This is a genomic window from Candidatus Symbiopectobacterium sp. NZEC151 (assembly GCF_025962655.1).
Classification (GTDB): domain Bacteria; phylum Pseudomonadota; class Gammaproteobacteria; order Enterobacterales; family Enterobacteriaceae; genus Symbiopectobacterium.
Genome location: NZ_JAGFPE010000006.1, coordinates 1 through 57,671 on the forward strand (window position 1 = coordinate 1; position 57,671 = coordinate 57,671).

Consider the following 57,671-nt stretch of genomic DNA (forward strand, 5'->3'; position numbering starts at 1 on the left):
TAACGCTTGCACCCTCCGTATTACCGCGGCTGCTGGCACGGAGTTAGCCGGTGCTTCTTCTGCGAGTAACGTCAATCAGCAAGGTTATTAACCTTACTGCCTTCCTCCTCGCTGAAAGTGCTTTACAACCCGAAGGCCTTCTTCACACACGCGGCATGGCTGCATCAGGCTTGCGCCCATTGTGCAATATTCCCCACTGCTGCCTCCCGTAGGAGTCTGGACCGTGTCTCAGTTCCAGTGTGGCTGGTCATCCTCTCAGACCAGCTAGGGATCGTCGCCTAGGTGAGCCATTACCCCACCTACTAGCTAATCCCATCTGGGCACATCCGATGGCGTGAGGCCCGAAGGTCCCCCACTTTGGTCTTGCGACGTTATGCGGTATTAGCTACCGTTTCCAGTAGTTATCCCCCTCCATCAGGCAGTTTCCCAGACATTACTCACCCGTCCGCCGCTCGTCACCCAGAGAGCAAGCTCTCCTGTGCTACCGCTCGACTTGCATGTGTTAGGCCTGCCGCCAGCGTTCAATCTGAGCCATGATCAAACTCTTCAATTTAAAGTTTGATTTGCTTTTGCCTTGTTTTTACAAACAAGGGTAAGCGATGCTCAAAGAATTATTACTGTTAGTTCGTAATGAATTAACTGTTGTTCACTCTTCAAGACTTTTATTTTTTAAGCCCGTAGGCTTTACGATAAAGTCCTGTGAGTGTCCACACAGATTGTCTGATTAATTGTTAAAGAGCGTTGCCACATCTACCGTGGCGCGGGAGGCGTATATTACGCTGCACCGCTGAAAAGTCAACGTTAATTTTTCAATTTCGCGTCTGGCTTTTCGTTTTACTTCTTACCGTTACCACAACCGCGTGTCGCTGTTGCCGTGTCAGTGGAGGCGCAGTATAGACACTTCTCGTGCCCTGACAAGGGCTAATTTCAATTTTATTTCTGAGTGCCTACTATTCAGCCAAAAAGCCACTAAAGCGGTAGTTTTTCCAACGATTCAAAGCCGAAGCGCTGCAAAACGGGCCACAGGGTCGCCACTTTAGGCGTAATCGTCATGCAATAAGCCAGATTTTTTTCCGTGCTCAGAGCGGGTGGCTGTTCCAGGTTAGCGAGATGCCATGCCGTTCTTCTGGCGATTGCCGCCCCGGAATCCACCAGTCGCGTGCCGTTGGGCAACACCAACTGTAACTCTTCCGCTAATAAGGGAAAGTGCGTACAGCCAAGCACCACAGTATCCGGAGGCTCAGGCAATTTCAGCCAAGGGTGGAGAATTTGCTGCAATGCCAATAACGATACGTTATCTCCTTGCAACTTAGCCTCCGCCAGCTCCACTAACTCCGCCGACCCGAGCAGCAATATCTGGCAGTCCGTGGCAAAACGAGCAATCAGCTCGTGCGTGTAGGAGCGCTGCACCGTAGCACGCGTTGCCAGAACGCCGACGATGCCATTACGTGTCAATTTTGCGGCAGGCTTCACTGCAGGCACAACGCCGACTACCGGGAAGGTAAAACGCTCGCGCAATGCAGGAAGTGAAATGGTGCTTGCGGTGTTGCAGGCAATAACCACGGCGGCCAGTTGATGGCGCTGTTGTACCGCAGAAACGATTTGAACCACACGCTCAACAATAAAGTCTTGCGGTTTCTCACCGTAGGGGAACGCTTCATTATCGAAGGCGTAGATATAATGAAGATCCGGCAGCAACTGCCGAATCTCGTTATACACAGATAACCCCCCCACGCCGGAGTCAAACACCAAAACCGTGGGGCGGGCGGGCAGGTTAGAAGGTGTAGCTTCCGTTGAGATAGTACTCTCTTCCTGCCGTTTGATAGCCATATGCTGTCTCGTACTCTTTATCAAACAGGTTGGCGATTCTACCACGAACTGTAAGATGAGAGGTGACAGGATATGATACAGCGAGGTCCCAGAGACTTACGCCACCGACCTTGACTCGGCGCGAAGGTGATTGGCTAAAATCGGTATCATAGCGTTGGCCCAAATATTGATAGGTCATAGACCAGTCAAAATCGTTCCAATCCCAATCAAGCTGATATTTTACCTGTTGTTTTGCACGGCGCAGGAGAACCTGATTTTTTTGAGCGTCACGAGGATCAACGTAATCGTAAGAAACGGAGTGAGCCAGCGGGCCAGTATCAAACGAGGCCGTTGCTTCAACTCCTTTGATTCGTGCTTTTTCAATATTTACGAAACTGAACGGATACACTTTGTCATAATTGATCAAATTATCAATATCGTTACGGTATCCAGACACACGCCAATTCACTGGTCCAGTTAGCCCCTCAAAACCGCCTTCCCATTGCTTACTCTCTTCTGGGCGTAGGTTTCGATTACCGTAAAGCTCGCTATACACTTGGTTAAGGTCAGGGGCCTTAAATGCCGTACCATAAGATGCGAAAGCACGATATCCATCAACAAACTCCCAAGATGTGCCCGTCTGCCACGTAGTGTGTTGGCCGAAACTATTGTTATCGTCACTGCGAACAGAACCCTCGACGGTCACGCGCTCAAGTGTTTGCTGAGTTGTAATATAGATACCCGTATTGCGTTGTTCGTGGCCTTTGGCAACATAATTTGTTCCTGGCTCAGAAACCTGTTTTTGCCAATCTACGCCAGCGCTAACAGTTCCTTTTCCTATCTGAACGCTATTACCCCATTGTAAATTATATTGATCTACATCATCTAACGTAGACGCAGCGCCGTAGCGACCATTCTTAGGATCAAAATTCAGATCCTTCGTGCGACTATAGCTAGCAATCACCTGCGTTGATAAAATATCACGCTGGAAACGTAAGCCTGTATCCCAAGTTTGGCTATATAGCTGACGAGTGTCTGGTATCCCTAAGAATGAATACGGTGGATCATTTTCAGTGGTGTTATACCCATCATAATTAGCTCGGTTATCAAATCCATAACCACGAACAAACCCGCTAAATTCATCGTTAAACTGATGTTCAACATTGCCGTAAATCGATTTACTCATGAAACCATCACGATCAGGCTGGGCCTTATTGCCACTGGCATCAGGGAAACCAGCAACAACATCATATCCTTTGGTATAGGTATAATTACCCGCCAAAGTAATACGTGTCGCATTACCAATCATTTGTTGCGTGGAACCATCGTAAGACTGATATCCCTTAGAACCGACCCCAGCGCCGAGCGTTGTACCTTCCTTTTCTCTGGTGGTAATAATGTTGACTACTCCACCGATCGCGTCTGATCCATACACAGCCGAACGCGCACCACGGATATATTCAATTCTCTGCACAAGTGAAAGAGGGATCTGGCTAAGATCGGTAGAACTGCTAATACCTGACTGATTCAAACGTATGCCGTCGATTAAAACCAGAGCATGACTAGAATTGGTTCCGCGAATAAACAGAGAGCTTTTTTGCCCCAACCCGCCATTCTGCCCAATATCCACTCCCGGCAAACGGCGCATCACATCGGTCAGGCTCTTCGCCTGCCAGCGGTCAATATCTTCGCGAGTAACCACTGTTGTTGGTGCCAGCACCGTATTCACAGGCTGTTGAAAACGGTTAGCGGTAACCACCATGGTGTTGTTGTCAGTTTGCTGAGCCCAGCCGGAAAAAGCCGTAGCAGAGAGCGCCGCTAGCAGCGATAATTTTTTATAAGACATGTAGTTAGCATCCAAATCACATTGCGGATGCCGCATTACCACAATCGATAGCTCGCGACGATCGTGAACATTGCGACGTAAACCGGCAGGTCTTCGGGCTCGGGTGACATTGCTGTTGCAATCAGAAACGACGACTTCCCACCCGCAGGCAGTGTCTGCATTCAATGCTGTCGTTACTCTTCCCCTTACCGCTGCGCGTCAGCTCCAGATTTTCACTGGATTCCCTTTTAACTCACACTGCATTAGCACACAGTGCAATACCGGCACGCTATGCTACGATGGCCGCTTACGGATGTCTAGACTTCCACGATGTGAAATTACTCTCGCAGCAACAACGCTGGACATCCCTTCGAGATGCCCTACAATCCCGGCCAGTAACTTCTTTTCATCTTTTCATCGTTTTGTAGCCGAGAACACCATGACGCCAGAGAACCTGCCCATCGAACAGTATGACGACCAGCTTGCGGAAAAGACGGAACGTCTACGGCAGATGATGGTGCCCTTTGCTGCGCCAGAGCCAGAGGTGTTCCGTTCCCCGGTGAGTCATTACCGTATGCGGGCCGAGTTTCGCATTTGGCACGAAGGGGACGATCTCTACCACATCATGTTCGATCAGCAGACCAAACAGCGGATCAGAGTCGATCAATTCCCTGTGGCCAGCGCGTTGATTAATCAGCTCATGCCCATTCTGGTCGATGCACTACGCAACGATGTGATACTGCGCCACAAGCTGTTTCAGATTGACTATCTGTCGACGATGAGCGGTGAAATCGTGGTGACGTTTATCTACCACAAAGCGTTAGATGACGCGTGGCAACAACAGGCACGCGCGCTGCGCGATACACTGCGCGCTCAGGGATTCGCTCTGCAACTGATTGGCCGGGCAACAAAAACTAAAATATGTCTCGACAGAGATTATGTTGATGAACGCCTGCCAGTCGCCGGGCGTGAGATGACCTACCGCCAGGTTGAAAACAGCTTCACCCAGCCCAATGCCGCCATCAATATCCAAATGCTGGAGTGGGCGCTGAAGGCTACCGCGGGATCAACAGGCGATCTGCTTGAGCTTTATTGCGGCAACGGCAACTTCTCATTGGCACTGGCGCGTAATTTCAACCGTGTATTGGCTACCGAGATCGCCAAACCGTCTGTCGCCGCAGCACAATTCAATATCGCCGCGAACCAGATTGATAACGTGCAGATTATTCGTATGGCGGCGGAAGAATTCACTCAAGCGCTACAGGGTAAGCGTGAATTTACCCGTTTGCAGGGTATCGATTTGTCCGAGTATCAATGCAACACCATTTTTGTCGATCCGCCACGCAGTGGCCTGGACGACCAAACGCTGTGCATGGTGCAGGGTTACTCGCGTATTCTCTACATTTCCTGCAACCCGGAAACCTTGTGCAACAACCTGGCCCAACTCACGACGACCCACCGTATCACTCGTCTGGCCTTGTTCGATCAGTTTCCCTACACCCATCACATGGAATGCGGCGTGCTGTTAGAGAAGAAGGCGTAACCGCCCACCTCCGTCATTCCCGCGAAGGCGGGAATCTCTTACAGTAGAGACGCGTTTATTCTGGCAGAGATCCCCGGCTTTCGCCGAGGATGACGGAGAGGAGAGTCGAGGATGACGAGGAGTAAAGTGACTTTGTCCGTAGTCATCAGGATGCAGGCGCGTCGTCTACCGGGCGGCGCTTTTTAAGCCGCAAACCAATCCAGAACACCAACACAACGCACAGTAACGAAGGCAGGAAGTTGGAGCCAATCTGCGGATATTCAACGCGAACCAATGCGCTATACAGCAGCAACCCCAACAAAAAGCAGGCGGCGGCCAGCAGCGGTATGCCTTCAGGCATCTCAATATTGAGGTAACGCTGGTGCAGGCAGTAAACCGAGAGCACCAGGGCAATCAGCGGAAAGACGGAAAAGGGCACGATTGAACTGAACAAGGCGGCAAAGGAACCATTGACCGACAAACCGGCGATCAATGCCAAAACCAGGGTGCCTTTTTCTTGATGAGGGTATTTTGTCATGATGTCTCCCGTAGTTTTAAACACTCAAGCGTTTTAAACACTCAGGAACACGATGAGACGCCTATCGCGTACCGCCTAACAGAGGGAAATGTCACCTCCGGCTCGCTGCTACACGTCAGAAGTATTCACTTCCTTCTCATGTTCCTTTCTGTACCAGTAGTAAGCCCCTTTGGCGATCAGGCGTAATTGCAGCACCAGGCGCTCTTCCAATTGCCGCCGCTGTTCAAGCCCTACGTCCAACGCTTCTGCGCCAGCGCTAAACACAATCGTAACCATAGCCTCAGACTGGGCCTCCGCAAATTCACGCGGAATATGATTTTCCACTTCAAGGTAATCCGCCAGCTCCGCAATAAAATGCTGGATTTCACGGGCGACAGCAGCACGAAACGCGGCAGAGGTGCCCGAACGTTCACGCAGCAACAGGCGAAACGCATTGGGGTTATTGCCAATGAACTCCATAAAGGTGGCGACCGACGTGCGAATAACGCTACCGCTTTTGGCAATGCGCTGGCGTGCCTGTCGCATCAGTTGACGCAACATCAGGCCGCTTTCATCGACCATCGTCAAACCCAATTCATCGACATCGCGGAAGTGGCGATAAAAAGAGGTAGGAGCGATGCCCGCCTCACGCGCGACTTCGCGCAAGCTCAGGCTGGCGAAACTCCGTTCGGCGCTGAGTTGACTGAAAGCAGCTTCGATTAAGGAACGGCGAGTGCGTTCTTTTTGTTGTGCTCTGACACCCATATTTTGTGTTCCGACACCCATATTCAGCTGACACCATTCGCTTTCCTTTCCAGGAAAGCACTATAGCAAACTTTACTTACGACATACTGAGACAAAGTTTGCCATATTGAAAATGAGACAGAGGATTGTCATACCAGCAACAGGGATAAATTGGGTTATGAACGCGGCAGTGTTACAATAGCGTTATCGGCTTGTATAAAAACAGGATTACCCTACCATGACACAGCAAGCACAGACTCAGCAACCGTTTGATTATGACGCCATCATCATTGGTTCCGGCCCAGGCGGCGAAGGGGCCGCGATGGGGCTGGTAAAGCAGGGTGCCAGAGTGGCCGTCATCGAGCGATATAACAACGTCGGCGGCGGGTGTACGCACTGGGGAACCATTCCCTCCAAAGCGTTGCGCCATGCCGTCAGCCGTATTATCGAATTCAACCAGAACCCGCTGTACAGCGATAATGCACGCCCTATTCGCTCCTCGTTCTCCGATATCCTGCGCCACGCAGACAGCGTTATCGGCCAGCAAACCCGCATGCGGCAGGGTTTTTACGAACGTAACCATTGCGAAATATTTTCGGGTGAAGCGCATTTCATCGATGAACACACGGTTTCCGTACAGTATCCCGATAATATGCAAGATACGCTTACCGCCGCCCACATAATCATTGCCACAGGCTCACGCCCCTACCACCCGGCAAATGTAGACTTTGCGCATCCCCGTATTTACGACAGCGATTCCATTCTGGAGCTGGATCACGAGCCCCAACACGTGATTATTTATGGCGCAGGCGTGATTGGCTGTGAATATGCCTCGATCTTTCGCGGCCTGAGCGTAAAAGTGGATCTGATCAACACCCGCGATCGCCTGCTGGCGTTTCTCGATCAGGAAATGTCAGACGCCCTTTCCTACCATTTCTGGAACAACGGCGTTGTCATTCGCCATAACGAAGAGTTCGAATCGATCGAAGGCACCGCTGACGGCGTCATTGTTCACCTTAAATCCGGTAAAAAGATGAAGGCCGACTGCTTGCTGTACGCCAATGGCCGCACCGGCAATACCGAGACGTTAGGGCTGGAAAAAATCGGTTTGGTGCCCGACGGACGCGGCCAGTTGAAGGTCAACAGTATGTACCAAACCGCGCTGGCACACATCTACGCGGTGGGTGACGTCATCGGCTATCCCAGCCTGGCTTCGGCAGCCTACGATCAGGGACGGTTGGCGGCGCAGGCCATCGTCAAAGGCGATGCCAGTGCCCACCTTATCGAGGATATCCCGACCGGGATCTACACCATTCCGGAAATCAGTTCAGTGGGGAAAACCGAACAGGAGCTTACTGCGATGAAAGTGCCCTATGAGGTTGGGCGAGCGCAGTTCAAACATCTGGCGCGGGCGCAAATCGTCGGTATGAACGTGGGGAGCCTGAAGATACTTTTCCACCGAGAAACCAGGCAAATCCTCGGCATTCACTGCTTCGGTGAGCGCGCGGCGGAGATTATTCACATCGGCCAGGCCATCATGGAGCAAAAAGGCGAAGGTAATACTATCGAATATTTCGTTAATACAACCTTTAATTACCCAACGATGGCCGAAGCTTACCGGGTGGCGGCACTCAACGGGTTAAACCGCCTGTTTTAATGCACTGTCCAAATAGTGCTGCATGTGTTCCCGCACGGCGTCCGCCAACTGTTCATAGCGACCGCGCAGTGGCGATCCAGGGCGGTACACCAGCGCGACAGTTCGCTTCGGCTCCGGCTTGTAGCACGGTAAATAACAGACGCCATCGCGCTGGCGCTCATGAGGCACCGCCAGTGAAGGCAGCAAGGTAATACCACTGCCGGCGGCAACCATGTTGCGCAGCGTTTCCAGGCTGGTGGCGCGAAAATGCGTATCTTCATCGGCCCCTGCCTGGAAGCAGAACCCCAGCGCCTGATCGCGCAGGCAGTGCCCATCTTCCAGCATCAGCAGTTTTTCACCGGCCAGATCCGACATGGCAACGCGCTCACGGTTTGCCCACGGGTGATCCTGATAAATCGCCAGTTTCATGGGTTCATCAAACAGTGGCACTTCGATAAACGCTTCCGATTCCTTGACCATCGCGAGAATGGCGCAGTCCAGCTTGCCGCTATCCAGATGTGTCAGCAGTTGATGGGTCTGCGCTTCATGCAGGTACATTTCCAGCTTGGGGAACGTGCGGTGCAGCATGGGAATGATATGCGGCAACAGGTAAGGCCCAACGGTGGGGATCAGCCCAATATGCAGCGGGCCAGACATGGTCTCTCCCTGCTGGCTCGCCATCTCTTTAAGTACTTTGACTTCGCGCAGCACGGTTCTTGCCTGTTCGACCAGTAGCAAGCCAGCCTGAGTAAACAACACTTTTCTGCTGGTGCGCTCCAATAACATCACGCCCAGTTCATCTTCCAGTTTACGAATTTGACCGCTGAGCGTCGGTTGGCTGACATGACAGGAGTCCGCTGCACGCCTGAAATGACGGTGTTCAGCTAACGCCACCAGATACTCTAGATCCCGAATGTTCATTTATCATTATCCTTAACACGATAGCCAAAAACGATAGGTAGGATACCAATCAATGGTAAGCCCTATCAACAAAGAAAACGTTTGGTTCCCGACAACAACGGTATCTTATCGGTTAAAAAATATAACCAGCGACGGCGTTAAGAAAATGAAGTTTGTTTCACTATTGAAATTTTATAAAACCTTCACTGCTGGATAATCACAAGATGCCAAATATTAAAAACACACAAAGCCGACACACTTTACCGAGGTCGTGGTAATAACATAGCGCATCAATAATGACATAATTATTTTACCCTGCAACATATCAATGAAGCTTGAATAAAAAGTGGAATCAAGCCGAGCGTTTACCTGTCACATCGTGCGATGTAGTAGCGAAATTTAGTACTCCATCAGCGTCAATCGCGTTAAGGTCCAAGAAAGACTGTAAACTGAGAAAGAATATTAATGAAAATATACCAGCAAGGGAGATGTCATCACTCACGCTTACCGGCGGACAAGCATGTCAGAAACAGTGATATCAATGACTTAATTTTGAGGTTATGGCGAGTTAAATCAATGCCCGATAATCCCCCGCCATTGCGTACTAAGAGAAAACAAGAGCTCGAATCCATATTAAAAAATACGCGAAGATGTTTAGAGATTATTATCAATAATCCTGAAAAGCATAACTTTAGTAAAATTCCCCGGCTGGATAAGCTGGAGGTAAAAACCTATGGCTATATTCTCGATGAGCGTGCCAAAGACTACGACACGGAATCAGATTCTGAGATGTCACTCTGTGAATCAGAGTCAGAACCGGAGAGCAAGGATCGCCCGACAACCAGCAAAGCGACGAGGGAAAGAGGAAAAGAAAAACGCACGTTATGACAGTGCGTGACGATCACGCACTGTCATAGAGGTTTACGATCAGTTAGCAGCAGGTCTTACACCCAGAGTGTGGCAGATCGCATAACTCAACTCTGCACGGTTGAGCGTGTAGAAGTGGAAATCCTTTACCCCCTCACGACTCAGAATTTTCACCATGTCCATGGCAATGGCCGCGCCCACCATCTTACGGGTGTCCGCATCGTTATCCAGCCCATCGAACATTGCCGTCATCCAGTTCGGCACACGCACGTTCGTCATGGTGGCGAAGCGTTGCAGCTGTTTGAAGTTGGAGACCGGCAGAATACCCGGCACAATCTCCACATCAATGCCGGTTGATACACAGCGATCGCGAAAACGTAAATAGCTTTCTACGTCGAAAAAGAACTGCGTGATGGCGCGATTAGCACCTGCATCAATCTTTTTCTTCAGGTTGATCAGATCGGCCTGCGCGCTTTTGGCTTCCGGGTGAACTTCCGGATAAGCCGCGACCGAGATATCAAAATCACCGACGCTTTTAAGCAGGCTCACTAAATCGGCGGCGTACATGTCCGGTTTGCCCCCTTCCTGCGGCAAATCCCCACGCAGCGCCACAATGTGGCGAATACCGCTCTGCCAGTAATCCTGTGCGATTTCACGCAGTTGCTCGCGGGAGGCATCAATACACGTCAGGTGCGGCGCAGCTTCCAGCCCGGTACGCTCTTTGATCGTCTTGATAATGCTGTGAGTGCGGTCGCGTTCGCCAGAGTTTGCGCCGTAGGTAACAGAAACAAACTTGGGTTTCAGGTTGCTCAGGCGATCAATTGAGTTCCACAGCGTTTCTTCCATTTCACTGGTTTTCGGCGGGAAAAATTCAAAAGAAACATTGATTTGCCCCTGGAGCTCCGCCAGGCTTTGATTCAGCGCTTCCCGCTGGTTTGCGTGAAAAAAACTCATACCCTTGCCACCCTTGTCGTCACGTTACCGTCATGATTTATCGAACGTCTATACGTTTAGACGTCTATATAGAAAATGACGGAATCTCAACCAAGAGTCAACGAATTTCGTTTAAAAGCTGTTGATGATTGCTCAAGGTAAATGAATTTTTTTCATCATGTTGTCCAGCCTCGCGTCAAAGGGCGGGAAAGTCATTGAAATGCACCGTATGCCCTTGCGCCGTTACCCAGAAAACAGCGTACTGCGGCGTTTCCTGACTGACCTCAAAACCGGGTACAAAACGCAGTGCCGACTGATGGTTAGTACCGCGCACTGTACTAAAGGTGATACCGCGCCAGTTACCGCTGGCAGGGCGATGCACATGGCCTGCGGCTATATGCCGCACATTGCCATAACGCAAACAGCATTGATGCAACGCATCCGCAGCGTCCGGCGCTAACCGCACCTCATCCAGCGACGGCAAGCCGATGGGCATCGGCGGGTGATGTAAAAACAACAATACGGCTTTGTCCTGAGCTCGGCGCAGTTGGTCTTCCAGCCACTGTAAGCGCGTACTGCACAGGTTTCCCGCAACATCACCACTTTGCAATGAATCCAGCATAATCACGCAGTGATCGCCGAGGTTCGTGACATTTTGGATAAAACCGTATTCATCTGCCAACGCGGGAAACGCACGCAAAAAAGCCGCTCGATCATCATGGTTGCCCAGCGTCACGCGCCAGGGAACCTGCAACTCAGCCAGCGTGTCAGCGAGGGCAGCATAAGATGCCGCGCTGCCATCATCAGAAAGATCGCCGGAAATAACCACCAGCGCAGCGTCACGCTGGTGCGTATTAATATCCGCGACGGCAGTCTGAAAGTGTTGTAGCGGATCGCGCCCGTGCAACACACGGCCAGGCGTCGTTAAATGAAGGTCGGAGAGCTGAATGATTTTCATGGTTTCCCTCTGTGCATCATCAAGAGTGGCATGTTCAAGTGAGTCAGGCCGATTGACGGCGCACCAGCGGCGCGCTGACTTCGGCTTTGCTGGTCGGTGCCTGCGGCTGTGCTTGTCGACGTTCCAGCAACCGTAGCGCCTGCGCCGCCATCACCACCGGATCCTGACGGAAGGTGGTCAGCGAATAGGCATCCCAACCTGCGGCAGGAATATCATCGAAACCAATAACCGCCAGATCGTCTGGCACTGACAATCCTCGCTGACGCGCGCAATCAATAACACCAAACGCCATCAAATCGTTGATGCAGAACACGGCATCCGGCCAATCCACTGGCGGCTGCGCGAACAGAGACTGACAGGCACCAAGCCCCCCCGCGTAGTCTGATTCAGCGCCACGTACCGTACTCACGTCCAATCCCAGCGTGCGCGCTTCATCGCAAAACGCCTGTTCACGTTCAACAATGTTCGGTGTCGCCGAGGCACAGCCAATCAGCGCCACCTGTTTTTTACCATCAGCGGCGAACAAGCGCGCCGCCGTGCGTGCCGCCGTGTCATTGTCGATATGCACGCTGTCGCAGGCGTCTTCATTGCGCCCAATGACGATCAACGGCTGGCCGTTCAACTGCGCCAGTTCAACAAATTCCTGCGGCGGTGAGCCAGATAAAACGATAGTCGCTTCAGCACGATGGCCGAACAGAATCGAACGTGCCGCCGCCATCGCACCGCGCGTGTGTCCGGTGTTGATCAGCACCGGAATCGAACCACGCTGAATGAGCGCCTGAGAAAGTGCCGCCACCAGATTGGCGCGGAACCCCACTTCCGGCTGTGTGACCACCAAACCCACCAAACGGCTGCCGTTCGCCAGCAGACCACGCGCCAAATCGTTGACCTGATAGCCCAGTTCCTGCGCCGCCGTCATCACTTTAGCGTAGGTCTCTGCCGAGACGCTTGCGCCCGGTGTGAAGCTGCGCGACACCGCCGAGCGCGATACGCCTGCCCGGCGCGCCACATCCTGCGCGCTGACATAGCGCTGTTTGTTGATACTCATTTACCGATCCTCGCCAACACGTCCGCTTTTAGGAAACGTTCCACCACCAGCATGAAAACGATGGAAGGCACCAGCAATACCAGCGCGGTTATCGACGCAATCTGGTAATTGCCGCCCGCCCCGGCGCTGTAAAGCATCAGCGGCATCATCTGCACATCCGGCGCGCCGACAAAGTAGCTGCCGGTGAATTCATCCAGCGATTCCAGAAAGACAAAAATGGCCGCCGCCATCAGCCCCGGAAGTGCTTGCGGCAGGGAAATATCGATAAACGTGCGCCACGGTCCGGCCCCAATGGAGCGCGCGGCCTGTTCCATCTCGCGGCTGATGGCAGCAAACGCCGCTGAGGCAATCCACACCGCAAACACCAGCCCGTGCACCGTATGTACCAGCACCACGCCAAACAGCGTGCCGTTCAGCCCCCACTGATAAAACAGGCGGGCGATATTCACATACACCGTCAGATTGGGAAACGCTTGTGGAATCAGAAAAACCAGCAGAATAACGCCGCGCGCAGGCAACGCCAGCCGCGCCAGCGCATACCCGGCGGGAATAGCCAGCGCCAGCGAGGCCAGCACCGTGAATATTGCCACCAGCACGCTGTTGCCCAGCGCTTCCCAGGCAACGCTGCGCGCCGAGAACACGCGACGCCAGAAGGCAAAACCCCATTCATTGGGCAGCAGGTGCGGATAAAACCATTTTTCCGCCACCGCCCACAGCAGCAGGTTAGCCAACGGACCAAAGATAAGAAAAATCAGCACGCCCAGAATAAGCGCCGGGGCAATCCATCCGAATACGCGCTTCATGCTTTCTCCCTCATGCTGATACGCAGATAGATAACCGCAAATACCGCCGTCATCAGCAGTGAGATGGCACCCAGCGCATTCGCTACGCCGTAGTCTCCATAGGCATTGATACGAAAGGCAATATTAGCGCTCAGCAGCGTCGGGGATTGCGCATTGATCATCAGCGGCACCGACAGCACCGACATCATGGTCACGAAAGAGAGAATCAATCCGGTCAGCAACGTGTGCCACACCTGCGGCACCACAATTTCGAACAAAATACGCAGCCGCCCCGCGCCGAGATTGCGCGCCGACTCCATCGTCGCACGGTCCAGCGATGCCATCGCGCCGGAGACCAACAGCGCCACAAACGGCGTCTGTTTCCAGACAAAAGCAAACACGATACCGCGCCAATCGAGCCAGTTACTGGCGCTGGCGATATCGACGATGCCCACCATATCCAGGGCGCCGTTTAGCCAGCCGTTCTTAGCCAGAAAGGTACGTAAAATCTGTCCGGTGACGATAAACGGAATAAACAGCGGCCAGCGATAAACCCAGCGCAGCAGTGCGACCCAACGCGGATTTTCACCCAGCGTCAGGTAGCCGCCGATCAACACGGAAAACAGACCGATCAGTAACGTAGACACGCCAACAATCAGCAGGGTAAACAGAATATCCGGGGTATAGAGCGTCAGTGCGGTAACAAAATTGGCACCGCCGATGCCCTGCTCGCTGACAAAGGCGCCGCCAACGGACAGCCCAAGCGGTGCGATAAAGCACAGCGCCACCACCAGCAGCGCAGGCAGCACCAGCGCAATGCCAGCCAGACGAGAAGAAAAAGAAGGGAGTGGTAACATGCGGCTCTCCCCTTCCCGGCCAGACGGGCCGGGAAGGATGCTATCAATAGATCGGGTCAATAAAGCGGGCGATTACTGCGCCATCGCGTGCTCATAAGCATTGAGGATCGCCGCGTTATACGGCGCGATGGGGAAGGTTTTCCCTTTCGTCGCCAGATCCTGCGGCGAAATATCGGTAAACAGACGCTGCCAGACTTCCGGCTTCAGCGCCGATTGTACGTATTTGGCATCAATGCCCGGATACCAGTTGAAACGCTCAACAATGCCTTGCGCCTGCACTTTCGGGCTGGTGGCGAGTTCGACAAACTGCTGGGCCAACTCGCGATTGGGCGCTTGCGCCGGGATCACGTAGTGCATCGGCTGACCGGGCATACCCGGAGCAGGCAGCAGCAGTTTGAAGTTATCCGGCAACTGGCCGTTGGCTTTCCACGAGTAGAACATGTCTACCCACACCGGACCGATGGCAATCTCACCCCGGCTCAGCATATCCAGCGTGCCCGCATTGCCCGGCGTCAGGGTAACGTTTTTATTGAACGCTTTCAGGCGGTCAAAGGCCGGTTGCCATTTCTGCGCTTCCGTTTCTTCAAACGGGCCGTTCATCAGCTTATTGGCATCGCCGCCGTAAGCATAAACCCATCCCATCACGAAGCTGACACCCGACGCGCCCCCTTTAATGCCGTTATAGCCAAACTGTTTTGGGTGTGCCGCTGCCCACTGTTGCAGTTCGTCATAGCTTTTCGGCGGATTCGGCACCAGCGCCGGGTTATAGGCCAGTGCGGTTTGGCTGCTGAACATCGGCATCACATAGCCTTTGACATCACTGCCTAACGCTTTGTCTGCCGCCGCCATGGTCACCAGCTTGCCGCTGGCAATCGCATCACGGTATTGCAGCAGTTGGCCGCCCTTCACCATCGGGCCGACAAATTTTTCATGCACCACGGCAACGTCGGTATCCCAGACTTTGCTGCCTGCGGCTTGCTGCGCGTTAAAGCGCTCGAGGATCTTCTGTGAACCTGCATCGCCCGGCCCAGTACCAACGGCTCTGACCTTGACGCCCGGATGCTGTTGCTCAAACAGCGGCCCCAGATAGTCGTTCACATAATCGACCATGTTTTGATCGCCAGCCGTCAGCACGGTCAGCTCTTGCGCCTGCGCGGCAGAAAGTGAAGCGCCCATCATGAGCGTTACAGCAAAAATGCGTTTCATGTCAGTGGTCTCCAGTACAAGATTGGGTAGTCAGGCCGGGAAGCGAATCGTGAGAAGGGGAAGCAGAAGCCAGTGATGTTGCAGTGAACGGGGCTGATGCATCAGATGCCGAAAACAGAAACAGCGCCTCAGCCGGGATCTGTACCTCAACGCGCTGACCAACGGCATAAGGCGCAGAGGCATGCACCTGCATCCGCCATACACCGCTGACAACCGTGTGCTGCCAATGGCCGCCCGGATAGCTTTGTGCCAACACCGTGCCCTGACGCACCAGCATGCCGGGAGCCGCTGGCGGCGCTTGTGTTGCATCGTAGAGCTGTGCAGCTTCGGCGCGAAAGCGCGCTTCTACCATGCCGGGTTGCAACGTCGAATGCCGTGGCACCAGCGCCGCGCCCTGCTCATCGCCGCGCAGCGTCAACCTGTCGCCGTCATAATAGGCCTCCAGCATCAGCTGGTTTTCAGCCCCCATAAACGCCGCGACAAAGGCACTGGTTGGGTGGTGATACACCTGTTGTGGACTGCCCGCCTGCATCACACGTCCTTGGTGCAGAATAACGATGCGATCCGCCATCACCATGGCTTCTTCGCGATCGTGCGTCACGTGAATCGCCGTGAGGCCCAGACGCTGCTGCAAGGCGCGAATCTCGTCGCGCAGTTGCAAGCGAATGCGGGTATCCAGATTGGAGAGCGGCTCATCAAGCAGCAAGATGTCTGGCTGTATCGCCAATGCTCGCCCCAAGGCTACGCGCTGGCGCTGGCCGCCGGAGAGCTGTGCCGGTTTGCGCTCCCCCAACCCGGTCAGTCCCAGCATGCTTTCAAGCTGGGTCACGCGGCGCGCGATCTCCGCTCTCGGCAGGCGCCGTAATTTGAGGCCGTAGGCAATGTGCTGTGCCACCGTCATATGCGGCCACAGCGCGTAGCTTTGAAACACCAGCGCCATGCCGCGTTTTTCCGGCGGAAAGTGGGTAATATCCTGGCCGTTGACCAGAACCGCACCGGCATCCGGCGAGGAAAATCCAGCAATAGTGCGCAGCAAGGTGGTCTTGCCACAGCCAGAGGCACCGAGCAGCGCGACAAATTCACCTTGAGCAATCTCCAGGTGAATATCATTTAAAACAGGCGTAGCACCGTACCCGGCATGCAGATGCGCGAGCGTAATGTGCGGCGTTAGCGCGGCGGAAGAAGACGTTGTGTTTTGCACACCTGTGCACCCAAACAAACCTTTCGATGGCGCTGATTGTCCGGGGTAATGATGTCAACGACGTGTTAACGCCATGACATTTCAGTGACAGGATGAAGAGGAATAGCGGTGGTCAACAACCACCGCTAGCAAGAGAAGAGGCCTTACAGCAGTTGCGCCAATCGGTTGAGATCCGACTGAATTGCCCCGGCCGTTACATCGCGTCCGGCACCCGGCCCGCGGATCACCAGCGGATTGTCGCGATACCACCGGCTTTCGATAGCGAACACGTTGTCACAGGGCAGCAGAGAAGCCAGTGGATGATCGGGTCGTACCGCTTCCACGCCCACGCGCGCCTTGCCGCTGACATCGAAACGCGCCACGTGACGCAGCACCAATCCCATCTCCTGTGCCGCTTCCAGACGCTGTACCATCTGCTCGTTCAGCGAATCGCCATTTTCGAAAAACTGATCGATTGACCCCGCTTCACTGCCCGCAGGCACCAGCGATTCCACCCGTACCTGATTAGGTTCGATGTCATAGCCCGCTTCGCGCGCCAAAATAACCAGTTTGCGCATCACGTCCTGCCCGGAAAGATCGACGCGCGGGTCCGGCTCCGTCAGCCCCTGTTGCCAGGCCTGATCCACCAGCTCGGTGAACGGGACGCTGCCATCAAATTGCAGGAACAGCCACGACAAAGTGCCGGAGAAGATACCGCTGATAGCCAGAATACTGTCACCGCTGTCGCGCAGATCGTGCACCGCATAGTTCACCGGCAGCCCTGCACCCACGGTGGCGTTATACAGCCAGTGACGCCCGGTTTTGGCAAAGGCATCGCGAATCTGGCGATAACGATCGCCGCTGGAGGCGCCCGCAATCTTGTTGGCGCTGATCACATGAAAACCGTAGCTGGCGAAATCAAGATAGAGATCCGATACCGCTTCGCTGGCGGTTACATCCAACACCACCAGGTCGTCATAAGGATGAGCACGCATCCATAGGAACAGGTCTTCACCATCACGTTCCTGCGCTTCATCATCAAAGAAGGCCAGCACGCGACTGGCTTCCAGCCCGTCGTAGTTCAGCAGGCTACGCGTACTGTCTACCACGCCCGCCAGCACAAACTCAAAGCCGGTACGCGCCGAGATCAGCGCCTGCTCGCGCGCAAACAGCTCCAGCCAGCGGGAACCAATATTGCCTTTGCCGAACAGCACCAGTCCGATCCGTTTTTCTGCGCGGAACAATGAGTGGTGCAAACCGCGAATCAAATGCTCGGTCGGCCCCACGCGCAGCACCGCCACCAGGCTGATACCATCTTCGGACTGCCAGACAAACTCGATAGGCTGATCTTTCAACTGCTGATAAAAACGGTGGCTGTGCAACGGGTTACGACACACACCGGCCCCGACCATGGCTACCAACGCCAACCCTTCACGCAGAGTGAACGTCACTGGCAACCCCGCCTTTTCCAATGCCTGCCAGGCGCTGTCCACCACTTCCGAGGTGTAACACAGTTGCACCAGATTGCGATCGGCATGGACACCAATCGCCAGCGGACGCACTTGCGCACGGCTGACGAATTGTTCAATCTCTTTGTGCACGCGCGCAAAATCATGCTGTGTGGGAATCTGCACGTCGATCAGGCAAACGTCATCGTGGCTGGTGACAATCTTCGCCCCCGTGCCCGACGCTAACACGCGCTCAATGCGCGTAGAGCCTTGTTCCGGGTTGTAACTGCAACGCAGTTGCAGATCGATATCGCTCGCAGACACCGGCTGCAAGGTGCGCGCATGCAGCACCGGTGCCGCCAGACGCGCCAGTTCGCTGGCCTCATCAAGGCGCAGCAAAGGCAGCAGACAGGCATCTTTCACCTTACGCGGGTCGGCGCTGTAAACACCGGCAACATCGCTCCAAATGGTCACGCGCTCTACACCCGCCAGCGCACCGATTTGCGTTGCCGAATAGTCACTGCCGTTGCGCCCCAGCAATACCGTCTCACCGGCCTCGTTGCGGCTGATAAAACCGGTCACCACCAGCCGTTGCCCCAGATGCTGCGTCAACAGTTGTTGCAGCAGCGGCCAGGAGCGCCCTTCGTCCACCTGTGGCTGTGCGGAGCGTTCAGCGCGTAAGAAGTCGCGAGCGTCCAGCCAGTTGGCGTCGATATTGCTCAAGTTCAATACCGCCGACATCAGGCGCGCAGACCAAATTTCACCGTGCCCCACCACTTCGGCATAAACCGCATCGGTCACGCCGCCATCCAGCAGCGCCGCCAGACGCTCCAGATCGCGGATAAAAAGCGAGGTCAGCCGCTCTGCGGCATCCGCAGGCAGCAAACCGGCAATCAAATCGCTTTGGTAACGACGCAACGCCTGCTGCACCTGATGGGCAGAAAGGCGATCGCTCTGGCTCAGTTTGAGCCAGCTAATCAGTTGGTTCGTTGTGCCGCCTGCGGCTGACACCACCATCAAATCGCCAGGGCGGCTGTACTCCGCCATGATCCCCGCAACGCGTTGATAACACTTCACATCTGCCAGACTGCTGCCGCCAAATTTATGCAGTTGGCGGCCAGAAACCGCCGCTGATACGCCTAACGCACTCATGCTGCTCCCTCAGTTGCCACCCGGAATGCCCGATCCAGATCGGCAACCAGATCGTCACCGTCTTCAATGCCGACCGAAATACGCAGCAGGGTTTCAGAGATACCCGCTGCTGCACGCGCTTCCGGCGCCATGCCCGCATGGGTCATGGTGGCCGCATGAGAAATCAGGCTTTCCACGCCGCCCAGCGATTCCGCCAGCGTAAACAGTTCCAGCTCACCCAGGAAACGGCGCAGGGTGTCTTCATCCCCGTCCAGTTCAAAACTCAACATGGCACCGAAACCGGACTGCTGACGACGCGCAATCTCATGGCCGGGGTTGTTCGGCAGCGAAGGGTGATAAAGCTTTTTCACCAGCGGCTGCGTTTTCAGGTAATCAATCAGTTGCAGCGCATTTTTCTGCGCGGCGGCCATACGCGGGCCGAGGGTGCGCAGCCCGCGCAGCAGCAGATAGCTGTCAAACGCCGCTCCCGTCACACCGATATTGTTCGCCCACCAGGCCAGTTCGGTCACGAGCGCCGGGTCTTTGGCAATCACCGTGCCTGCCACCACATCGGAGTGACCATTGAGATACTTGGTGCAGGAGTGCACCACCAAATCCGCTCCCAGTGCCAGCGGACGCTGCAACGCCGGACTCAGGAAGGTGTTATCCACCACGCTGACCGCACCGGCTTCACGCGCTGCCTGACAAATGGCGGCGATATCCACCACGCGCAGCAGCGGGTTGCTGGGGCTTTCCACCAGCACCAGTTTGGGTTTTTCTTCCAGCGCCGCTGCCAGCGCAGCCGCGTCGCCCTGATCGACAAATTTTACGCGGAATGCGCCGCGCTTGCTCAGGCTGTCAAACAAACGGTAGCTGCCGCCATAGCAATCATGAGGCGCAACCAACACATCACCCGGACGCAGAAAAACGGTGCACACCAGCAAAATGGCTGACATGCCGCTGCTGGTCATTACCGATCCAGCCCCGCCTTCCAGTTCCGCCAACGCACGCTGCACCACATCACGCGTCGGGTTACCGCGACGCGAGTAGTCATGGGCTCTGGGCTGGTTGAAACCGGTGAAGTTGTAGGTGCTGGAGAGATGAATCGGCGGAACCACACAGCCGTATTGTTCATCATCATTAAGTCCGCTACGAACGGCGATCGTTGCTTGTTTACGCGTCATGGTCATTTTCCTAACTGGCGGCAGGGTATAGGCTCTCAAGAGTAATCCCAAGCTCAACGGACGTCAATACATCTAGACTTCTAAACTTCTTTGCGTATAGATTGAGCATTGACGGAAATCCCGTTAGAATTACCCTCATATCATGACGGTTTTATCTTCCCGACGACTATATTTTTAAGGTATCCCATGGCTGAGTGGAACGGCGAGTATGTCAGCCCTTACGCTGAACACGGTAAAAAGAGCGAGCAAGTTAAAAAGATCACGGTCTCGATTCCGCTTAAAGTGCTGAAAATCCTGACTGATGAGCGCACCCGACGTCAGGTCAATAACCTGCGCCATGCAACCAACAGTGAATTGTTGTGCGAAGCGTTTCTGCACGCATTTACCGGTCAGCCGCTACCGGATGACCACGATTTGCGTAAAGAGCGCAGCGATGAAATCCCTGAAGTGGCCAAGGCGATCATGCGCGAGATGGGAATTGACCCGGATACGTGGGAATATTGATCGGTTGATCGGACGGTAGAAACAATAAAGGCACCCTTGGGTGCCTTTATTGTTTATGCGGGGACGCTTATTTTTTGCTGCCCGGCACGCTGAAACGCTTGTTGAAGCGCTCAACACGACCACCGGTGTCAACAACACGTTGTTTACCGGTATAGAACGGGTGGCATTCGCCACAAACGTCCAGGTTCAGATCGTGACCCACGGTAGAATGGGTTTTGATAACGTTACCGCAAGAACACGTTGCAGTAATTGCGACATAATTCGGGTGAATACCTTTTTTCATGGCAAACCTCTGTTAAGGCCGTGTCGCTATCCAGCCCTGTTTCGCCAGACACCACACGAAGTTAAGTACTGTAAGCACAGTACTGTACATTGACTACTTACGATCAGTATACGCTTCGCCATCGCGCCGGTCATTACACCACGCATAGCAAAGTCGTATAAAGGCGGCGAATCATACAGAAATTAGCCAGCCGATGCAATCAGGTAACACATTTTAGTCTGCAACCTGTACACTGGCGGCGCAAGCCCCCATGACGTCCGCAGCGCGGTAACCCATCGTGCCGCCGGACTGCGCTGTGCAGGGAAAACAGCATAGCGCCAGAGTTATCAGCCGGAGAAAGCATGTCCATCGTTCAGGTCGCATTGCCCGTGCCACTGGCACGCACATTCGATTACCTGCTGCCCGCAGGCATGTCGCCGTCGCCGGGCGTGCGCGTCAGCGTGCCTTTTGGCAACCGCAAGGCAATTGGTATTGTCGTGGCATGCAGCGATCGCAGCGAACTTCCGGTAGAACAGCTCAAATCCATTCACGACGTACTCGATGCGCAGCCGCTTTTCCCTGACAGCCTGTGGCGCATTCTGCTCTGGGCCGTGGGCTACTATCACTATCCGATAGGTGAAGTGCTGTTCCACGCCTTACCGATTTTGCTGCGACAGGGCAAACCGGCCCATCGCGCCCCGCTCTGGCAGTGGTTCGCCACCGAACAAGGCAAGGCCACGCCGCTCGCCACGCTGGCGCGGGCCCGCAAACAGCAGCAGGCACTGGCGGCCCTGATACAGGGTGCGTTGTACCGCCATCAGGTGACTGAATCCGGCCTGACGGAAACCGCATTGCAGGCGCTGCGCGCCAAAGGGTTGTGCGATCTCAAAGCCATCGAGGCAGAGGTGCGGGACTGGCGTGACCAGCCCATCACCCATGATGAGCGGCTGCGCCTCAATACCGAGCAGGCGACCGCCGTGGGTGCCATTCGCAGCGAAGACAGCCATTTTACCACCTGGCTGCTGGCGGGGATTACCGGCTCTGGCAAAACCGAGGTGTACCTGAGCGCGCTGGAAAACGTGCTATCACAAGGCAAGCAGGCGCTGGTGCTGGTGCCCGAGATCGGCCTGACGCCACAAACCATTGCCCGTTTCCGCGCACGCTTCATCGCGCCGGTGGATGTGCTGCACTCTGGACTGAACGACAGCGAGCGCCTGGCGGTTTGGCTACGCGCACGCAGTGGAGAATCCGCGATTGTCATCGGCACCCGCTCCGCACTGTTTACCCCGTTTGCCCGTCTGGGAATGATCATCATCGATGAAGAGCACGACGGCTCGTACAAACAACACGAAGGATGGCGTTATCACGCGCGTGATTTGGCGGTGTTCCGCGCCAGAGAGGAAAATATTCCCATCGTGCTGGGCTCCGCCACGCCGGCGTTGGAAACGCTCTACAACGTGCAGAACGGTAAATACCGTCAGCTTACGCTGCGCAAACGCGCGGGCAATGCACAACCTGCGCGCCAACATATCCTCGATGTCAAAGGATTACCGCTTACCAGCGGCCTGTCACAGCCGCTGATTACCCGCATTCGCCACCATCTTGAACACAATAATCAGGTCATCCTGTTTCTTAACCGCCGGGGTTTTTCGCCGGTGGTGATGTGTCACGAATGCGGTTGGATCGCCGAATGCCAGCGCTGCGAGCACTATTACACCTATCACCAGCAGCAGCGTCAGCTCCGTTGCCACCATTGTGACAGCCAGCGTCCGGTGCCGCAGCAGTGTCCGCACTGCGGTTCAACGCACTTGGTGCCAGTTGGCTTGGGCACCGAGCAGTTAGAGGAGTCGCTGACGTCGCTGTTCACCGACGTACCGATTACCCGTATCGATCGCGATACCACCAGCCGCAAAGGCATGCTCGAACAGCAACTGGCGCAGGTACGTCAGGGTGACGCACGCATTCTTATCGGCACGCAGATGCTGGCAAAAGGGCATCATTTCCCTGATGTCACGCTGGTGGCGCTGCTGGATGTTGACAGCTCGCTGTTTTCTGCCGATTTTCGCGCCACAGAACGTTTTGCCCAGTTGTATACCCAGGTTTCCGGACGCGCCGGACGCGCCGGGAAAAGCGGCGAAGTGGTGCTGCAAACCCACCATCCTGACCATCCGTTACTGCAATTGCTGCTACAAAAGGGTTACGACGCCTTCGCCAGCCAGACGCTGAAAGAGCGCCAGAGCGTGTTTCTGCCCCCCTACACCAGCCACATTCTGTTCCGCGCCGACGATCACGATAATCAGCATGCGTCGCTTTTCCTCCAGCAGCTGCGCAACCTGCTGGAAAGTAGCCCGCTCAAGGATGATGCGCTCTGGCTGCTCGGCCCGGTTCCCGCATTGCAACCCAAACGCGCCGGGCGCTTTCGCTGGCAATTGCTGTTGCAGCATCCTTCCCGCGCCACGCTTCAGCGTGTCGTCAAAGCTTCACTGCCGCTGATCCCGCTCCTGCCCGAGGCGCGAAAAGTGAAATGGGTGTTGGATGTCGACCCCACCGATAACTGATCGCCGACGTTAACACACCGCGAAAAAATGCGAACGGTGCCGAAAAAACGACATCCGTCACATCTTTTATGCAATCGGAGCAGCAAAACTTGCGCGCCATCTGTTAAGCGTATGCAGAGAAACAGTATCCTTAGCACAAAAGGTGGTATAAGCCTGTCGGGCAAAAAATTGGGCGGTGTGCGTGCCGCCGTCTTGTTCGCCAATCGCATACGATGCAAGGAGAACCGCGTTGGACTATAAAAATGACACCACGCCGGCGACGATGAAAGACGTGGCAGAGGTCGCTGGTGTGTCGACGGCCACGGTCTCCCGAACGTTGATGAACCCGGAGAAGGTTTCCAGCCAAACGCGTAAGCGGGTTGAACAAGCCGTGCTCACTGTCGGTTACGCGCCGCATGCGCTTGCCCGTCATGTAAAACGCAGCGAGTCACGCACGCTGCTCGCTATCGTGCCGGATATTTGCGATCCTTTTTTCACCGATGTGCTGCGCGGTATCGAAGAAACCGCCGCAAAACAAGGCTATCTGGTACTGATTGGCGATTGCGCCCACCAGCATCACAAAGAAAAATCCTTCGTGGATTTGATTATCACCAAGCAGATTGATGGCATGTTGCTGCTCGGAGCCAATCTGCCGTTTAGCGCCAGCAAAGAGGAACGGCGCAACCTGCCGCCGATGGTGATGGTCAACGAGTTCTCACCCGACCTGGAATTGCCGACGGTGCACATCGATAATCTCACCGCCGCCTTTGATGCCGTTTACTATCTGCACCGGCTCGGGCATCGCCGTATTGCCTGTATCGCGGGTCCTGAAAACATGCATCTGAGCGAATACCGTTTGCAAGGGTATATTCAGGCGCTGCGCCGCAGCGGCATTCAAGTGGATAATCAGTATATCTATCGCGGCAGCTTCAGTTATGAAACCGGCATCAATGGGCTAATGATGCTGATGAAGCACCCGGCACCGCCCAGCGCCATATTTTGCCACAGCGACATGATGGCGATGGGCGTGCTCTCTCAAGCGAAAAAAATGAAGCTGGATGTTCCGAAAGACCTGTCGCTGGTGGGTTTTGATGATATCGAGCAGGCACAATACTGTTTCCCAGCGCTCACCACCGTCGCGCAACCCCGCTATGAACTGGGGTGTGAATCCATGCATCTGTTATTGGAACAATTGCAGGGCCATTCGGTGCCCAGCGGTTCACGGTTACTCAACAGCAAACTGGTTATTCGTGACAGCACGGCCACGCCAAATTACGCTCGTTATCGGGTTTAAGAATTCCGGTGCTGGTCAAAGTTTTTAGGGTTCAGTAACATGCTCCCTAAATCTTTCATTTCATTTGTAGCGAAACGACAGTGGCACAACGAGATTACGTCAGCCGTGGGCGCTCAGGCGCACGACGAAAAAAGACAACCAGTCGAAGAGGAGGCTCTTCGTCGGGCGTCTCTAAGTTCATGATAATGCTGGCTGTTGCCGTGCTGGTAACCTTTGCTGGCGGGCTCTATTTTATCGCCAACAACAAGCCTGCCGAGTCGCCGGTGTTACCGCGCAGCGCCACTAACAACGGCAATGGCCTGCCGCCGAAGCCGGAAGAGCGCTGGCGTTATATTAAAGAACTGGAGAATCGTCAGTTGGGTGTTCCTGAGCCGACGGCGCCCAATTCCGGTGGAGAAATCAAATCACCGGTCCAGCTTACGCAAGAACAGCGCCAACTGTTAGAGCAGATGCAGGCGGATATGCGCCGTGCGCCGACACAGTTGTCAGAAGTGCCTTATAACGATCAAACGCCGGTGCCCCGCTCTCAGGTCACGGTTACCACGCCCAAAACCGTGGTGGTACCGCCGGTGGCGACTACGCCGACGGTGACCCAGCCGCCTGTGAGTGCGCGTGCGCCCGTCGCCGCCCCCGTGACACAGCCCGCCACGCCTAAGCAGGAAGCGCAAAAACCGGTGGAAACCGCGAAGCAGCCGGAAGCGCCCAAACCAGAAAAAGCGCAGCGCTGGATGGTGCAGTGTGGTTCGTTTAAAACGCTGGAACCGGCGGAATCAGTGCGCGCGCAGTTGGCGTTTGCCGGTATCGAAAGCCGCATCGCCAGCAGTGGCGGCTGGAATCGCATCACATTAGGGCCGTATAAAGATCGTGCCACCGCCGACAAAATGTTATCGCGCTTGAAAGATGCAGGCGCAGCAAACTGTATTCCTCTCGCTGCCGGGGGTTGAAAACCCCCACCTTTTCCCCCATCTACAACATCAATATGCCCCGCATCGCTGTGGGGTTCTTCTTCCTTATCTAGCGGGGATCGACACGTGACAACTATAGTAAGTGCACGTCGCAACGGCCACGTGGTGATTGGCGGCGACGGCCAAGCCACATTGGGCAACACGGTTATGAAGGGCAACGTGCGTAAAGTGCGCCGCCTGTATAACGACAACGTCATCGCTGGCTTTGCGGGCGGCACCGCCGATGCGTTTACGCTGTTCGAGCTGTTTGAACGCAAGCTGGAACTGCATCAGGGCCATCTGGTCAAGGCCGCCGTAGAATTGGCAAAAGACTGGCGCACCGATCGTATGCTGCGCCGTTTGGAAGCACTGCTGGCCGTTGCCGATGAAAAATCATCACTCATCATCACCGGTAATGGCGATGTAATTCAACCGGAAAACGATTTGATTGCTATCGGTTCTGGTGGCCCCTATGCGCAAGCCGCAGCCAGAGCACTGTTGGAGAACACCGAGCTTAGCGCACGCGAGATCGTTGAAAAGTCGCTGGGTATCGCAGGCGATATCTGCATCTACACCAACCAGTTCCACACGATTGAAGAATTAGCCTCAAAGGCGTAAGGAATAACATTATGTCTGAAATGACCCCGCGCGAAATCGTTAGCGAACTCGACAGCTACATCATCGGTCAGCACAAGGCCAAACGTGCGGTGGCAATCGCATTGCGTAACCGCTGGCGCCGTATGCAGCTTTCCGACGCGTTACGCCATGAAGTGACACCCAAGAATATCCTGATGATCGGGCCGACCGGCGTCGGTAAAACCGAGATTGCCCGTCGTCTGGCCAAACTGGCTAACGCCCCGTTTATTAAAGTGGAAGCGACTAAATTCACCGAAGTCGGCTATGTCGGTAAAGAAGTAGACTCCATCATCCGCGATCTGACGGATGCAGCTATCAAGATGATGCGCCAGCAATCGCTGGAAAAAAACCGCTTCCGCGCTGAAGAGATGGCCGAAGATCGTATTCTGGATGCCTTGATTCCCCCGGCAAAAAATAACTGGGGCCAGCCGGAAGAGCCGCAAGAACCTTCCGCTGCGCGTCAGGCTTTCCGCAAAAAACTGCGTGAAGGACAGCTAGACGATAAAGAAATTGAAATCAATCTGGCAGCCACCCCGATGGGCGTTGAAATCATGGCCCCTCCCGGCATGGAAGAGATGACCAATCAGTTGCAGTCCATGTTCCAGAATCTGGCGGGTCAGAAGCAGAAAGCGCACAAGATGAAAATCAAAGACGCCTTCAAGCTGCTGATTGAAGAAGAAGCCGCCAAGCTGGTGAACCCGGAAGAGCTGAAACAGCAGGCTATCGAGTCCGTAGAGCAACACGGTATCGTGTTTATCGATGAGATCGATAAAATCTGTAAACGCGGGGAAACCTCCGGCCCGGACGTCTCGCGTGAAGGGGTACAGCGCGATCTGCTGCCGCTGGTGGAAGGCTGTACAGTCTCCACCAAACACGGCATGGTGAAAACCGATCACATCCTGTTTATCGCCTCAGGCGCGTTCCAGGTCTCCAGCCCGTCGGATCTGATTCCCGAGCTGCAAGGGCGTTTACCTATCCGCGTTGAGCTGCAAGCGCTGACCACGGAAGACTTCGAACGCATCCTGACGGAGCCCAGCGCATCACTGACGGAACAGTACAAAGCATTGCTGGCGACGGAAGGCGTGGATATCATCTTCACCACGGATGGCATTCGTCGCATTGCCGAAGCGGCCTGGCAGGTCAACGAGCGTACCGAGAACATCGGCGCACGTCGTCTGCATACCGTTTTGGAACGTTTGATCGAAGAGATCTCTTACGATGCCAGCGAAATGGGCGGCCAAACTGTTACCGTGGACGCAGAATACGTGCGTAGTCATCTTGACGAGCTCGTAGCAGATGAAGATCTGAGTCGTTTTATCTTATAATCCCTGTAACTCGGATTGTCCTGTTGCGCAAACGTTCTGTTTGGCAAATGATGGGAGGCTGACGCCTCCCATTTGCGTTTCTGGCCAGCGCTCATGGACTGGACTTTTCATCAACACATGCATGCGACAGACATTGCATTGAAAAAACGATACGTATCATGACCTTATCAACCAAAAGCAGCAAAACCAAAGCCTGGCTGGACAGCTTGCGTCCGAAAACGCTTCCCTTAGCGTTTGCGTCCATTGTCACAGGCTCCGCCATCGCCAGTTGGCACAACAATTTTAAACCGGGTATCGCTCTGCTGGCGCTAGTGACTGCCGGATTGCTGCAAATCCTCTCCAATCTGGCGAACGATTACGGTGATGCGGTAAAAGGCAGCGATACCGAAACCCGTATTGGGCCGTTGCGCGGCATCCAAACCGGCGTGATCTCGCTGTCGCAGTTGCGCATGGCGCTGATCGTCACCGTGGTGCTGACCATCGTGTCCGGGCTTTCGCTGGTCATCATGGCGTGCGAGAAGCCGTCGGATATCGTCGGTTTTCTGATACTCGGGGTGCTGGCGATGATCGCCGCCATTACCTATACCGTGGGTAACAAACCCTACGGTTATATGGGGTTGGGGGACATATCCGTCATGATTTTCTTTGGCTGGCTCAGCGTCGCAGGCTCCTATTACCTGCAAACCGGCCATTTTGACAGCATTGTTATGCTGCCCGCCACTGCCTGTGGCCTGCTCGCCACCGCGGTGCTCAACATCAACAATTTGCGCGATATCGACAACGATCGGCTCAGCGGTAAAAACACGCTGGCCGTTCGCCTCGGCGCGCAGCGTGCCCGTTGCTACCATTCCCTGCTGTTGCTGACCGCGCCGCTGTGCCTGGCCCTGTTCGCGATGTTTTATCTGCACACGCTGGCTGGCTGGCTGTTTATCCTGACCCTGCCGCTGCTGCTCAAGCAGGCTGCCTATGTCCGCCGGGAAATCAGTCCGTTCAGTATGCGTCCCATGCTGGAAAAAACCGTCAAGGGCGCGCTGCTGACCAATTTGCTGTTTGCTGTGGGTGTGATGCTCAGCTAAGCGGCGAGTATTTACTGATACGCATCAAGTTAACATTTGATGATTTTGCCAACACTTGCCTTTAAGGGATATACTCAGGATCCCGGCGGCAAACTGACGTAAATCCGATGAAATACGATACTTCCGAGCTGTGCGATATCTATCACGAAGAGGTGAACGTTGTTGAACCTCTGTTTTCCAACTTTGGAGGACGCACTTCCTTTGGTGGCAAAATCACCACGGTGAAATGCTTTGAGGATAACGGCATCCTCTACGACGTGCTGGAAGAAAGCGGCGTAGGCCGTGTACTTCTGGTGGATGGTGGCGGTTCTGTGCGTCGTGCGTTAATTGATGCCGAACTGGCCCGTCTGGCGACACAGAGCGCCTGGGAAGGCATCGTCGTCTACGGTGCGGTGCGCCAGGTGGACGACCTGGAAGAGTTGGATATCGGCATTCAGGCCATGGCTGCCATTCCAGTGGGTGCCGCCAGCGAAGGGGTTGGCGAAAGCGATATTCGCGTCAATTTCGGCGGTGTGACCTTCTTCTCCGGCGATCATCTGTATGCCGACAACACCGGCATTATCCTGTCGGAAGATCCGCTGGATATCGAATAGTTCGGCAATAACGTATTGATAAAAAAGGGCGCAATGCGCCCTTGAGATTGCAGACAAACGTGCTTATGCATGTCCGTGTTTCCCGGCGAATCACGACGAGGGGCACTCCGGCGGCTCACGCCGCTACGACCCCATCGCCGCACTCCGCCTAATAACAGACTGTTATACTCGCTTAGACTTCTTCCATCTTGCCCAGCAGCGCGCGCAGGCGTTCCTGCCAGACGACCTGTTCTTCTTTCAAGTGTTCGTTTTCACGCACCAGCGTTTCACGGGATGCAGCGGCCTGTTGTACTTCCTGGCTCAGCTGACCGTTCTTTTCTTTCAGCTCTTCGATTTCCATCTGCAATAATGTAATGGTATCAATCGCCTGCTGAACTTTGGCTTCCAGTTTTTCAAACACTTCAAATGACATTCTTCAACCCCTTTTAATCGCAAGGCACCAATGAGGCGTACTATCTCCCCTTCCCATGCCAATCCTGCTTAACGGACGCTCGCTATCACGCTTGCGTTAAGGATGGCACTCCACCAGCACGTCTCTTTCGTTCAGTGTATCAGTAAATTGTATGGGGCCGTCAGGGCGCTGTCTAGCAGACATCCACTCTGGTGGGAGTCTTGATCGATTTTTTAACCGCAACAATCAGCGCAAACTGAAATTCCTTGCTTGCTTGCATAATAATTCGCGCGCTACTCTTCTGCCCCACCCGCCCTCATGTTAACAACGTTAACGCTGCCATTAACATGAAACGGGCGTAAGTAACCGTACAGCAGTGCTTTGATAGGCGAATACGCTCATTTTTATGACGAACAACACACATTTTGATTTCGATATTTCTCGTTTTCGAACATTAACGATAAATTCACATCGTCCACACATTTATACAGGGTCGCTCTATGTCAGCGGCCTGAACATTACTCTGTAGCCCCGTAAACAGGAAACCATTATGAGTCAATCAAGAGTGCCAACCTTAAAAGGCCAATGTATCGCCGAGTTTCTCGGCACCGGTCTGCTAATTTTCTTTGGAGTGGGTTGCGTGGCAGCATTAAAACTTGCCGGTGCCAGCTTTGGTCAGTGGGAAATCAGCGCCGTCTGGGGTTTGGGCGTCGCCATGGCGGTCTACCTGACTGCTGCCATTTCCGGGGCCCACCTTAACCCGGCAGTCACCATCGCCCTGTGGCTGTTTGCCTGCTTCGACGCACGCAAGGTAGTTCCGTACATCATTGCGCAAGTGGCGGGAGCCTTCTGCGCCGCGGCCCTGGTTTACGGTCTTTATCACAATTTGTTCGCAGATTTTGAACAGACTCACAACATCGTGCGCGGTAGTGTGGAAAGTTTAAATCTGGCGGGCACGTTCTCGACGTATCCACACCCGCAGATTTCAGTCTTCCAGGCCTTTATCGTTGAAATGGTTATCACCGCCGTACTGATGTGTTTGATTCTGGCGCTGACCGACGATGGCAACGGCGTACCGCGCGGTCCGTTAGCACCGCTGCTGATCGGTATCCTGATCGCAGTCATCGGTGCCTCCATGGGTCCGTTGACCGGGTTTGCACTAAACCCTGCACGTGACTTCGGTCCGAAGCTGTTTGCCTATCTGGCTGGCTGGGGACAAGTGGCCTTCACCGGCGCGCGTGATATTCCGTATTTCCTCGTGCCGATTTTCGGGCCGATCGTTGGGGCATGTTTGGGTGCCTTCGGCTACCGCGCCTTGATTGGCCGTAATTTGCCTTGCGATGTCTGCGAAGTAGAAGACAAAGAAACGCAGCGTACTGAAGCACGCTAAGCGACGCCACGGCATACGCTTTTTTACCCGCTACACAACAGGATTAGAACCTATGACACCGGAAAAAAAATACATTGTCGCGCTGGATCAGGGTACTACCAGCTCCCGCGCCGTCATACTCGATCATGATGCCAACATCATCGCCATCTCCCAGCGCGAATTCACCCAGATTTACCCCAAAGCGGGCTGGGTTGAACACGACCCGATGGAAATCTGGGCAACGCAAAGCGCCACGCTGGTTGAAGTGCTGGCTAAAGCAGATATCAGCTCTGATGAAGTAGCCGGTATCGGTATCACCAACCAACGTGAAACCACGGTGGTGTGGGAAAAAGAGACAGGCAAACCGGTTTACAACGCTATCGTATGGCAGTGCCGTCGCACCGCTGATATTTGCGAAACTCTGAAAAAACAAGGTCTGGAAGATTACATCCGCACCAACACCGGCCTGGTGGTTGACCCTTACTTCTCCGGCACCAAGGTGAAGTGGATTCTGGACAACGTAGAAGGTGCGCGCGAGCGCGCCAAACGTGGCGAACTGCTGTTCGGTACCATTGATACCTGGCTGATTTGGAAAATGACCCAGGGTCGCGTACACGTGACCGATTACACCAACGCCTCACGTACCATGCTGTTCAACATCAAGACCTTGGATTGGGACGATCGCATGCTGGAAGCGCTGGATATTCCACGCAATATGCTGCCGCAAGTGCGTCCTTCTTCCGAAGTCTATGGCCAAACCAACATTGGCGGCAAAGGCGGCACGCGTATTCCGATCGCCGGTATCGCCGGTGACCAGCAAGCAGCCCTTTACGGCCAGCTTTGCGTTCAGCCGGGCATGGCGAAAAACACCTACGGTACAGGCTGCTTCCTGCTGATGAACACCGGCAAAGAGCCGGTGCAATCCCAGCATGGCTTGCTGACCACTATCGCCTGCGGCCCGCGTGGCGAAGTAAACTACGCGCTGGAAGGTTCCGTGTTCGTGGGCGGTGCCTCTATTCAATGGCTGCGTGATGAACTGAAACTGATCGGTGAATCCATGGACTCCGAATATTTCGCCACCAAGGTGAAAGATTCCAACGGCGTCTACGTTGTCCCTGCCTTTACCGGACTGGGCGCACCCTATTGGGACCCGTATGCCCGTGGTGCCATCTTCGGCCTGACGCGCGGCGTGAACTCCAACCACATCATCCGCGCTACGCTGGAATCCATTGCTTATCAAACACGTGACGTGTTGGATGCCATGCAGGCAGATTCAGGCACACGTCTGCAATCACTGCGCGTTGACGGCGGTGCGGTTGCCAACAACTTCCTGATGCAGTTCCAGTCCGATATCCTCGGCACCCGCGTAGAACGCCCTGAAGTGCGCGAATCCACCGCACTGGGTGCAGCGTTCCTGGCAGGTCTGGCTACCGGCTTCTGGAACGATTTGGATGAAGTGAAGAGCAAGGCAACGATTGAACGTGAGTTCCGTCCCAGCATTGAAACCGTAGAGCGTAACTACCGTTACAGCGGCTGGAAGAAAGCCGTGGCACGTGCTCAAGCGTGGGAAGATCACGAATAATTCCCGCAGGGAAAACAAAAAGGGCGCAGCAATAGCTGCGCCCTTTTTTATTAACCGGCAACGGGTAATCGCTCAGGCGTCAGCGCATTGATGCAACGCTGTACCACACCGTCGACGGGTGAGGCGATATCTACCGCCACCACATCCGGTTCGTCCGCCTGTGGCGTTTCCAGCGCCATAAACTGACTTTTGAGCAAACTTTCCGGCATGAAATGGCCTTTGCGCTGCTGCATACGAGCCAATACCAGCGCGTAATCCCCCGTCAGCCAGAGAAAGGTGATGCCGTGATTATCCTTCCTCAGCCGATCGCGATAGCGTTTTTTCAGCGAGGAACAGACCAGAATGCCTGTCTCATTCTTTTGTTGCAGGCTGAAGATCACATCGTTCAACCGCTCGAGCCAGGGCTCACGGTCATCATCATTCAGCGCCTGCCCCTGTGACATCTTGAGAATATTGTGACGCGGATGCAGATCGTCACCATCAATGAACTTGGCCCCTAACCGCTGCGCCAACCGCGCACCCACACTCGATTTTCCCGTGCTGGATACGCCCATGATCACCGCGCATTGTCCTGCCATAACGGCTCCTTGTTAAACGGCAACCAGCATGCCGCCATCAACAAACAACAAATGTCCGTTAACAAAATCAGAGGCGCGTGAGGAGAGATAAACCGCCGCGCCGATCAGCTCTTCCGGGTTGCCCCAGCGCGCAGCAGGCGTGCGTTTACACAGCCATTGGGTAAAGGCTTCATCGTCGACCAGCGCTTTGGTCATGGCGGTTTTGAAATACCCTGGAGCAATGCCGTTGACCTGAATGTTATAGCGCGCAAGCTCAACGCACATGCCACGCGTCAGCATTTTTACCGCCCCTTTTGAGGCAGCATAGGGGGTAATGGTGTCCCGCCCAAGCTCACTCTGCATTGAGCAGATATTAATGATTTTGCCGCGCTGCCGTTTCACCATAAAACGGGATACCGCCTGAGAAACCAGAAACACGGATTTCTGATTAACGTCGATCACTGCATCCCATTCTTTTTCAGGAAACTCAGTGAAAGGATGGCGGCGTTGAATACCGGCGTTATTAATCAGCACGTCGATTGCACCAATATTTTCTTCAATCTCGGCAATGGCGTTATTCACCGCCTGACCATTGGTCACATCAAAAGCACAGGCATAAGCGACAAACCCGGCATCACGTAATTGGCTGGCAGCATGTTGAGCGCGATCGTCGGTAATATCATTGATAATAATATCGGCACCTTGCTCGGCTAAACCTTGCGCCAACAGAAAACCAATACCTTGCGCGGAACCGGTAATAAGGACTTTTTTATTCGTTAACGAAAAAAGATCTTTCATTATGCTTTCCCGATAAATAATAGAACGGCATGTCCTATTGATAACGATAAGGAACTCAAAGCCCGCTGAGAAGAAGGCTCAATAAGTGATCGTGTGGAGCGCCGCTGTCGTGATAATAACAGCGGCGTAAATAACATCGCCAATGCCAGACGCCCTATTATCAAACCGGTTTATTACCCGCAAAACTGTGAGGAAGATCACTCAATATCATGTTACGAAAAGAGGTTACTTTTTACGTGATCCGTTGCGCGTATTTCCGCTGGAATAGAGGCTACCGTTTATGCCCCTTTCTCTAACACACGAAAAACACTTATTATTTTCGCGCTTATTGCCATGTTACAAGAGGTATTCCGGTAACACGCTTTCCTTTTCCCGAAGCGGCAGTGCATAATCCTCGTTTTGAATCAGGCGACACTCGGGCTTTCCTGCATGAAGAACCAGCGCGTTACGTTACAGGACATTGCACAATTATCAGGCGTCACCAAGATGACCGTCAGTCGTTATCTGCGCACGCCGGATAAAGTGTCGCCTGAAACCGCGCAGCGCATCGCCCAGGTGATGGCGGAAGTGAATTACACTGCCGATGAACGTAAAGAGGCGGCACAAGCGCCCGCACCGCGCATCGGCATTCTGGTGCCTTCGTTTAATAACCAGATTTTCTCCGATCTGCTGGCCGGGATTGAATCGGTTACCGCACTGAACGGCTACCAAACGCTGGTGGTCAATTACAACTACGATAAAACCCGGGAAGAAGAGCAGATCGTTAACCTGCTGTCTTGTAACATCGCCGGCTTGATTCTTACCGACTCCGAACACACGCTGCGCGCCAACAAATACCTCGACTCGGCCAATATTCCCGTCGCGCAGGTGATGGATCTGGAGCCGTTACCGGGCCGCATTGTGGTTGGGTTCAACAATACGCAGGCCGCCTATGACATGACGGTGGCGATTCTGGCCAGCGGCAAACGCCACGTGCTCTATTTTGGATCCATGTCCGATGTGCGCGACCGCAAGCGCTATCAGGGCTATAGCCGCGCCATGCAGGAAGCGGGATTAGAACCGATGCAAATATCGCCCAACAAGGTCTCTTCTGTCTCGATTGGTGCTGATATGCTGGCACTGATACGCCAGATGTACCCACTGGTGGATGCGATTTTCTGCACCAATGACGATATCGCTGTCGGGGTGCTGCAAGAGTGCCTGCGCCTGTCGCTTAACATTCCGGGTCACATCGCGATTTCCGGTTTCCACGGTTTAGATATTGGGCAAGCCACCACACCTGCCATTGCCAGCGTTGTCACACCCCGTTTTGAAATGGGTAAAGTGGCAACAGAAATATTGATCAAAAAAATCAATAAACTGCCAACGATTGAATACGTTGATTTGCATTATCGCCTGTCGCTGGGCGGTACGCTGTAATCGCCTGCCAAACGCGCCATTGCCACCCAAATGCGGCGTGACTCGCCGCCAAATGTCAGGCCGATCACGTTGCCGGTAACATCTTTTTTTAACATGATTTACAGTGATATCTGTCACAAAAATAAAATCGGAAAAAGGTTCTCATATTTATAACGTCAACAATGCCTGATGACAGAGAAGTACAAAATAAGTATCGGCAACAGTTATATTGCCATTGATTAATTAATATTCATTCGGAGCACCTATTTCTAAAATAGATCTCAATGCAAGATGATGCGGGTTAATAATACGCATCACATAAATCCTTTTACATAACATTATGTGCCTTATCATTTGATTTGGCATCCAGGAATGTTTTTCAACATTATCCTGCTGCACGCTAAGATGCAGATGATAACAATGCAAAATAAACAGGTAACCATGATGACGACTAAAAAATTAGCTGTTCAGCGTTGGTGGTATTTAATGCCCATCATTTTTATTACCTACAGCCTCGCCTATCTCGATCGCGCCAACTATGGTTTCGCGGCCGCATCAGGTATTGAGGTGGATTTGGGCATCAGCAAGGGAACATCTTCACTGATTGGCGCGTTGTTCTTTCTCGGCTATTTCTTCTTTCAAGTACCGGGTTCCATTTACGCCGTCAAACGCAGCGTGCGCAAACTGATTTTTGTCAGCCTGATCTTGTGGGGGTTGTGTGCTGCCGCCACCGGGTTGGTCAATAATATTCCGATGCTGATGGTGATCCGTTTCATCCTCGGCGTGGTAGAAGCGGCGGTGATGCCCTCCATGCTGATTTACATCAGCACCTGGTTTACCAAAGAGGAACGCTCGCGCGCCAACACCTTCCTGGTATTGGGCAATCCGGTCACCGTGCTGTGGATGTCCATCGTCTCCGGCTACCTGATCAATGCGTTCGGCTGGCGCGAAATGTTCATTATCGAAGGTGCGCCGGCGATTATTTGGGCGTTTATCTGGTGGTTCCTGGTACGCGATAAGCCGTCTGAAGTCACCTGGATGAGTGCTCAGGAAAAGGCGGATTTCCAGGCGGTGATGGATGCCGAACAAAAGAATATCAAGCCGGTACGCAACTACGGTGAAGCCTTGCGTTCACGCAACGTGATTATTCTGTGTGCCGTGCATGCCTTCTGGAGCATCGGGGTTTACGGCTTTATGATGTGGATGCCGTCGATCCTCAAATCTGCCGCCTCTCTGGATATCGTTTCCGTCGGCTGGCTCTCGGCACTGCCTTACTTTGCTGCCATCGTGCTGATGCTGACGGTCTCCTGGCTGTCGGACAAAATGCAGAACCGCAAGCTCTTTATCTGGCCTCTGCTGTTGATCGCATCGTTAGCCTTCTTCACCTCTTACGCCATTGGTACCCAGCACTTCTGGGTGTCTTATGCGCTGTTGGTGGTTGCAGCTGCCTGCATGTATGCACCCTATGGCCCGTTCTTCGCCCTGATTCCTGAGCTGTTGCCTAAAAACGTTTCTGGGGTATCGATTGGTTTGATCAACAGCTTTGGCGCACTGGGCGCATTCCTCGGCGCCTGGCTGGTTGGCTACCTCAACGGCATTACCGGCAACCCGAGCATGTCCTATAGCTTTATGGCCGTTGCCTTGCTGCTCTCGGTGGTATTGACCATTACGGTTAAAGCGCCGGGCAGTGAGAAAAAAGCACAACTCGCCACTTCACACCGTTAATACTCATGACGCCGCTCAGCAGAGCGGCGTATTCTCCACTCCCTTGATATCATCCTGCTCGCGCCCGCAGCGAGTGTGGTAAAATCGCGCTCCATTCCCTCTTATCCTATTTACTCAACAGACAGGTATCCATGAAACGTGAATTGGCGATTGAGTTTTCCCGCGTGACAGAAGCTGCCGCGCTGGCAGGCTACAAATGGCTTGGCCGTGGCGATAAAAATGCCGCCGATGGCGCGGCGGTGCAGGCCATGCGCATCATGCTCAATCAGGTTGATATCAACGGGCAAATCGTCATCGGTGAAGGCGAAATCGACGAAGCCCCCATGCTTTACATCGGTGAGCAGGTCGGCACCGGCGTGGGTGATGCGGTGGATATCGCCGTCGACCCGATTGAAGGCACGCGAATGACGGCGATGGGGCAAGCCAATGCGCTCGCCGTATTGGCGGTCGGCGAAAAAGATACCTTTCTGCACGCGCCCGACATGTACATGGAAAAGCTGATCGTCGGTCCACAGGCCAAAGGCGCTATCAACCTGGCACTGCCGTTAGCGGATAACCTGCGCAACATCGCCATCAAAATTGGCAAACCATTACAGCAGCTTACGGTAATCACACTGGCGAAACCGCGCCATGACGGGGTGATTGCCGAAATGCAGCAACTGGGCGTGAAAGTCTTTGCCATTCCTGACGGTGATGTTGCCGCCTCAATTCTGACCTGTATGCCTGACAGCGAAGTCGATGTGCTGTATGGCATCGGTGGCGCACCGGAAGGGGTGATTTCCGCCGCAGTGATCCGTGCGCTGGATGGCGATATGCAAGGCCGCCTGCTTGCACGTCATCAGGTTAAAGGGGACAGCGAGGAAAACCGTCGTTTGGGTGAGCGTGAGCTGGAACGTTGTGCAGAAATGGGGATTGAAGCCGGACGCGTACTGACGCTGAGCGATATGGCGCGTAATGACAACGTGATCTTCTCAGCTACTGGCATCACCAAAGGGGATCTGTTGGAAGGGATTGCCCGCCGGGGTAACATCGCCACCACCGAAACCCTGCTGATTCGCGGCAAATCACGCACTATCCGGCGTATTCGCTCTACACATTATCTCGATCGCAAAGATCCGGCGTTGCATGACTTCCTGCTGTAATCGCATGAATTCACAACGTCTATTGCATTGATTGTTTCACTGCTGTTAAAAAATCGCGTATCGTAAAGGCCCTCTCCCCTGACGCACCGTTTTGTCAGGGGATGGCCTGAGTGGCCGAAAAACATCAGGAGCACAACACTATGGCAGAGTGGGTAACCGGTAACGTTATTCAGGTAACAAATTGGACAGACAGCCTTTTCAGCATTCAGGTTCAGGCACCGATTGCCGCGTTCACTGCGGGCCAGTACGCCAAACTGGGATTGGAAATTGGCGGCGAGCGCATTCAGCGCGCCTATTCCTACGTGAATGCCCCCAGTAATCCCACTCTTGAGTTTTATCTGGTCACGGTGCCGGACGGCAAGCTCAGCCCGCATTTGCACGCTCTGCAACCCGGAATGCCATTGGAAATCACCAAAGACGCGGCAGGTTTCTTTGTGCTGGAAGAAGTCCCTGACTGCGACACGCTGTGGATGCTCGCAACCGGCACTGCCATCGGCCCTTATCTGTCGATTTTAGAAGAAGGGAAGGACCTGGAGCGTTTCCAGCACATCGTGTTAGTGCATGCGGCACGCTTTGCCTCTGACCTTAGCTACTTGCCCAAAATGCAGCAGCTACAGCAGCGCTACGGCGACAAACTGCGGATACAAACGGTCATCAGCCGGGAAACGCAGGCTGGTTCCCTGACAGGACGCGTTCCGGCGCTTATCAGCAGCGGTGCGCTGGAGAATGCGGTCGGGTTGCCCCTCAATGCGCAAACCAGCCATGTGATGCTGTGCGGTAACCCGCAAATGGTGCGCGATACTCAGCAATGCCTGAAAGAACAACGGGAAATGACCAAGCATCTGCGCCGTCGTCCGGGGCATATTACCAGTGAGCATTATTGGTGAGAAAGCAGACGTTATTTTGTCCATATATAATATGCATTATATATATTATTGCGAACGTCACCTAAAGCTCTCGAGAAAATTTTTCTTGAGAGTCAAACCTCTCACTTTAAAGATATAACACACCATAAAACTCATCAGTTAATAGCCGAAGTAGATTGGTTTATAATTAACACCCTTACCTAATTTGAGCACTCTAAATGGCTTCTTCTCCGGAGATAGAACCTCTTCAATAAATGCATCAGGTCGATTTCCGTATCTATTTTTAAATATAGAATAATAATAATCTGGCTCGATACTTAAATCAACATTCACAACGCCTTTATATCCTTTAACGGGTTTTTGCGTTAAGATATTTAATTGAGAAGCAAATGATAATGAATCGCCATCACCTGAATGACACGCAACAACCCTCAAATATTTATACTGTGAGAAATCAATACCACTTTTGACTGTTTGCTCTACAAAATCTGTCGAATTTAGTAATTTACCATTATTTATCAAATACGAACCCATAGGTGTTTTTTGTCCTGGCCTCATTGTGTTGACATGCTGCCCATGAGAAAAAATATTTAATCTTTGCTCATTTTTATATACATCGGTAAACATACCTACATGAGCATCAACTAATCGGAAATCAGTCACTTTACCACCCAATTGAACGGTAGTGTTTGATTTCCCTGAAGCTATTTTACTTAATGAATTGTACGCACCTCTACCCAATACTCCCAGTGAACCAAGACCCAACCCCAACGACACCCATCCCAACACGCTCGAAGCCTCTGGGTTCACCGCCTCAGTCGCACCGCTGGCAATAGCAGTAACATCTGCCGCCACGGCCAGCCCACCCACAATCAATGAGGTCGCTGATGCCGCATTAATGGCCGCAACTACCCCACCCGCTGCCGCAATGGATGCCCCGGCGGTAAACGCCGCCAGTCCAATGCCGATCGCCCCGGCAATAATGCCGGTGATCGCCTGCCAACTCAGGTGACCAGACGGGTCCATGTAATTCACCGGATCGCCCGCGCAGTAAGCATAGGGGTTTATCCCACCGGCACCAAACGGACTCAGACTATCCGGGCAGTTAAAACGCATTAGCACCGGGTTGTAGGCGCGATAACCGTTACCGAGGTGGTAGGTGCCACTCACCGGATCGACCCGCTCACCGTTAAAACCGGGCAGCAGGTCAGTCACGTCTCCGCTGCCGTACGGTGACCACACATGCAGGCTGCCTGTCGCCTGCCCGCCCTCCCGCGACCACAGCAGGCTATCCTTGCTGTCGCTTCCGGTCAGCGTCAGCCGAGCGCCGTCACTGACGCCCAGACAGGTATGTGCCGCTTTGATCAGCCGCAATTCCCGGCTCTGTTGCATCAGCGTTTCATTCACCCGCTCATCCGCACGGTAATACAACTGGCGCCTGTCGCTGCTGCTCACCTGTTGGCTCACCAGTTGGTTCAGCGCGTCATAGCCGTAGCCACCGCCGCTGATACCCGTGCCACTGACCGCTATCAGACGTCCCAATGTATCGTATCCCAGCGTGCGCCCGGCATCGTCTTGCGTCATCCGGCCATTCGCATCATATTGCAACGCAATGCTCGGCGGAAAACCACTGTGGGTATGGGTTACAGAGGTCAGTTGGGTCGGGTCTTGCGGATTGGCATAATGATAGGTCGCGGTATCCGAGGTGCCGTCTGCCAATGTAGTCGTCACCGACGTCAGGTTGGTCAACGCATCATAACGGTAGGTCTGCCCTGACATGGCATGACCATAGGCATCCGGCGGCAAGCTGCTGCCCGTGGCGCTGTAGCTCACCAGACGATTGCGCGTATCGTAATCGTAGACTTCTGCCCGTATCTGACTGCCATTACGCACCGTCGTGCGCGTTGCCAGCAGGTCGTTCTCCAGCCAGGTCTGCGTCAGAGTGATCGTTGTGCCGTTATTGTCACTGAGTGTGCGCGTCACTTCCCGGCCAAAATCATCGTACCCCAGCGAGGTGGTCAGCGCCGATGATGTCGCGGTATCCGTCACCGCCTGAGACACCAGTCGCCCCAGTGCATCGTACTGCATGGTGGTTTGCAGCGCCGGGTCGATAATGGTGATGATATGCCCAAACCCGTCCATCTCATAGCGCGTCAGCTTGCCGGTGATATCGCTATAGGTGACCGGCTGCCCCGCCAGCGTGTAGGTGTGTGCCGCCGTGCGGGTGGCCCCATTTCGCGCAAAGGCTTCGTTTTTCAGGCTACCGGACGGATTCCAGGTGTTGGTGTTTTCGGTTCCGCCCTCCTTTGCCTTCAGCAAATCGGCCGTGCGGTTATCATAGCTAAAGGTCTGGCTCACTCCGCCCGCCGTAACACTGCTGATCGCATTGCCCAGTTCAGGAATGGTGGTGCTCGTGATGAGGTCGCCGGAGGGTTGGGTAACGGTAGTGGGAACCGGGGAAGCGCCCTGATAAGTAAACAGGGTCAGTCGCCCGCCGCTGAGGCGTTGGGTTACCCGGCCGAGACTGTCAAACTCCTGGCTTCCGAGCAGCCAGGTTCGCGTATTGCCTGCCGCATCCGGACCGGTCACGCTGATGGCGATCACCTGCTCTTCTGCAGACTGGGGCGCATAAGTCCGCGTCACCACGCTGCCGTCCGGCAGGGTCTGGGTCAGCACCCGATCGTAGGCGTCATAAGTGCGACCGGTTGCGTTACCCAGTTCGTCCGTCTCCAGCCGCAAACGCCCCAGCCCATCCCAGGCGTAGTGGCGACTGCCCTGCGGGCTGCCGGACACCGATGTCCTGCTCTCCGTAACGGGCAGATAGCTCTGTTTGTCAAATACAGTAGTCAGCAGGCCGGTGCGCAACGTGCTGCCAGCGCGGTTTCCGCTGCTGTATACGGCCTGGGTCACCCCCACCATATCGAGGTTTTGCAGCTCATTGGTGCCATCAGTAAAGGCCAGCGCACTTACCGCCCCCCAGCCATCGTGGGTTGCCGTAACATTGACGGAAAAACGTTCAGACGTTCCGGTCAGCCAGTCACTCCCTGTGCCACCGTCCGTTTCGCCAAAAACGTTATAATTGTGCGATGAGACAGTAAACCACTGCAGCGTCGAGTCTCTGTCCAGACGCCGCGTAGCAATTTCCCGCCCCATGCCGTCAAACTGGGTTTTTACCTGATTACCCGAGGCATCGGTTTCCATCGTTTCCGGGCCATTCGCACCCAGGGTATATGACCAGGTGGTGATATTTTCATACGGCGTGCCCGGTGCCAGCGTTCTCCGCAGCGAACGCCCCAGCCGATCGTAGGCGTATTGCACCGTCACATTCTGTGGGCTGGTATCACGTAACAGCAGGCCGGAATATACGGATTGTTCACGGCTTGATAGCAATTGCAAACCGTCATACCCGGTAAACGTGATGGTTTGGTGCATCACCCCCTGCGTAATCACGGTCGTAAAGGACTGACTGTTGGTAAATGCCGAGGAGGCCTCACCATTTTCATATTGGGTATCGGTGATCCGCGTTATCCGGCCATATTCTGCATTACCGAGAGTCTGATTGTAGGTGTATACACGGCGACTCAGGAGAACATCGTCGGCATAGTCTGACTCCTGATCCTGCACCACGTGTCCGGCCGCCCCCAGGGTTTTATAGGTGTAATGGGTGCGCCTGACGGGAGCCACATACGCGGTATTGCGTGGAATAACGGTCTGGTCCTGCATAAAGCGGACAAACCCATTGGGCTCCATGGCAAACCAGGTCATTACAGTTTCCGTTCCGTCGGGTGCCACTTCCCGCGTGGGATTACCGCTTGGATCAAACGTGGTCACCGTCGTTTGTACCCGGCGCGTACCATTGATATCCGTCCAGGTTTCCTTTTTTTCACGGGGAAGCTGGAATTGCGGCGGCTGACCATCAATAAAAACGCCTTGCTCTGCATAATAGGCAAAATCCGTGCGGTAGAGGTCGCCTTGCCGCATCGTCTCTTCACTCACCTGAAGGTGATAGTTGTTGTAGGTGCGGATGACAGTAATGCTCTCATTGCCGTAAGACACCGTTTGGGTTGAACCATAGGTATAATCCGTTAGCGTGGTATAGATATAATCACTGTTTGCCGACCAGATGCCAAAGTTGCCGTTGTAACCCAAAAAATTATGGGCCGTATAACTGTAGTACGTCAGGGTATCAGGCTGACCACTTCCCGGGCTTCGGCTATGAGAAAGTACCGCAGGTAAACGCCCCAGACCGGAATTCGCCGGGAATTGCAAACCCTGTAACAGGCTGTAATCCACTTTTTCCGTCATTCCGGTAGGATAGCGCACCCCTGTCAGCAAAAGGTTTGGCGTGCCGTCAACAGAGTCGTATTCAAAATACCAGCGCAGGCTTTCCGTACCAGAGACCTGGCGATGCAGTGTATTCAGCCAGGTATCATTAATCCGCTCAAATAAAACCTGATACTCATCGGATGAACCCGGCCAAACAACCATATTGACAGCATAGCCATACTCAACCCGTAATAATGTTCCGAACTCATCATCAATACGGGACAACCTGGCATATTGTCCACTCCAATTCCAGAATAAAGTCAGTGTGCGTCCCAAGGGCGAAATCACTCTGGTTGTCACGAACGTTTGACCATCATCAGTAATGGTTAATAACTCCTTTTTCCCCTCCTTCCACAAGACAGTATATCCATCAGCAGCATCAAATCCGTTGGTATACGAAAAGCGAAAGTTATCTAACTTCTTGTTGCGCACAATATCTGAGCCAGGCATAACCCGGTATTGTTCACCGTCACTCAGTTCCAAGAGGTTATTGCGATTATTAAACTGTGTCAGACCAATGCCAAACCCTCTGCCAAACCCAGCGTCCGTCATATTTAACGGAGAATAACGTAGCGACAAAGAGAGCTCAGGCCCCAGTTGATTATTTCCCACTACGTTGGCTAATGGGAAATTAACCATAAACTGCCCCGTACGTGGATCGACCTGAGTTTCCAGCGCACCGACAAAGTTACCAGATTGGGACGAGAATGTATTGTTCATCGTTTAAATCACTTATTGATAATAATCATTTCACATGAGATTTATATTTCAAGCGCACCTAAACATGCAAAACCGATCATCAACTGGCTACAGAAACACCGTTGATTATCAATCTCCCTATTTCATCTTTATTTTCACTTACTGAAATGCTAATAATACCAGAATTTCCAAATTGATCGAAGACAGAAATATGAGCAGGTATAGGAGAGTTATTCCATCCTTTACTACCCCATGTTTCGCCGGTATAGAAATAAGCACAATGTCTGACATGAAGCATTGCAATAGCGATACTTGAACGATCTATTGTGGTGTTAAAAACAGCATTACTAAGTGGAAGTTTTAACGTCCATTCTGTCGGCCTGTATTGCGAGTTCTTACCAAATATAGCCAATCCACCAGACGTTGAGCTCCTTACACCAAACTCGCTCATATCGATAAATACCATACTCGTATCGTACACCTGTACAGGCGCGGGTAATTTATCATCACGCGTATTGAAACCACATAAAATATCAACACCTGATTGCCCGCTCCGGGTTACTACATTATATCCAGGTACCGGCGTTCTATTACCATTAATTATTTTAAGAACAAAAGGCCAGCCCTCTTTTGAAGATATTCGTAGCGACCGGTAATAGGCTTTCCCCTTATTAAACACGGCTTCACTACCATCAGCAGGGGAATGATCTGAACTTAGGTTGACAGGCAGCTTATCCGAGAGCAAATTCATTTGCTCGAGACGGCTCCAACCATCAGATATTACTATGTTGGATGAAACACCATAATCTATAGGTTCAAGTGACGAGATGGTGATATTTTGAGGGTTTTTGAAAACGCTACCACTTCCCCCACCAGGCCCATTTAGGGTAGTAGTGCCATGTTCGGAGGTATCAAACTTACCGACCCCCGGTATGTCTATCCCCAATGAAATCAGAGTACTAGGTATTGCTTTTCCACAGCTCAGATAACAGGTCAGGAAGTTATCTCCTGGTGTCAGTGAATCTGCACTATTGGCACTCAGATAATTTACAGCGCCAACATAATCTCCAGGAGTTTTAGACAGTTGCCAATCACTTGATAACCTGGAACCATCACGGTAGTTACAGAGATAAATGGCATCGAATATTTCTTGGTCCGTCAACGGCAAAACAGTCGTGACCGATGACATAACTCTTACATGAATAGAAATAGCAACCTGATTACGGCCATTACCATAAATAACGGCACTCGTGCTGAGTGAGTCTTTAAAATCAATTTCTAGCACATTCAGTTGATAAAATTGGTCCCAGATGCTCATACCATCCTCCTGTTTAAAATGTTATAGATTTTGTACACCCCGATGAACCAGGACTACCATCTGGTTTATAAAAATACATTCTAAATTTCATCGCAGGCATATCAACTGTACATCTGTTTGTATTCTGATCAGAGCTTGAAAATGAACAGTAGAAGTTATCCGCTATTCTGAATACCCCCCTATTTGTCTCTACATTCATATACCAGTAGTCTCTATTACCAACCCCGCTTCGTTCAATCCTAATGGGAAGTCTTGGTAAAGAAACCACATCATTATTATTCGGCTCATAGTAATAAATCCACGACTCTCTGTTAGGATCGTTACCAATCCTGTGTCTAAGGTATAGACTTGTAGTGGTTGCATTAGGATTTATATATCCAATTCGGGTGTATGCATCCTGAAGTGCCATAGTAATACCTCGTGCCTATTAATATATTAGTTGACTAATAAATATCTTGATGTGTTTGCAAAAGTGTCAATTTCAAAATTGAGTGTAGAACGGTAAATTGAATTGCTCAATTCACCCTGCATGCATTAAAAATGCCCATAAAAATAGAGAGATAAACAGAAAAAAGAGTATAAACCTAAAAATCAGGAGAAATAATATGATTACTGCTACAGAATAGAGTTGAATTAGGACTATAACGAAAACCTATCAACGCATAGATAGAAGCGTTGAGATCATTTCGATTGCATTAATTTGCAATAAAGTTATTTATATAAAAACGATTTGATACCTAAGGAACTCAAATTTTACTACAGTTAACGTTATCCCTTCCCTTATAAACTTAATATTCTGAATATCAATAGACAAACTCTGGTTTAAAATTCAGAGGGCAATCATTATTGTGCAATAGCTTATAGGCTATCCTACCACCGAGGCCCTACTCAACAGCATTAATAGTGTGACCGCAGAGTATTCTTGATAAGGAAAATCATTTCCCAGGAAAATAACTGAGCCAGTCATACACATCCTCAAACAGCCGATGATGGACAACAATCGTTTTATTTTCCCGACATATCAGCCCTTCGTTTTGCCAATGTGCCAGTATTCTGGAAATGGTGACGCGAGTCACGTTGATAATCTGACCATATTCCTCATGGGTCAACGTCAGCGGCACCGCATACCAACCGGCTTTAATCTCAATCCCGCTTTCTAATAACATGCTTTTCAGTAAAATTTTGAGGCGTTGCGAGGGTTCGCAACTGGTGTTGGTGATGACCGCCTCCAGGCTGCTCTCCTGCTTGGCTACAACGTGACGGCATATTTTTATCGCCAATTCGGCATCCTGCCGCATGGCATCCAGTAAAATATCGGGCGGCACCACCAGAATATCTGCATCCCGGATCACGATAGTGGTGACATTAACATGCTGTTGGGTAATGCAAGTGATATCCCCCATAGTACGTTCTGGCAACACCAGTGAGAATGACATCGGGTTATTCTCGACATAGTTGGCATAATACATACAGAGCCCGTTAACCAAATAGAATAACCGCTGTGATTCGCCACGACTCTTGATGATGGTGCCTTTCTTATAATGCACCAGAGTGCCATGCCGTTGATATAATTCGCGAAGTTCGACAATATCTTTCGGGTATATCCAGGGCATTTGGTGGAAAATGTGTCTCATTATTATTTCCCTGTTTTGTCGAACGATATAAGCACATCAAATGGTAATTAACCGTGAAAATTCAATTGGTCAATATCGAGTAACGTTGTGCACACCAGTTTGCCGCTTCCGGTGTAGAATTACTACCGCACCAAACCACACTTTGTTAATTTCACAGTGTTAATTTACCCGCGCGTTTTTAGGTCCAAAGACAGCAGGAATAAAGGAGAGTAAATAGCGTCGTTGACATGTTGCATAACATAATCGATGAAAGGGAAATTAAAGGCATTTGTTGAAAGCAATGTTATGAAAGGATTAATCGTGATGACAACCGTCAGTTGATTCACTCAGGCTGAATCAACCCGAGTGAATCTGTAAATACATTACAGGAGGAAGGCAATTAGCTCTTTTTATCGCTGGCTTTCATGATCTGTGGCTTTTTTGCCCCCAGATCTTGCGCAATATTCTCCGCCGCAATGCGCGCCGAGTTGATGGCAAAGCCAACGGTGCTGCCCGCCATCACCAGATCGTAACTGTCACCGTACATGCCCCCGGCATCGTTGCCGATTACGTACAGGCCAGCAACCGGGACGTTTTTATCATCAACCGCCTGCAATTTTTCGTTCACCTTCACGCCGCCCAAGGTGCCGAGTGAGGTTGCTACGCTCTTCACCGCATAGAACGGCGCTTTCGCAACAGGGCGCAGATAGCGCGCATCTTTCACGAAATCTTCATCGTGGCGGACGTTGCAAAACTGGTTGTAACGCTCAATGTTGTCTTTCAGCGTTTGGTAATCCATGCCGGTTTTTTGCGCCAGCTCTTTGATGGAATTCGCACGGAACGCTTTTCCGGCAGCCTCGCCTTTGGCAAAGTGCTCTTCCAGTTTGGTGAGCTTGGTAGCAACGGGAACCATCACGCCTACGCCAACATCAATGCCGTGATCGACCATGTAGTTTTTGGTGTCCTCGTCATACAGCACAAACATGGTTCCACCCTGATTTTCCAGGGCATTGCCAGCAAAAGGCCACTGCTCAATATTGGCCTCGTTGGTGAATCGTTCGCCTTTGGTGTTTAGCCACAAATGGGGCTGTTTGGCAGAAGCCGCGTAATGGTTGGTGGTGGACTCTTTTGACGGCCCCGGACGATAGGACATATTGATAAATTCACGGCCATCTTTTGCCGCGCCTGCCGCCCAGGCCATGTTAATGCCGTCACCCACTTTTCCCGGGATACCGATCACTTCCACATCGGGGAAGCGCGTATACTCGGTCAGCATCTCTTTATTGCTGCCGAAACCACCCGTGGCAATAACCACGGTTTTGGCATTGATACGAATGGCTTCACCGGCAGAACTTTCGGCCATGAGTCCTACCACTTTTCCTTTTTCATCGGTGATGAGCTGTTTGCCTGCCGTTTTTACCAGCAGTTTCCCGCCCTTTTCGGCAAAATGCTGTTGCAGAACATCAATCACCGCGCGCCCACGGCCCTGATAAATATGCCAGGTATAATAACCGCCGGGATAATTCGAAGTCAGTTTCTCAAAATGAACGCCGAGATCTTGTAGCCAATCAATGGTATCCGCTGATTTATTAATATAATTGCGTACCAGCTTGGCATTTGGTCGCCAGTGGCTGTAATCCATGATGAGCTTAAATGCCTGATCGCGGGTAAATACATGATTATTTTCCCGCTGTATTTTACTTTCGACGGCAAATATCCCTTCCGAAAATTGTCCGGTTCCCCCGGTCTGCGGAAGTTTCTCCAAATTGATAACCTTCAGGCCCTGTTCGGTTAATGCATAGGCTGCCGCAGACCCTGATGCCCCGGCACCGACCACCACCACATCCGTGTCCATGACTTGCTCCGCATTCGCGGTCATCCCAAAGCACGAAAGAATAGCGGCAGTTAGAATTGATTTTACTCTCATTTCTCTCCCCTCAATACGTTATATTATTATGTTGAAACCGATATAATTTACACACTGGCTAACGGGTTATATATCAAGAGAAATTGCCACTTACGTATACCGTGATACATTATTGCGAATATTTTAAATACTGTTAATAACCTCTCATTTTGGTTGATAATATTTATTCACCCTACAACCACAAATAAACAACAATGCGTAATATAACGCTAACAAAGAAAAGGTATTGTATATTCTCTCATCGACGCCTTTATTCGAAAGGTGAGTACCTCTTGCTGACAGAAGGGATCGACAAGGGTGTGCCAGCACGTGCCTTTTGACAATCGCGCCCAAATCCCGCTTTAATCAGACAAGCGCCCGTTGTCAGTGCCGCCGATCCCGCTCTGGCAACGCTCTCTCTTGAAAACGTAACACTTCAATAGCGGAACTATGACTATACGACTCGTTGCCCCAGCGTTACTCCTGCTTCTACTGACGTCTGGACCGGAGGTTCACGCGCAACCCCTTATGCCGTCAAAAGACGCCACGGTGGCACCTTACCTGCTGCCCGACGCGCCAACGTTCGACCAGACTATTCCACAATTTCGCACGCGCTATAACCTCAGCAACCCCTCATTACCGATAGGTGAATTCCGCGCGGTGGATACCGGCGAGCCCGCCGGACCGCTGACGCGGGCTGCGAGCAGAATCAATGCCCAACTCTATGCCTCAACCGCCCTGGAGCGAGGCACCGGCAAAATAAAAACCATGCAGCTTACCTACCACCCTCTGGCGGGCGATCCTGAAACCGGCGCACGCCGCGCGCAGGCTATCCAGTATATGGCCGCACTGCTGCGCCATTTCATCCCCTCGCTCTCAGAGGAACAAAGCAGCAAGAAAGTCACGGAATTGCTGGATATCGGCAAACGTCAGGGCTTTTACCAACAAACGGAAGGCGCATTGCGATATGTAGTGGCAGATAATGGGGAAAAAGGGATAACATTCGCTGTTGAACCGATTAAGCTAACGCTATCTGAACCGTGATCGCGCTGGCATTGAGTGATGAAAATCCGAGCTTCTCGCGGGTTTGGTCTCTATACTGTCTGAAAAATAAAATTACTTGCTATCCCTATTCGGAGGAAAAAAGATGCGTCATCCATTAGTAATGGGTAACTGGAAGCTGAACGGCAGCACGCACATGGTTATTGAGCTGATCGCCGGTTTGCGTAAAGAACTCAGCACCGTGACTGGCTGCAACGTCGCCATCGCGCCGCCCGAGCTGTATCTGGATCAGGCAAATCATCAATTGGCCGGTGGCCGCATTGCCCTCGGCGCACAGAACGTCGATGTTAACCTGTCCGGCGCCTACACGGGCGAAACCTCTGCCACCATGCTGAAAGACATCGGTGCAAAATACATCATCATCGGCCACTCCGAACGCCGCACCTACCACAAAGAAAGCGATGCCTTCATTGCGAAAAAATTTGGCGTGTTGAAAGAAGCCGGGCTGATCCCCGTGCTGTGCATCGGTGAAACCGAAGCCGAAAACGAAGCTGGCGAAACCGAAGCCGTGGTGGCCCGTCAGTTGGATGCCGTATTGAACACCTTGGGTGCAGCGGCATTCAACGACACTGTCATCGCCTACGAACCCGTATGGGCTATTGGTACCGGCAAATCAGCGACCCCTGCTCAGGCACAAGCGGTGCACAAGTTTATCCGTGACCATATCGCCAAACAGGACAAGGCGGTCGCCGATCAGGTCATCATTCAGTACGGTGGTTCGGTCAACGCTGCCAACGCCGCTGAACTCTTCACGCAGCCGGATATCGACGGTGCACTGGTAGGTGGCGCTTCACTGAAAGCCGATGCCTTTGCCGTGATCGTAAAAGCCGCCGCAGAAGCCAAACGCGCATAATGCAGTAATACTGCCACAGCGTATCCGTGTTACGGATACGCTGTTTTATTCTCTTATCCCCGTCCCTCGCTGTACTCTTTTTCTGAAACCTTTACCCCGCCTCACGCCAGTAATTAAATACTTCGCAGTGAATTTTTCACGTTGCTAAATTAAAACTTTTATTTTTTAAAAAAAAAATCCAAATTTACAGGATTAAATATCTTAAATTACCTGATAATTATTATTTTATATAAACCCTGTCTTTTACCCTAAGGCGCATGCGTCTCAAATCAAACCGTAATCATCATGCCGCGCTGTACTACGCTCTATAGAGGGAAGAAGCATCTCAATGATGCCCCTATTAAATTGATAAGTAAGGAAAATAGCGGTTTATTACGGAGATATCACCATGCCCTTTGACGATCCCAGCAATACCTTTAGCCCCTATGTTTCGACCGGGCATCTGCCGGACCAGGACACCGTTACGCGATTGATACAAGAAGCCCACCAGCGTTTTGGGCAGAACCACGAGGGCGTCGTTTCTAAAGTTTATCCTGCACTCGAACGCGTGCCTCCCGCGCTGTACGGCATTTGTATGGTCGGTACCAACGGTGCTGTACACGCCGTGGGTGATGTGGATTATGAATTCACCATCATGAGCGTATCGAAACCCTTCGTCTTCGCGCTGGTGTGTCAGGCACTGGGTGCCCGCGTCGCGCGCGAAAAGCTGGGCGTAAACAGTACCGGTATGCCGTTCAACTCTGTCACGGCCGTTGAATTTACCGCAGACGCCCGCACCAACCCGATGGTGAACCCAGGGGCAATCGCCACCACCAGCCTGATCCCCGGCAATACCAGCGACGAAAAATGGAATTTCATTTACAGCGGGTTATGCGGTTTCGCGGGCAGAGAACTCACCCTTAACGAGGAAGTGTATCAATCCGCCTGTGAGACCAATTTCCGCAATCGCGGTATCGCCAATCTGCTTTACAGCTACGGGCGGCTCGGCTGCGATCCGGCCATTGCCGTCGATTTGTATACCCGCCAATGCTCACTGAACATCAGCGCGCGCGATCTGGCGGTGATGGGGGCGACCCTGGCCGATGGTGGTGTCAACCCCGTCACCCGCGATCGCGTGGTCAACAATGACGTGTGCCATTACGCCCTGGCCGTGATGGTCACCGCCGGGCTGTATGAGACATCCGGCGACTGGCTCTACGATATTGGCCTCCCCGGCAAGAGCGGCATTGGCGGCGGTATCGTCACGGTCTCGCCCGGTAAGGGCGGTTTAGGCACCTTTGCGCCCTTGCTTGACGGCGCGGGCAACAGCGTCAAAGGCCAATTGGCCGCACGCTTTCTCTCCCGCAGTCTGGGTATGGATATGTTCGTCTCCGAACCTTACACCGAAAAAAGCTGATCATCGCTACCACACTAACGACGTAAAACTCACAAAAAGACAAGGATAATAAGGGGATAACCATTATGGTGAATCAATCAACACCGCACACAGTGACAGATGAGAAGGCGTCATGGGTACCGATGATCACCATCGCACTCGCCCAGATTCTGATGTCATTCAACGTCGCCTCGCTCCCCGTCGCGCTGGGCGGCATGGTGAACAGCTTCAATGTGCCGCCCACCACCATTGCAACGGGTATCGTTGTCTATTCGCTGTCCGTCGCCGGTTTCGTTATGTTGGGCGCAAAACTCAACCAGCGGTTTGGCCCACTGATCATATTTCGCTCCACCGTGCTGCTGTTCGGTGTCGCTCAGGTGATGATGACGTTCAGCCCGAACGCCACCATCATGATCAGTGCACAGGCCCTCAGCGGCCTGACGGCAGCAGCGTTGGTACCCGCACTGGTGGCACTGATTGCGGAGAATTATCGCGGAGCACAACAAGCCACCGCGCTCGGTACGCTGGGTTCTGCACGCGCCGGTGCGGGTGTGGCGGCATTTTTAATTGGCGGCGTGCTGGGTACCTATATCGGTTGGCGTCCGGCGTTCGGTCTGCTGATCGTCTTGTCCGCCGTCATTTTCATTCTCAGCTTTCGCATGAAAGCGGATAAGGGCCGACCGGAAGTCAGCATTGATATTATCGGCGTGGTACTGGCGGCAACCTCCATCATTCTGCTCTCTTTCGGCTTCAACAACCTCAACCGCTGGGGAATGGGTCTGGTACGGGACGCTGCACCTTTTGACCTGCTTGGCTTCTCTCCGGCCCCCTTTATGATCGTAGTGGGTATCGTACTCGGTCAGCTCTTTGTGGTCTGGACTCGACGCGTGAAAGAAAAGGGCAAAACCCCGTTGCTGGCGCTGGAAGTGATTACCTCGCCCACGGAGCGAGCTGCTGTGGTCGCCATGTTTGCGGTGGTCGCACTGGAAGCGATGCTGAATTTTTCCGTGCCCCTCTACATTCAGATTGTGCAGGGCAGCACGCCGTTGGCAACCGCCATCGCCATGATGCCATTCAACCTATCCGTATTCTTCTCCGCAACGCTTATCGTGCGCTTTTACCACAAGCTGACGCCGCAAAAGATTGGTCGTTATGGCTTTATTATTTGTACCCTTTCGCTGCTGTGGCTCGCCTTCGTGGTGCGTAACAACTGGAGCGAATTTGCGGTGCTGTTTGGGCTGGTGGCGTTCGGCATTGGTCAGGGCTCGCTGGTCACCCTGCTGTTTAACGTATTGGTGAGTGCTTCACCGAAAGAGCTGGCAGGTGACGTCGGCTCACTGCGCGGCACCACCAACAATCTGGCGAATGCGATTGGTACCGCCGTGGCCGGTGCGCTGTTGGTCGGATTGCTCAGTTCCAGCGTGATGCGCAACATTGTGCAAACCCCGGTGCTGACCCCTGAAATTCAGGCGCAGGTGAATCTGGATAATATTAACTTTATCAGCAATGACCGTCTGCTCACCGTGCTGTCGCAAACCACGGCAACGCCGGAGCAAGTGGCCGAAGCGGTGCGCGTTAATGAGGAATCACGCCTGAAGGCACTGAAGTTTGGTCTGCTGATCATGGCCTTCCTGTCCATGATGGCGATTATCCCGGCAGGCCGACTGCCCGGCTATCTGCCTGGTGAACTGCCTGCGGATAATCTGGATAAAGAACCGACCAAATAGGTCACTGTCAGATAAGAAAAAGGCTCCGGTTGTTACCGGAGCCTTTTTGCTGATAGAAAAACCGGCTTAACGAACTGACGGGATCTGCTGAGTAATGCAGTGAATGTTGCCACCGCCTAACAGAATTTCACGCGCTGGCACGCCCACAATGGCGTAATCCGGGAACATCTGTTGCAGCAGATCACGCGCCGTATTATCGGTACGCGCATCCAACAACGGGAAGATAATTTGCTGATTGCTGATCAGAAAATTCACGTAAGAACCCGCCAGACGCGAACCGGCTAAACGTTCAATCGCATCACCCGAAGCAACGCCCACCGCTTCCTCTTCCGTGGCATAAAGCGGACCCGGCGCAGGCAGCTTCCAGATCTTCAGAGCACGCCCTTGCGCATCCCGGGCTTGGGATAAGACCTGATACGCCGCGATGGAGCGCGCATACTGCGGATCGTTTTCGTCATCCGTCCAGTGCAGCGCCACTTCACCGGGACGTACAAAGCAGCACATGTTATCGATGTGACCGTCAGTTTCGTCGTTGTACACCCCCTCTTCCAACCAGATAACGGTGGAAATATTGAGGTAGTCGCGCATCAACTGCTCAATCTCAGCCTTGCTCAGATGAGGATTGCGGTTCGGGTTCAACAGGCATTCTGCCGTGGTCAACAGCGTGCCTTCACCGTCAACGTGAATAGAGCCGCCTTCCAGAATCAGCGGTGCCGCATAGCGAGCATCGCCGTGGTGCGCCAGCACCTGCTGCGCCACCTGTTCATCCTGTCGCCAGTCGTCGTACAACCCGCCCAGTTCACCGCCCCAGGCGTTAAATTTCCAGTCGATACCCCGGCGCTCACCGTTACCGTTTAGCACCACGGTCGGGCCGGTATCACGCATCCAGGCGTCATCGCTTTCCATCGCAACCAGCGTCACCGTTGCAGGCATCAGGCTACGCGCCTGCGCCATCTGCTGCGCTGGCACAGCCATGATCACCGGCGTCTTTTGACCAATCGCCTGTGCTACTGCGGCAAACGTCTGCTGCGCAGGCAAGGCGTTATTGCGCCAGTTATCCAAGCGATAGGGCCAAATCATCCACACCGCATCATGCGGTGCCCACTCGGCGGGCATAAAAAAGCCATCCTGGCGCGGCGTTGAAGTGAGAGTCGAAGGTGACATCGATTATCTCCGGGTCTTGCCGTCAGAGGTGCCGAGCGCCGTGTACATCTCCGGACGACGGTCGCGGAACAGCCCCCAACTGGCGCGTTGCGCGGCGATCGCTTCCAGATCGAAGGTGTGCAGCAGCACGGCTTCATCCGTTTTGTTCGCCTGCGCCAACAGCGCACCGGTTTGATCGGCAATGAAAGAGGAACCGTAGAAGGTCATTTCCAGCCCATCGATATATTTGCTCGCTTCAGTCCCAATACGGTTAGAGGCAATCACCGGCACCAGATTGGCGGCCGCGTGGCCCTGCTGCACCCGCGTCCAGTGCGGCTGGCTGTCGATATCCGGGTAAGCCGGTTCAGAACCGATCGCGGTAGGGTAGAAAATCAGCTCTGCGCCCTGCAACGCCAGGCTGCGCGCGGTTTCCGGGAACCACTGGTCCCAGCAGATGCCCACGCCGACCTTGGCGTAACGGGTTTGCCACACCTTGAAGCCAGTGTCGCCAGGGATAAAGAACTGCTTTTCCTGATACGCCGGGCCATTGGGGATGTGGGTTTTACGGTACACATCCAGCACGCTGCCGTCGGCGTCGATCATCACCAGCGAGTTGTAGTAGGCATTATTGGCGCGCTCAAAGAAGCTGAGCGGCAATACCACCTCAAGCTCTGCCGCCAGTGCGGAGAAGTGTTTGATAAGCGGGCTGATTTCCAGCGTTTGCGCCAGTGCATAGTGCTCAGGACTCTGATCGATACAGAAGTAAGGTGCGGCGAACAGCTCCTGAATCAGGATTATTTGAGCACCCTTGGCGTGCGCCTGTCGCACCAGTTTTTCGGCATTCTCAATATTCTTGGGCAGATCCCAGGAACACGCCATCTGCGTTGCGGCAACGGTCACTTTTGTCATGCGAAGACCTCTATTATCTCTCTATAAACGCTGGCTGTGCGCCAGCCCAACCCGTTAATGTGTACGACCTATTATGGCTTACGCAGCACCCGCTGTACACGCGCCTGCTCCCAGCGCTGCCAACGATCGCGCAGCCAGAACACCTTCACGGCATTCAGCGCCAGAAAACCGCCCCAGATCAGCAGCGGCCACAGGAACCAGTGGGAACCCGGCGATGTCATTCGGTTCACCACAAAAAGCACCAGATTGACCACAACATAAACCACAAGCGAGCGCCAGAAACGACTCTCCTGCCGCACCTGACGTTTTGCTGCCTGAACGCGCAGCTCAAGCGATTCTCCGCTCAGGGTTTGCTCGCTCTCTTCCGTCATCAACTCGGTAACATTCACGCCAAACGCCGCGGCAATGGCACCGAGCGTATCCAGGCTGGCACGCTCACCATTCTCGATGCGCTGAACCGTTCTGACACTTAAAGAAGAGAGTTCTGCCAGTTGTTCCTGAGACCAGGCGCGGGCAAGGCGTAATGTTTTGATCGGATTGGTATTCATGGTTGTTTTCCTCATGGCTGTTTTTTCACAGAATGAAACACAGCCTCAACCTACGCCCACCCGGCTGCCGCGAACACGACAGCGACCTGACAGCAACCTGACACGCTCCCGACAGACTGCCGCATCAAGAAAAAAACCACCCTGCCGTCATACGGCGGGATGGCTTTGATGACTAAACACCACATGATGCTAACGTTAGAACAGCTTTCTCGCCGTTTCCAGCCAATCAAGCTTGAAGGGCCGTTTCATGTTCTCAATGGCATCGATGATATCGTGATGCACCATTTTTTCATTCTGGATGCCAACACAGCGACCGCCGTAACCTTGCAGCAGCAGTTCAATGGCGTACGCGCCCATACGCGACGCCAGAATACGGTCATAGGCGACCGGAGAACCGCCGCGCTGAATGTGGCCCAGCACCGTTGAGCGCGTTTCACGCCCGGTTTCTCTTTCAATATAGCGCGCCAGTTCGTCGATATCGCAGATGTGTTCAGTGATGGCGACGATGGCGTGTTTTTTCCCTTTGGCGATGCCCGCTTTGATTTCACACACCAGATCGTCAGGTTTAAACTCTTCTTCCGGCAATACGATAAACTCACAGCCCCCGGCAATTGCCGCAGCCAGCGTCAGGTCGCCGCAGTGGCGT

The 57,671-nt window shown here is 53.2% G+C and carries 48 protein-coding genes, 1 rRNA gene and 1 riboswitch (1 of these 50 running past the window's edge); of the genes, 21 read left to right on the forward strand and 28 right to left on the reverse strand.

The annotated features are described in order from the left end of the window. The 3 genes from J5067_RS17170 to btuB form a co-directional block, all read right to left on the reverse strand. A 16S ribosomal RNA gene (locus tag J5067_RS17170) occupies positions 1-553 on the reverse strand; the annotation flags it as partial. A 416-nt stretch (positions 554-969) separates the two neighbouring features. After that, positions 970-1,830, reverse strand: coding sequence for a glutamate racemase (murI, locus tag J5067_RS17175; protein WP_264651632.1), 861 nt, complete (start codon positions 1,828-1,830; stop codon positions 970-972). Further along, on the reverse strand, positions 1,775-3,655 hold the full coding sequence (gene btuB, locus J5067_RS17180) for a TonB-dependent vitamin B12 receptor BtuB (RefSeq protein WP_264651633.1): 1,881 nt from the start codon (positions 3,653-3,655) through the stop codon (positions 1,775-1,777). The genes murI and btuB overlap by 56 nt, the downstream gene beginning before the upstream one ends. 66 nt (positions 3,656-3,721) lie before the next feature. Further along, positions 3,722-3,935, reverse strand: a riboswitch (cobalamin riboswitch). Between the two features lie 138 nt (positions 3,936-4,073). Between btuB and trmA the strand changes: the two genes are divergently transcribed. Further along, positions 4,074-5,177 (forward strand): tRNA (uridine(54)-C5)-methyltransferase TrmA, encoded by a 1,104-nt coding sequence (gene trmA, locus J5067_RS17185; protein WP_264628514.1) that lies wholly within the window; start codon positions 4,074-4,076, stop codon positions 5,175-5,177. Positions 5,178-5,322: 145 nt separating this feature from the next. On the opposite strand, the gene J5067_RS17190 is transcribed toward trmA, so the two are convergent. Both J5067_RS17190 and fabR read right to left on the reverse strand, forming a co-directional pair. Continuing rightward, positions 5,323-5,694: a YijD family membrane protein gene (locus tag J5067_RS17190; RefSeq protein ID WP_264645098.1), complete on the reverse strand. Its 372-nt coding sequence runs from the start codon at positions 5,692-5,694 to the stop codon at positions 5,323-5,325. Positions 5,695-5,802: 108 nt separating this feature from the next. Next, positions 5,803-6,438, reverse strand: a complete 636-nt coding sequence (fabR, locus tag J5067_RS17195) for an HTH-type transcriptional repressor FabR (RefSeq protein WP_196907442.1) — start codon at positions 6,436-6,438, stop codon at positions 5,803-5,805. A gap of 217 nt (positions 6,439-6,655) precedes the next feature. Here fabR and sthA point away from each other — a divergent pair, with 217 nt between their 5' ends. After that, complete coding sequence (sthA, locus tag J5067_RS17200; RefSeq protein ID WP_264645099.1) at positions 6,656-8,074, forward strand: Si-specific NAD(P)(+) transhydrogenase; 1,419 nt, start codon at positions 6,656-6,658, stop codon at positions 8,072-8,074. Here sthA and oxyR read toward each other — a convergent pair. After that, positions 8,057-8,974 (reverse strand): DNA-binding transcriptional regulator OxyR, encoded by a 918-nt coding sequence (oxyR, locus tag J5067_RS17205; RefSeq protein ID WP_264645100.1) that lies wholly within the window; start codon positions 8,972-8,974, stop codon positions 8,057-8,059. The genes sthA and oxyR overlap by 18 nt on opposite strands. 444 nt (positions 8,975-9,418) lie before the next feature. Between oxyR and J5067_RS17210 the strand changes: the two genes are divergently transcribed. After that, positions 9,419-9,841 (forward strand): hypothetical protein, encoded by a 423-nt coding sequence (locus J5067_RS17210; protein ID WP_264645101.1) that lies wholly within the window; start codon positions 9,419-9,421, stop codon positions 9,839-9,841. Between the two features lie 39 nt (positions 9,842-9,880). Here the strand turns inward: J5067_RS17210 and metF are convergent, their stop codons facing one another. The 9 genes from metF to metB form a co-directional block, all read right to left on the reverse strand. Then, entirely contained in the window at positions 9,881-10,774 is an 894-nt protein-coding gene (metF, locus tag J5067_RS17215) for a methylenetetrahydrofolate reductase (protein ID WP_264645102.1), read from the reverse strand. 175 nt (positions 10,775-10,949) lie between these two features. Further along, complete coding sequence (locus tag J5067_RS17220) at positions 10,950-11,711, reverse strand: phosphodiesterase (RefSeq protein WP_264651634.1); 762 nt, start codon at positions 11,709-11,711, stop codon at positions 10,950-10,952. Between the two features lie 43 nt (positions 11,712-11,754). Next, complete coding sequence (locus J5067_RS17225) at positions 11,755-12,759, reverse strand: LacI family DNA-binding transcriptional regulator (protein WP_264651635.1); 1,005 nt, start codon at positions 12,757-12,759, stop codon at positions 11,755-11,757. Continuing rightward, on the reverse strand, positions 12,756-13,562 hold the full coding sequence (locus tag J5067_RS17230) for an ABC transporter permease (RefSeq protein WP_264651636.1): 807 nt from the start codon (positions 13,560-13,562) through the stop codon (positions 12,756-12,758). Before J5067_RS17230 ends, J5067_RS17225 begins: the two co-directional genes overlap by 4 nt. Further along, positions 13,559-14,398 carry an ABC transporter permease gene (locus tag J5067_RS17235; protein WP_264645106.1) on the reverse strand — a complete coding sequence of 280 codons (840 nt, stop codon included), beginning with the start codon at positions 14,396-14,398 and terminating at the stop codon, positions 13,559-13,561. The genes J5067_RS17230 and J5067_RS17235 overlap by 4 nt, the downstream gene beginning before the upstream one ends. 72 nt (positions 14,399-14,470) lie before the next feature. After that, positions 14,471-15,577 carry an extracellular solute-binding protein gene (locus tag J5067_RS17240; RefSeq protein WP_264645307.1) on the reverse strand — a complete coding sequence of 369 codons (1,107 nt, stop codon included), beginning with the start codon at positions 15,575-15,577 and terminating at the stop codon, positions 14,471-14,473. 28 nt (positions 15,578-15,605) lie between these two features. Further along, entirely contained in the window at positions 15,606-16,805 is a 1,200-nt protein-coding gene (locus tag J5067_RS17245; RefSeq protein WP_264645107.1) for an ABC transporter ATP-binding protein, read from the reverse strand. A 143-nt stretch (positions 16,806-16,948) separates the two neighbouring features. Continuing rightward, on the reverse strand, positions 16,949-19,384 hold the full coding sequence (locus tag J5067_RS17250) for a bifunctional aspartate kinase/homoserine dehydrogenase II (protein ID WP_264645108.1): 2,436 nt from the start codon (positions 19,382-19,384) through the stop codon (positions 16,949-16,951). Then, on the reverse strand, positions 19,381-20,547 hold the full coding sequence (gene metB, locus J5067_RS17255) for a cystathionine gamma-synthase (protein WP_264651637.1): 1,167 nt from the start codon (positions 20,545-20,547) through the stop codon (positions 19,381-19,383). The genes J5067_RS17250 and metB overlap by 4 nt, the downstream gene beginning before the upstream one ends. Positions 20,548-20,733: 186 nt before the next feature. Here metB and metJ point away from each other — a divergent pair, with 186 nt between their 5' ends. Next, positions 20,734-21,051 carry a met regulon transcriptional regulator MetJ gene (gene metJ / locus J5067_RS17260; RefSeq protein WP_196907435.1) on the forward strand — a complete coding sequence of 106 codons (318 nt, stop codon included), beginning with the start codon at positions 20,734-20,736 and terminating at the stop codon, positions 21,049-21,051. A gap of 67 nt (positions 21,052-21,118) precedes the next feature. Here the strand turns inward: metJ and rpmE are convergent, their stop codons facing one another. Continuing rightward, positions 21,119-21,334: a 50S ribosomal protein L31 gene (gene rpmE / locus J5067_RS17265; RefSeq protein ID WP_195313079.1), complete on the reverse strand. Its 216-nt coding sequence runs from the start codon at positions 21,332-21,334 to the stop codon at positions 21,119-21,121. 341 nt (positions 21,335-21,675) lie between these two features. On the opposite strand from rpmE, the gene priA reads away from it, so the two are divergent. From priA to rraA, 7 genes are all read left to right on the forward strand, one after another. After that, on the forward strand, positions 21,676-23,871 hold the full coding sequence (priA, locus tag J5067_RS17270) for a primosomal protein N' (protein ID WP_264645110.1): 2,196 nt from the start codon (positions 21,676-21,678) through the stop codon (positions 23,869-23,871). 229 nt (positions 23,872-24,100) lie between these two features. After that, complete coding sequence (gene cytR, locus J5067_RS17275) at positions 24,101-25,144, forward strand: DNA-binding transcriptional regulator CytR (RefSeq protein ID WP_264645111.1); 1,044 nt, start codon at positions 24,101-24,103, stop codon at positions 25,142-25,144. 80 nt (positions 25,145-25,224) lie between these two features. Next, complete coding sequence (gene ftsN, locus J5067_RS17280) at positions 25,225-26,088, forward strand: cell division protein FtsN (RefSeq protein ID WP_264651638.1); 864 nt, start codon at positions 25,225-25,227, stop codon at positions 26,086-26,088. 87 nt (positions 26,089-26,175) lie between these two features. After that, positions 26,176-26,706 (forward strand): ATP-dependent protease subunit HslV, encoded by a 531-nt coding sequence (gene hslV / locus J5067_RS17285; protein WP_264645113.1) that lies wholly within the window; start codon positions 26,176-26,178, stop codon positions 26,704-26,706. Between the two features lie 11 nt (positions 26,707-26,717). After that, positions 26,718-28,049 carry an HslU--HslV peptidase ATPase subunit gene (gene hslU, locus J5067_RS17290; RefSeq protein ID WP_264645114.1) on the forward strand — a complete coding sequence of 444 codons (1,332 nt, stop codon included), beginning with the start codon at positions 26,718-26,720 and terminating at the stop codon, positions 28,047-28,049. 158 nt (positions 28,050-28,207) lie between these two features. Then, positions 28,208-29,125, forward strand: coding sequence for a 1,4-dihydroxy-2-naphthoate polyprenyltransferase (locus J5067_RS17295; protein WP_264645115.1), 918 nt, complete (start codon positions 28,208-28,210; stop codon positions 29,123-29,125). Between the two features lie 107 nt (positions 29,126-29,232). Beyond that, positions 29,233-29,718 carry a ribonuclease E activity regulator RraA gene (gene rraA, locus J5067_RS17300; protein ID WP_264645116.1) on the forward strand — a complete coding sequence of 162 codons (486 nt, stop codon included), beginning with the start codon at positions 29,233-29,235 and terminating at the stop codon, positions 29,716-29,718. A gap of 172 nt (positions 29,719-29,890) precedes the next feature. Here rraA and zapB read toward each other — a convergent pair whose 3' ends face one another. After that, entirely contained in the window at positions 29,891-30,130 is a 240-nt protein-coding gene (gene zapB, locus J5067_RS17305; protein WP_264645117.1) for a septal ring assembly protein ZapB, read from the reverse strand. Between the two features lie 529 nt (positions 30,131-30,659). Between zapB and J5067_RS17310 the strand changes: the two genes are divergently transcribed. Beyond that, a complete protein-coding gene (locus J5067_RS17310; RefSeq protein WP_264645118.1) occupies positions 30,660-31,499 on the forward strand; it encodes an MIP/aquaporin family protein in 840 nt (279 codons plus the stop codon). 52 nt (positions 31,500-31,551) lie between these two features. Then, entirely contained in the window at positions 31,552-33,060 is a 1,509-nt protein-coding gene (gene glpK, locus J5067_RS17315; protein WP_264645119.1) for a glycerol kinase GlpK, read from the forward strand. 50 nt (positions 33,061-33,110) lie between these two features. Here glpK and J5067_RS17320 read toward each other — a convergent pair whose 3' ends face one another. Both J5067_RS17320 and idnO read right to left on the reverse strand, forming a co-directional pair. Continuing rightward, on the reverse strand, positions 33,111-33,638 hold the full coding sequence (locus J5067_RS17320) for a gluconokinase (RefSeq protein ID WP_264645120.1): 528 nt from the start codon (positions 33,636-33,638) through the stop codon (positions 33,111-33,113). Between the two features lie 12 nt (positions 33,639-33,650). Next, entirely contained in the window at positions 33,651-34,415 is a 765-nt protein-coding gene (gene idnO, locus J5067_RS17325; protein ID WP_264651639.1) for a gluconate 5-dehydrogenase, read from the reverse strand. A gap of 429 nt (positions 34,416-34,844) precedes the next feature. Between idnO and J5067_RS17330 the strand changes: the two genes are divergently transcribed. Further along, positions 34,845-35,834 carry a substrate-binding domain-containing protein gene (locus tag J5067_RS17330; protein WP_264645122.1) on the forward strand — a complete coding sequence of 330 codons (990 nt, stop codon included), beginning with the start codon at positions 34,845-34,847 and terminating at the stop codon, positions 35,832-35,834. Here J5067_RS17330 and J5067_RS17335 read toward each other — a convergent pair. Continuing rightward, entirely contained in the window at positions 35,804-35,929 is a 126-nt protein-coding gene (locus J5067_RS17335; protein ID WP_264645123.1) for a hypothetical protein, read from the reverse strand. The two genes, J5067_RS17330 and J5067_RS17335, sit on opposite strands and share 31 nt — an antisense overlap. 325 nt (positions 35,930-36,254) lie before the next feature. Here J5067_RS17335 and J5067_RS17340 point away from each other — a divergent pair, with 325 nt between their 5' ends. From J5067_RS17340 to fpr, 3 genes are all read left to right on the forward strand, one after another. Further along, positions 36,255-37,538: an MFS transporter gene (locus J5067_RS17340; protein ID WP_264645124.1), complete on the forward strand. Its 1,284-nt coding sequence runs from the start codon at positions 36,255-36,257 to the stop codon at positions 37,536-37,538. Between the two features lie 131 nt (positions 37,539-37,669). Next, positions 37,670-38,680: a class II fructose-bisphosphatase gene (glpX, locus tag J5067_RS17345; RefSeq protein ID WP_264626479.1), complete on the forward strand. Its 1,011-nt coding sequence runs from the start codon at positions 37,670-37,672 to the stop codon at positions 38,678-38,680. 140 nt (positions 38,681-38,820) lie between these two features. Then, positions 38,821-39,567, forward strand: coding sequence for a ferredoxin--NADP(+) reductase (gene fpr / locus J5067_RS17350; protein ID WP_264645125.1), 747 nt, complete (start codon positions 38,821-38,823; stop codon positions 39,565-39,567). 138 nt (positions 39,568-39,705) lie between these two features. Here the strand turns inward: fpr and J5067_RS17355 are convergent, their stop codons facing one another. From J5067_RS17355 to J5067_RS17370, 4 genes are all read right to left on the reverse strand, one after another. Continuing rightward, entirely contained in the window at positions 39,706-44,592 is a 4,887-nt protein-coding gene (locus tag J5067_RS17355) for an RHS repeat-associated core domain-containing protein (RefSeq protein ID WP_264651640.1), read from the reverse strand. 79 nt (positions 44,593-44,671) lie between these two features. Further along, positions 44,672-45,889, reverse strand: a complete 1,218-nt coding sequence (locus tag J5067_RS17360; protein ID WP_264645127.1) for a hypothetical protein — start codon at positions 45,887-45,889, stop codon at positions 44,672-44,674. Positions 45,890-46,824: 935 nt separating this feature from the next. Further along, the gene (locus tag J5067_RS17365) at positions 46,825-47,523 is read right to left on the reverse strand and encodes a Crp/Fnr family transcriptional regulator (protein ID WP_264645128.1); all 699 of its coding nucleotides are present in this window, start codon (positions 47,521-47,523) and stop codon (positions 46,825-46,827) included. Positions 47,524-47,902: 379 nt separating this feature from the next. After that, a complete protein-coding gene (locus J5067_RS17370) occupies positions 47,903-49,357 on the reverse strand; it encodes an FAD-dependent oxidoreductase (RefSeq protein ID WP_264645129.1) in 1,455 nt (484 codons plus the stop codon). Between the two features lie 501 nt (positions 49,358-49,858). On the opposite strand from J5067_RS17370, the gene J5067_RS17375 reads away from it, so the two are divergent. The 4 genes from J5067_RS17375 to J5067_RS17390 all read left to right on the forward strand — a co-directional run bounded on the left by J5067_RS17375 (position 49,859) and on the right by J5067_RS17390 (position 54,425). Continuing rightward, positions 49,859-50,452 carry a YiiQ family protein gene (locus J5067_RS17375; protein ID WP_264645130.1) on the forward strand — a complete coding sequence of 198 codons (594 nt, stop codon included), beginning with the start codon at positions 49,859-49,861 and terminating at the stop codon, positions 50,450-50,452. Between the two features lie 103 nt (positions 50,453-50,555). Then, positions 50,556-51,323: a triose-phosphate isomerase gene (gene tpiA / locus J5067_RS17380; RefSeq protein WP_264645131.1), complete on the forward strand. Its 768-nt coding sequence runs from the start codon at positions 50,556-50,558 to the stop codon at positions 51,321-51,323. A gap of 388 nt (positions 51,324-51,711) precedes the next feature. Then, positions 51,712-52,719 carry a glutaminase A gene (glsA, locus tag J5067_RS17385; RefSeq protein WP_264651641.1) on the forward strand — a complete coding sequence of 336 codons (1,008 nt, stop codon included), beginning with the start codon at positions 51,712-51,714 and terminating at the stop codon, positions 52,717-52,719. Between the two features lie 65 nt (positions 52,720-52,784). Beyond that, positions 52,785-54,425 (forward strand): MFS transporter, encoded by a 1,641-nt coding sequence (locus J5067_RS17390; RefSeq protein ID WP_264645133.1) that lies wholly within the window; start codon positions 52,785-52,787, stop codon positions 54,423-54,425. 66 nt (positions 54,426-54,491) lie between these two features. On the opposite strand, the gene aguA is transcribed toward J5067_RS17390, so the two are convergent. The 4 genes from aguA to pfkA all read right to left on the reverse strand — a co-directional run. Further along, positions 54,492-55,589 carry an agmatine deiminase gene (gene aguA / locus J5067_RS17395; protein WP_264651642.1) on the reverse strand — a complete coding sequence of 366 codons (1,098 nt, stop codon included), beginning with the start codon at positions 55,587-55,589 and terminating at the stop codon, positions 54,492-54,494. A 3-nt stretch (positions 55,590-55,592) separates the two neighbouring features. After that, a complete protein-coding gene (aguB, locus tag J5067_RS17400) occupies positions 55,593-56,477 on the reverse strand; it encodes an N-carbamoylputrescine amidase (protein WP_264651643.1) in 885 nt (294 codons plus the stop codon). 71 nt (positions 56,478-56,548) lie between these two features. After that, entirely contained in the window at positions 56,549-57,025 is a 477-nt protein-coding gene (locus J5067_RS17405) for a 2TM domain-containing protein (RefSeq protein ID WP_264645136.1), read from the reverse strand. Positions 57,026-57,220: 195 nt separating this feature from the next. Then, positions 57,221-57,671 carry the end of a 6-phosphofructokinase gene (pfkA, locus tag J5067_RS17410; RefSeq protein WP_264651644.1) on the reverse strand. Its footprint extends 512 nt past the window's final position, so the window shows 451 of its 963 coding nt (coding positions 513-963); its start codon lies off the right edge, out of view; it ends in the stop codon at positions 57,221-57,223.

Excerpts from the sequence above, each read along its gene's own strand:
- glsA (WP_264651641.1), top strand. The coding sequence starts at position 51,712 with ATGCCCTTTGACGATCCCAGCAATACCTTTAGCCCCTATGTTTCGACC.
- J5067_RS17330 (WP_264645122.1), top strand. The coding sequence starts at position 34,845 with ATGAAGAACCAGCGCGTTACGTTACAGGACATTGCACAATTATCAGGC.
- J5067_RS17250 (WP_264645108.1), bottom strand. The coding sequence starts at position 19,384 with ATGAGTGCGTTAGGCGTATCAGCGGCGGTTTCTGGCCGCCAACTGCAT.
- zapB (WP_264645117.1), bottom strand. The coding sequence starts at position 30,130 with ATGTCATTTGAAGTGTTTGAAAAACTGGAAGCCAAAGTTCAGCAGGCG.
- J5067_RS17390 (WP_264645133.1), top strand. The coding sequence starts at position 52,785 with ATGGTGAATCAATCAACACCGCACACAGTGACAGATGAGAAGGCGTCA.
- J5067_RS17320 (WP_264645120.1), bottom strand. The coding sequence starts at position 33,638 with ATGGCAGGACAATGCGCGGTGATCATGGGCGTATCCAGCACGGGAAAA.
- J5067_RS17295 (WP_264645115.1), top strand. The coding sequence starts at position 28,208 with ATGACCTTATCAACCAAAAGCAGCAAAACCAAAGCCTGGCTGGACAGC.
- metB (WP_264651637.1), bottom strand. The coding sequence starts at position 20,547 with ATGACGCGTAAACAAGCAACGATCGCCGTTCGTAGCGGACTTAATGAT.
- rpmE (WP_195313079.1), bottom strand. The coding sequence starts at position 21,334 with ATGAAAAAAGGTATTCACCCGAATTATGTCGCAATTACTGCAACGTGT.
- J5067_RS17370 (WP_264645129.1), bottom strand. The coding sequence starts at position 49,357 with ATGGACACGGATGTGGTGGTGGTCGGTGCCGGGGCATCAGGGTCTGCG.
- metF (WP_264645102.1), bottom strand. The coding sequence starts at position 10,774 with ATGAGTTTTTTTCACGCAAACCAGCGGGAAGCGCTGAATCAAAGCCTG.
- J5067_RS17210 (WP_264645101.1), top strand. The coding sequence starts at position 9,419 with ATGAAAATATACCAGCAAGGGAGATGTCATCACTCACGCTTACCGGCG.
- murI (WP_264651632.1), bottom strand. The coding sequence starts at position 1,830 with ATGGCTATCAAACGGCAGGAAGAGAGTACTATCTCAACGGAAGCTACA.
- tpiA (WP_264645131.1), top strand. The coding sequence starts at position 50,556 with ATGCGTCATCCATTAGTAATGGGTAACTGGAAGCTGAACGGCAGCACG.
- J5067_RS17335 (WP_264645123.1), bottom strand. The coding sequence starts at position 35,929 with ATGTTAAAAAAAGATGTTACCGGCAACGTGATCGGCCTGACATTTGGC.
- oxyR (WP_264645100.1), bottom strand. The coding sequence starts at position 8,974 with ATGAACATTCGGGATCTAGAGTATCTGGTGGCGTTAGCTGAACACCGT.
- J5067_RS17375 (WP_264645130.1), top strand. The coding sequence starts at position 49,859 with ATGACTATACGACTCGTTGCCCCAGCGTTACTCCTGCTTCTACTGACG.
- J5067_RS17340 (WP_264645124.1), top strand. The coding sequence starts at position 36,255 with ATGATGACGACTAAAAAATTAGCTGTTCAGCGTTGGTGGTATTTAATG.
- J5067_RS17360 (WP_264645127.1), bottom strand. The coding sequence starts at position 45,889 with ATGAGCATCTGGGACCAATTTTATCAACTGAATGTGCTAGAAATTGAT.
- J5067_RS17405 (WP_264645136.1), bottom strand. The coding sequence starts at position 57,025 with ATGAATACCAATCCGATCAAAACATTACGCCTTGCCCGCGCCTGGTCT.
- J5067_RS17220 (WP_264651634.1), bottom strand. The coding sequence starts at position 11,711 with ATGAAAATCATTCAGCTCTCCGACCTTCATTTAACGACGCCTGGCCGT.
- J5067_RS17240 (WP_264645307.1), bottom strand. The coding sequence starts at position 15,577 with ATGATGGGCGCTTCACTTTCTGCCGCGCAGGCGCAAGAGCTGACCGTG.
- rraA (WP_264645116.1), top strand. The coding sequence starts at position 29,233 with ATGAAATACGATACTTCCGAGCTGTGCGATATCTATCACGAAGAGGTG.
- aguA (WP_264651642.1), bottom strand. The coding sequence starts at position 55,589 with ATGTCACCTTCGACTCTCACTTCAACGCCGCGCCAGGATGGCTTTTTT.
- J5067_RS17190 (WP_264645098.1), bottom strand. The coding sequence starts at position 5,694 with ATGACAAAATACCCTCATCAAGAAAAAGGCACCCTGGTTTTGGCATTG.
- priA (WP_264645110.1), top strand. The coding sequence starts at position 21,676 with ATGTCCATCGTTCAGGTCGCATTGCCCGTGCCACTGGCACGCACATTC.
- J5067_RS17310 (WP_264645118.1), top strand. The coding sequence starts at position 30,660 with ATGAGTCAATCAAGAGTGCCAACCTTAAAAGGCCAATGTATCGCCGAG.
- fabR (WP_196907442.1), bottom strand. The coding sequence starts at position 6,438 with ATGGGTGTCAGAGCACAACAAAAAGAACGCACTCGCCGTTCCTTAATC.
- hslU (WP_264645114.1), top strand. The coding sequence starts at position 26,718 with ATGTCTGAAATGACCCCGCGCGAAATCGTTAGCGAACTCGACAGCTAC.
- aguB (WP_264651643.1), bottom strand. The coding sequence starts at position 56,477 with ATGACAAAAGTGACCGTTGCCGCAACGCAGATGGCGTGTTCCTGGGAT.
- fpr (WP_264645125.1), top strand. The coding sequence starts at position 38,821 with ATGGCAGAGTGGGTAACCGGTAACGTTATTCAGGTAACAAATTGGACA.
- sthA (WP_264645099.1), top strand. The coding sequence starts at position 6,656 with ATGACACAGCAAGCACAGACTCAGCAACCGTTTGATTATGACGCCATC.
- trmA (WP_264628514.1), top strand. The coding sequence starts at position 4,074 with ATGACGCCAGAGAACCTGCCCATCGAACAGTATGACGACCAGCTTGCG.
- J5067_RS17365 (WP_264645128.1), bottom strand. The coding sequence starts at position 47,523 with ATGAGACACATTTTCCACCAAATGCCCTGGATATACCCGAAAGATATT.
- J5067_RS17355 (WP_264651640.1), bottom strand. The coding sequence starts at position 44,592 with ATGAACAATACATTCTCGTCCCAATCTGGTAACTTTGTCGGTGCGCTG.
- J5067_RS17225 (WP_264651635.1), bottom strand. The coding sequence starts at position 12,759 with ATGAGTATCAACAAACAGCGCTATGTCAGCGCGCAGGATGTGGCGCGC.
- idnO (WP_264651639.1), bottom strand. The coding sequence starts at position 34,415 with ATGAAAGATCTTTTTTCGTTAACGAATAAAAAAGTCCTTATTACCGGT.
- J5067_RS17235 (WP_264645106.1), bottom strand. The coding sequence starts at position 14,398 with ATGTTACCACTCCCTTCTTTTTCTTCTCGTCTGGCTGGCATTGCGCTG.
- glpK (WP_264645119.1), top strand. The coding sequence starts at position 31,552 with ATGACACCGGAAAAAAAATACATTGTCGCGCTGGATCAGGGTACTACC.
- J5067_RS17230 (WP_264651636.1), bottom strand. The coding sequence starts at position 13,562 with ATGAAGCGCGTATTCGGATGGATTGCCCCGGCGCTTATTCTGGGCGTG.
- glpX (WP_264626479.1), top strand. The coding sequence starts at position 37,670 with ATGAAACGTGAATTGGCGATTGAGTTTTCCCGCGTGACAGAAGCTGCC.
- btuB (WP_264651633.1), bottom strand. The coding sequence starts at position 3,655 with ATGTCTTATAAAAAATTATCGCTGCTAGCGGCGCTCTCTGCTACGGCT.
- metJ (WP_196907435.1), top strand. The coding sequence starts at position 20,734 with ATGGCTGAGTGGAACGGCGAGTATGTCAGCCCTTACGCTGAACACGGT.